25 protein-coding genes are annotated in these 41,767 nt (G+C 63.2%); 16 read left to right on the plus strand and 9 right to left on the minus strand.

The annotated features are described in order from the left end of the window. The 4 genes from KF708_23375 to KF708_23390 all read left to right on the plus strand — a co-directional run. On the plus strand, nt 1-305 hold a 305-nt coding region (locus KF708_23375), incomplete at its 5' end, for a hypothetical protein (protein ID MBX3415646.1). Nucleotides 306-842: 537 nt separating this feature from the next. Further along, nucleotides 843-1,823, plus strand: coding sequence for an RHS repeat protein (locus KF708_23380; protein MBX3415647.1), 981 nt, complete (start codon nt 843-845; stop codon nt 1,821-1,823). 242 nt (nt 1,824-2,065) lie between these two features. Next, on the plus strand, nt 2,066-5,845 hold the full coding sequence (locus tag KF708_23385; GenBank protein ID MBX3415648.1) for a DUF1553 domain-containing protein: 3,780 nt from the start codon (nt 2,066-2,068) through the stop codon (nt 5,843-5,845). After that, nucleotides 5,845-7,164: a DUF1501 domain-containing protein gene (locus KF708_23390; GenBank protein ID MBX3415649.1), complete on the plus strand. Its 1,320-nt coding sequence runs from the start codon at nt 5,845-5,847 to the stop codon at nt 7,162-7,164. Before KF708_23385 ends, KF708_23390 begins: the two co-directional genes overlap by 1 nt. Before the next feature lie 43 nt (nt 7,165-7,207). On the opposite strand, the gene KF708_23395 is transcribed toward KF708_23390, so the two are convergent. Then, nucleotides 7,208-8,068, minus strand: a complete 861-nt coding sequence (locus KF708_23395) for a hypothetical protein (protein ID MBX3415650.1) — start codon at nt 8,066-8,068, stop codon at nt 7,208-7,210. A 315-nt stretch (nt 8,069-8,383) separates the two neighbouring features. Between KF708_23395 and KF708_23400 the strand changes: the two genes are divergently transcribed. Next, a complete protein-coding gene (locus tag KF708_23400; protein ID MBX3415651.1) occupies nt 8,384-10,114 on the plus strand; it encodes an amidohydrolase family protein in 1,731 nt (576 codons plus the stop codon). A gap of 156 nt (nt 10,115-10,270) precedes the next feature. After that, complete coding sequence (locus KF708_23405) at nt 10,271-11,668, plus strand: glutamate decarboxylase (protein ID MBX3415652.1); 1,398 nt, start codon at nt 10,271-10,273, stop codon at nt 11,666-11,668. Nucleotides 11,669-11,753: 85 nt separating this feature from the next. Here KF708_23405 and KF708_23410 read toward each other — a convergent pair whose 3' ends face one another. After that, nucleotides 11,754-12,188 (minus strand): Rrf2 family transcriptional regulator, encoded by a 435-nt coding sequence (locus KF708_23410; protein MBX3415653.1) that lies wholly within the window; start codon nt 12,186-12,188, stop codon nt 11,754-11,756. Between the two features lie 131 nt (nt 12,189-12,319). Here KF708_23410 and hmpA point away from each other — a divergent pair, with 131 nt between their 5' ends. Then, nucleotides 12,320-13,567 carry an NO-inducible flavohemoprotein gene (gene hmpA, locus KF708_23415; protein ID MBX3415654.1) on the plus strand — a complete coding sequence of 416 codons (1,248 nt, stop codon included), beginning with the start codon at nt 12,320-12,322 and terminating at the stop codon, nt 13,565-13,567. A gap of 85 nt (nt 13,568-13,652) precedes the next feature. On the opposite strand, the gene KF708_23420 is transcribed toward hmpA, so the two are convergent. From KF708_23420 to KF708_23440, 5 genes are all read right to left on the minus strand, one after another. Then, nucleotides 13,653-17,792, minus strand: a complete 4,140-nt coding sequence (locus KF708_23420) for a S8 family serine peptidase (protein ID MBX3415655.1) — start codon at nt 17,790-17,792, stop codon at nt 13,653-13,655. A 539-nt stretch (nt 17,793-18,331) separates the two neighbouring features. After that, nucleotides 18,332-19,081: an SDR family oxidoreductase gene (locus KF708_23425; protein MBX3415656.1), complete on the minus strand. Its 750-nt coding sequence runs from the start codon at nt 19,079-19,081 to the stop codon at nt 18,332-18,334. Nucleotides 19,082-19,177: 96 nt separating this feature from the next. Then, nucleotides 19,178-19,768 carry an LUD domain-containing protein gene (locus tag KF708_23430; protein ID MBX3415657.1) on the minus strand — a complete coding sequence of 197 codons (591 nt, stop codon included), beginning with the start codon at nt 19,766-19,768 and terminating at the stop codon, nt 19,178-19,180. Nucleotides 19,769-19,775: 7 nt separating this feature from the next. After that, nucleotides 19,776-21,146 (minus strand): lactate utilization protein, encoded by a 1,371-nt coding sequence (locus tag KF708_23435; GenBank protein ID MBX3415658.1) that lies wholly within the window; start codon nt 21,144-21,146, stop codon nt 19,776-19,778. Next, entirely contained in the window at nt 21,143-21,889 is a 747-nt protein-coding gene (locus tag KF708_23440; GenBank protein ID MBX3415659.1) for a (Fe-S)-binding protein, read from the minus strand. The genes KF708_23435 and KF708_23440 overlap by 4 nt, the downstream gene beginning before the upstream one ends. Nucleotides 21,890-22,182: 293 nt before the next feature. Here KF708_23440 and KF708_23445 point away from each other — a divergent pair, with 293 nt between their 5' ends. From KF708_23445 to KF708_23460, 4 genes are all read left to right on the plus strand, one after another. Beyond that, nucleotides 22,183-22,626 (plus strand): DUF4281 domain-containing protein, encoded by a 444-nt coding sequence (locus KF708_23445; protein MBX3415660.1) that lies wholly within the window; start codon nt 22,183-22,185, stop codon nt 22,624-22,626. A gap of 35 nt (nt 22,627-22,661) precedes the next feature. Beyond that, on the plus strand, nt 22,662-22,853 hold the full coding sequence (locus KF708_23450) for a hypothetical protein (GenBank protein MBX3415661.1): 192 nt from the start codon (nt 22,662-22,664) through the stop codon (nt 22,851-22,853). 141 nt (nt 22,854-22,994) lie between these two features. Further along, nucleotides 22,995-25,889 carry a DUF1553 domain-containing protein gene (locus tag KF708_23455; GenBank protein MBX3415662.1) on the plus strand — a complete coding sequence of 965 codons (2,895 nt, stop codon included), beginning with the start codon at nt 22,995-22,997 and terminating at the stop codon, nt 25,887-25,889. A gap of 4 nt (nt 25,890-25,893) precedes the next feature. After that, complete coding sequence (locus KF708_23460; protein ID MBX3415663.1) at nt 25,894-27,396, plus strand: DUF1501 domain-containing protein; 1,503 nt, start codon at nt 25,894-25,896, stop codon at nt 27,394-27,396. A gap of 18 nt (nt 27,397-27,414) precedes the next feature. On the opposite strand, the gene KF708_23465 is transcribed toward KF708_23460, so the two are convergent. Further along, nucleotides 27,415-28,854, minus strand: coding sequence for a DUF1501 domain-containing protein (locus KF708_23465; GenBank protein ID MBX3415664.1), 1,440 nt, complete (start codon nt 28,852-28,854; stop codon nt 27,415-27,417). A gap of 114 nt (nt 28,855-28,968) precedes the next feature. Then, nucleotides 28,969-31,620, minus strand: a complete 2,652-nt coding sequence (locus KF708_23470) for a family 10 glycosylhydrolase (protein MBX3415665.1) — start codon at nt 31,618-31,620, stop codon at nt 28,969-28,971. 204 nt (nt 31,621-31,824) lie between these two features. On the opposite strand from KF708_23470, the gene KF708_23475 reads away from it, so the two are divergent. The 5 genes from KF708_23475 (at nt 31,825) to KF708_23495 (ending at nt 41,754) form a co-directional block, all read left to right on the plus strand. Next, nucleotides 31,825-34,929, plus strand: a complete 3,105-nt coding sequence (locus tag KF708_23475; GenBank protein ID MBX3415666.1) for a PSD1 domain-containing protein — start codon at nt 31,825-31,827, stop codon at nt 34,927-34,929. A gap of 97 nt (nt 34,930-35,026) precedes the next feature. Continuing rightward, a complete protein-coding gene (locus tag KF708_23480; GenBank protein MBX3415667.1) occupies nt 35,027-36,418 on the plus strand; it encodes a DUF1501 domain-containing protein in 1,392 nt (463 codons plus the stop codon). A gap of 235 nt (nt 36,419-36,653) precedes the next feature. Next, nucleotides 36,654-38,552 carry a hypothetical protein gene (locus KF708_23485; GenBank protein MBX3415668.1) on the plus strand — a complete coding sequence of 633 codons (1,899 nt, stop codon included), beginning with the start codon at nt 36,654-36,656 and terminating at the stop codon, nt 38,550-38,552. Nucleotides 38,553-38,686: 134 nt separating this feature from the next. Further along, a complete protein-coding gene (gene aceA, locus KF708_23490; protein MBX3415669.1) occupies nt 38,687-40,963 on the plus strand; it encodes an isocitrate lyase ICL2 in 2,277 nt (758 codons plus the stop codon). Between the two features lie 332 nt (nt 40,964-41,295). Continuing rightward, the gene (locus KF708_23495) at nt 41,296-41,754 is read left to right on the plus strand and encodes a type II toxin-antitoxin system VapC family toxin (GenBank protein MBX3415670.1); all 459 of its coding nucleotides are present in this window, start codon (nt 41,296-41,298) and stop codon (nt 41,752-41,754) included. Nucleotides 41,755-41,767: the final 13 nt, after the last annotated feature.

The raw sequence follows: 41,767 nt of genomic DNA on the forward strand, positions 1-41,767 counted from the left end.
ACCTAGAATTCGGATTTACCGGAGATCCGCCGATGCCAGGGTGGTCTGAGCATGCAGCATTGAAAGTAACGTTTTGGAAATCCGGGCAAATATTCTACATCGATGGCGGAACAATCGATGGCATCGCAAATCATCCATTGCCGTTTGGTCTTTATATGCCGTGGGCAAAGCTCACGACACCCGACGAAGTCGCAAAATGCCGTGGCGGTTGGTACGAACGGCGCACCGATCCACTAACAACACCCAAAGGCAATCCCGGCTTTTTTCCAAGCTGGGAGGTGTGGAAATATCTACTAGGATGGTAGAAACGCGTTATGCAGCGACAAGAATGAGCGGCGATTGTTGCGCGCAACATGCCATATTTTTAGGAAGAAATCAATAAGCGGATCTTAATTAGAACAATTAGAAGCTCTGTGATGAAATACAGCCAAAGCGGTGCGGTTACTAGATACCATAAAGACCGCCTGAGGCACAAAGCCAGGCACGCGAGCGAAGCAGTGCTGCCTACAGCAACCACTGCAAGCTGCCCCAGAATCATGCCGATGGGACGACCAGATCGAATATTGTCGGCATACGTGCTTGTTACCACTGATAGCGCAAACCAAGTCACCGGCAAAGCAATTTGAGCAAAGTGCCAAAGCCATTGCCTTGAGGGTCTCTCAGGTCTGACGTCTCTTCGAAGCTCTTGATTCGAGGAGGGCGATGAATACGGATTATTGCCCATATCGGCACCAATTCACTGCGAGGGCAGACAAGCTATGCGCGCTCGGCGGGATGCACCGGATCTGCCAAGTGCATCTTCAATGTCGGCCGGCATGCCGTCAAGTCTGAGGTGGAGTTCAATGACTGGACAGGTTTTGGCGTGGAATAAGGAGTACCAGTTCGACCGCTTTGCTGGGGTGACGGAATACACGGACGAGCTGGGGCACAGGACCACGTACGAGCGGAATGCCGACGGCCTGGTGACGAAGATCACGACGGCGGATCCCGCGCCGGGCCCGCAGCGCGGCCCGCTGATAGTCCAGTTCCTCTACGACGCTCGGCCCGGGCATCGCATGAATCTCGTCCGCGTGCAGTCGGTGGGGGGCGCGCAGTCCTTCCTCGAGGAGTGGCACTACGAGGACGAGTTCAACCTGGTCGTCCGGCATCTCGACAAGGGGGCGCGCCACACCGTATATCTCCGCGATGCCGCCGGCAACGTGCGGGAAGTGCGCCGGGCGATCGGGAATCTCGATAATGTAAACCTGCCCGCCGTCGACGACCTGACGACGAGCTACACCTACACCAGCAGCGGCGCCGCCGGCCTGCTCGACACGCGGACCGATCCCGACGGCCGCGTCACCGACGTCGACTATCTCGGCGCGACGGGCTTGGTGAGCGCCATCACCTTCGGGGCGGGGAGCGCGGTGGCCGGCACGCGGCAGTTCTTCTACGACGCAGAGACGCGGGTCATGACCCACAGCCTGGACGAGTTGGGACGTCGGACCGATTACGTCTACGACGCGCTCGATCGGCTGACCGAGTGGTGGGAGCCCGACCCGGATCCGACGGCGCACGGCGACGCGGACCGCCCGGTGTGGGTCTACGACTACTGCGCCTGCGGCCGCCTCACGTCGGTCCTCGATCCGGAATACACGATCACGAGCTACCGCTTCCATCCGCAGCGCGGCTGGCTGAGCGAAGCCAAAATCCTCGGCTCCGACCTCCAGACCTACCGGCAGGAGTTTTACGGCTACGACGCCACGGGCCGCTTGACGAGCGTCACCACCGGACTGGGGCAGGAGACGAGCTACCTCTACGACGACGCGGGGCGGCTATCGTAGATCATCCTTTGACGCCGACAGGCGTTGAGCACTAGCAGTGCAGCTTCGCGCGCGTCGCCGGGAGAAACGATGCGCCAATAGCCGAAAGAACGCAAATTGGGTTTTGCGTCGCGTTGCGGCATGTAACAATAGTGAGTCTGGTCACCGGGGCGTCTTCGCATCTCGTCCCGACTACCTGCCAAGTAACGCCGCTTGCCGAGCGCTCGCCAGGTGCGTTTGGCTCCCAGCCCACCCTGACACGAATGGCCGCTCGCCCGATAGCCCTGCCTGCGACCTGCGTCGTATTCCTGACCCTGGTCGCGGTGTTGATCTCGCCCTTGCCGGCCTTAGCCGATGAGACGATCATCGCCCGTTGGGATTTCGGCGCCGAAGAGACCACGCCACTCAAGATGAACGGTGGCGTGCATCGCGACGTGCCGGGACCGCGGCCGCCCGACTATCCCGACTTCGAGCCGAATAACACCGCGGTTAAGCTCGACGGCGAGGGGGCGTATCTATCGTTCGACGATCCGGGCGTGCAAAGCCCGTTCGACTTTACCACCGGCGACGCGATCACGCTCGAAGCCTGGGTGCAGGTCAGCGAGTTGGGACGCCGCGAGAATGTCTATGTCATCGGCAAGGGGCGCACCGGCTCGAAGGGCTTTGCCCGCGACAATCAAAATTGGGCGCTCCGCGTCCGCGAGACCAAGGGCAAGGCGGGGGTGAGTTTTCTCTTCGCCACGCCGCCCAAAGAGGAGGAGCGAAACTCCGACGCGCACTGGCATCGCTGGACGACGAAGAACGGTTTCAAGCCGGGCAAGACCTGGCACCACATCGCCGTCTCGTACCGCTTTGGTGAACCGGAGAGCATCCGGGGCTGGATCGACGGCAAGGCGGAAGTGGGCGTATGGGACATGGGTGGTCCGACCAAGGAAGCCCCCGTCGTCGATAACGACTCGATCTGGATCGGTTCGGCACTGCGGGGAGCAGCGAGCAATAGTTTTCGCGGCGCGCTCGATTCCATCGTTATACATCGCCAGATCGTGGACGAGTCGGCGATGAAATCGCGTTATCGTTTCACAGGCGTCGAAGTGATGGCCAAGCCGGCGCCCGAAGTGATGCCCGAGTTGGGCGAACTCCCCGCCGGGCAAGTCCTCGTCGCCTGCCACGAAGGCATGCCGACGCACGATCGCTGGTTGAACGAGGATGAGACGCTTCCCACCGAGACGATGCGTTGGCAAGCCGAGGCGATGCTGTTCGATCGCCTGCCGGTGCGGTTCGATGACTGGGGCATTCGCGATCAATGGAAAGCGCCCGTGCTCGCGCGGCTGGCGGCCGACATTCGCCTGGCGCCGGGCACGCACCGTTTCATCATGCGAGTGCGCGGGCTGAGCCGCTTGTGGGTCAACGGAGTGGTCGTGGCGCGCGCAAAGCCGGTGGCCGGCTCGCCGAGTGGCGAGGAACCGATCACCCCCATCACGCCGCCGCCGTTGCCGGGTCTGCGCAGTGCCGAACATCGACAGCAGGAGGTACTCGGCGAGGCGACGATCGGCAGCGATGGCAAATGCCGCGTCGTGCTCGAAACGTTGATCGGGGGCGCGAAATTTCGCGTCGACCCTGGAGAACTGTGCGTGGCGGTGGAGTCGGCGGATGGCCGGTCGTTCCTAGTATTGCCGACCGGTGGAGATCCGCAGTCCCAACAGACACCGCAAACCGAATTGCCGGAGTCGCCCCCCATTCACCTGACCGATAGCGACGTGACGGCCGCACTGGCGCGCAGCGAGGGGGCGCTGTCGGCGCTCGACGATGAGCATCGCCGTGCTGCCGCCGCGAGCCAGGACTCGTTCTGGCAGAAACGGCACGATGCGGCCCGCGACTGGGCGCGGCAGCATCCGGCACCCTCCGTCCCCGGCACGGCCGCTTCGGCCATCGACGCGTTCCTCGCCACAAAGATCGAACATGCCTTGGCCGCAGCGGCCAAGACGCCCCTGGCCGAGGCGCAGCAATTTCACGAGCAGATTTTCTCCGTCTTGCGAGACAACTGCCTGCGTTGCCACGGCGAAAAAGAAAACGGCGGCCTGCGTCTCGATTCGCGCGAGGATGCCCTCGCCGGTGGCGATTCGGGACTGGCGGCCATCGTGGCTGGCAGCGTTGCCGACAGCGAACTGATTCGTCGCCTTCGCTCGGAGGATCCGGACGAGCGGATGCCCCCCGGCGGAAAACCTCTCTCTGAGGAGCAGATCGCCGCGCTCGAGTCGTGGATCGCGTCGGGCGCTGTGTGGCCCGCGCCCCCCGTGACGGCCGAGGAGGTCGCCGCGCCGGCCCTCTTGGACGATGCGGCGTTTCTCCGGCGACTGTATTTCGACACCGTGGGGGTTCCGCCCCAAGAAGACGACTTGCGGCGATTCCTGGCAGACGATTCGCCGGACAAGCGACGCGAGTGGATCGACCGACTGTTGGCCGACGATCGTTGGGCCGATCACTGGATGAGCTACTGGCAAGATGTGCTTGCCGAGAATCCGACGCTCATCAACAGCAGCCTCAACACGACCGGTCCGTTCCGCTGGTTTCTTTACGATGCGCTGCGCGATGGCAAATCGTTCGATCGCCTGGTTACGGAACTGATTCTGCTGCGCGGCAACGCGCACGCCGGGGGGAGCGCCGGTTTTGGCATTGCGGGGGACAACGACGCGCCGCTGGCGGCCAAGGGGCAGATCGTCTCGTCGGCGTTCTTGGGTATCGAACTGCAATGCGCGCGCTGCCACGACTCGCCCTACCACAGCACGACCCAGCGCGACCTTTACTCGCTGGCGGCCATGTTGGCCCGCAAGCCCGTCACAGTGCCCAAGTCGAGCCGCGTGCCTGCCGCATTTTTCCAGCAGAAGTCGCGTGAATCGCTGATCCAGGTCACGCTCGAGCCAGACGAAGAGATCACGCCGACCTGGCCCTTCGCGGAGATTGCCGGAACGCCGACAGAGGGCTCGCTCGATGGTCTGATGCAGAATCCCGGCGACTCGCGCGAGCGATTGGCCGCTTATATCACGGCGCCGCAGAACGGACGTTTTGCCAAGGTCGTGGTGAATCGCATCTGGCGGCGGCTGCTGGGCGCGGGGCTCGTCGAGCCGGCCGATGACTGGGAAGGGCATCCCGCCAGTCATCCCGAACTGTTGGACTGGCTGGCCAACGAATTCATCGCGCACGATTACGACATCAAGCACATGGTTCGTCTTATCCTGGCGTCGCAGGTCTATCAACGTCGGGCGACTGGCCACAACGCGGCGGCCGATCCCGAGCTGCGTTTCTTCGTGGCGCCCGATCGCCGGCGTCTATCGGCCGAGCAAGTCGTCGATTCGCTGGTCGCCGCGTCGGGACAGCCGCTGGACGTGGAAGAGCTGACGTTCGATCCCGACGGTCGCCGCCCCGCTAGCAATCGACTGACGCTGGGGGTGCCGCGTCGCGCGTGGATGCTGGCTGATCTGGCCAACGAGCGCGATCGGCCGAGTCTTGGCCTGCCGCGCGCGCGGGCCCTGGCCGACCTGATGGAGGCCTTTGGCTGGAGCGGCGCGCGGCAGAATCCGCGCACCGATCGAGAGGCCGATCCCAACGTGCTGCAGCCGGGCGTGATGGCCAACAGTACGGCCTCTGTTCTACTCACGCGCGCCGTCGAGGGGAGCGGCTTGGCCGAGTTGGCCGTCGTGGCCACTTCGCCCGAGACGTTGGTCGACCGTCTCTTTCTACGTTATGTGAGCCGCTTGCCCAGCGATGCCGAACGCGCTCCGCTGGCGAGCACGCTGGCCGAAGGTTTCGCGCAACGAATCGTTCCCGCCAGCGAAGTTGAAGCCCCCGCGTCCCCCGCTGCGTTACCGCGGGTGACCTGGTCGAATCACCTCAGCCCGGATGCCTCGACGATTGCGCTCGAGCTCGAACGCCGTGCCCGGAGCGGATTACCCGCGGACGGCCGTTTGCGCCCCGCATGGCGTGAAGCGTATGAGGACGTTGTGTGGAGCATCATCAATATTCGCGAATTCGTGTGGTTGCCCTGATGAATGAAGCCAATGCCAAGCAGCACGTTTCCGTCCCTCCATCGAGCACGATCGACCGCCGGCAGTTTCTCAAAACGGCCGCGACCGTCTCGGCGCTCGCCACGTGCTCTCGCCCGGCGCTGAGCGCACCGCTGCTCCAGGGGCAGGCCGAACATGTCGTGTCGATCTGGCTGGGAGGGGGCATGGGGGCCTGCGACACCTTCGACCCCAAACGATTGGGCGATCCGACGAAGAAGCTCGCCGGCTCGTACTACGACAGCATCGAAACGGCGGTTTCCGGGGTACGCGTCTGCGAGCATTTGCGTCAGCTCGCGCCGCTCATGGACCGCGTGACCGCGGTGCGGACGCTCCATCACGACGTGATTGACGAACACGCGGCCGCGACGAATCGCATGCACACGGGCCGGCCCGTGAGCGGAACTGTGGTCTATCCGTCGCTGGGCTCCGTCATCGCGCAGCAGCGTGGCGCGGTCGAGGATGGTGTGCCCCCCTACGTGTTGATCGGCTACCCCAACGTCTCGCGCGGGTCGGGCTTTCTCGGCGCGCGCGCCGGTTACCTCTATCTTACCGACACGAACCAGGGACCGGCCGGACTGACGCGTCCCGCGGGTATCACGTCCGAGCGACAAGCGCGGCGTCAAAAGCTCCTCGGCCACTTGCGCGGATCGCAAACCGAGACCGACGATCAGCGTTTGCGCAACTATGACGAGGCGATCGTGCAAAGCCTCAAGTTGAGCGGACCGAGCTTCATGCGGAGCTTCAACCTCGAGGAAGAACCTTCCGAGCTGCGCGTTCGCTACGGCGGCGAGTTCGGACAACGATGCCTGTTGGCTCGCCGGCTGCTGGAGCGTGGCGTGCGGTTCATCGAGGTATCGCACAACCTCAACTTCCTAAACGGAGCCGGCTGGGACGTCCACAACGAGGGTATTCTGCAGCAGCACGCCCTGATTCAGGAACTCGATACGGCGATGAGTGCGCTCCTTACCGACCTGGAATCGAAGCGTCTGCTGGACAAGACGCTGATCGTCGTGACGACCGAGTTCGGACGCCCGCCCGAGTTCGACAGCGGTGGTGGCCGCGGCCACCAGGGGAGCACGTTTTGCTGCGTGCTCGCCGGCGGCGGCTTGCGGCATTGCGGCGCGTATGGAGAGACGGACGAATTGTCGAAGCGGATCGTCTCGCATCCCGTCAGCGTGCCGGACTTTTTCGCCACCATCCATGCAGCGCTCGGGATCGACTACTCGGAGAACCTCTACGACGGCGATCGCCCCGTGCCCATCACCGACATGGGGCAGCCGATAGCACCGCTGTTCGGCTAGCACTAGCGGCACGCATGGCCGCCGCGATTGCCGCGCGTGAATACTACTTCTGAGCAAACGCGTCCTGCAGCAGCGATTCGTCGAAGGCGCCGGGCACGCGCCCCGTCGCTCCGTACATATACAGCGCGGCCAGCACAATGGAGTTCAGGGCGGAAGCGACGAGCGAGATCACCAGGACGGCGGCAGCTCCCACGGCGATCAGGGTCCCTCCCAGGACCAGGTGATGGCCACCCAAGAGCGCGCTGCCGATGCCGATGAGGAGAGCGGCCGGAATAATGAGCAGGCCCGTGATCGTTCCCACGCCCACGTTCGCGGTGAGCGATTCGCCCCACGTTTTGCGCACGATCGCGGTCGAGCGGCGCAGGGCCGCGATCGGGCCGGCCTTTTCGACCACGATTACCGGCACGACAAAGAAGGTGATGATCGACCACGCCATACCGACGAGCGAGGCCACGAACATGCCGACCTTTTCGGAACGGGATTCGATCATTCGCAAGATCATGCCCACGCTGGCGGCGACGAGCGCCCAACCGAAGATTTGCGGCAACCGCGCGCAGGCCACGTTCAGCCCGTCGCCGGGGGTGGGGTCGCCACCGTCGAAGCGAATCACCGCGCAGGCGACGAGCGCGGAATTGAAGAAAATGATGACGAAATAGTTGGCCAGATAGAAGGCAAACATCACTACGTAGGCCCACGGCGGAAGCTGCTCGGCCGGCGTCTCGCCCCGGTGATGCGCGAACGATTCGAACGCGCCGCTGAACCAGAGGGGAAAGGCAAAGCTGGCCAACACGAGCGCGCAGGCGATGCCGCTGAGCAGCGGAAAGATGACGAGGTTCTTCTCCGTCTTCAAGACCTGAAAGCTCTGCTTTGTAAGCTGCCAACCGATCTGAATGCGTTGAAACATGCCGCTGCTCCCAGGTCGCAATAGGGGGGGAAGTCTACTTGCTCGTAGGGCGTTCGTCCGACCGCTCCCACGGCCTGGCGCGACGCTTGCGCCAAGTATAGGTCACGATTCGCCCACGCCTGGTGGTCACTCCGTTCCGCGCCGGCCGCACCACACTTTGCGGCAAAACCCGGGCGAATCCCCACAGTCCGAATTGACTCCGGCGGGGGATGTGCCGACACTAACGGCTTCGGAGAGCGTGGCTCGGCCCCAGGCTGTCCCGCGGGTATTGCTCGCGAAGCAGGGATCCCATTTCGGCCGGTACGGGTATTCAGTGTGATCGCGACTTCCGCTGCTCACGATGTCGTCATTCGCAAGGGACTCTTCTTCGATGGCACCGGCAAGCCGGGCGTGCAGGCCGATCTGGCCATCGAAGACGGCAAGGTCAAGCAGGTCGCGCCCCGTCTGCCCGGGCAGGGCCGTCGCGAGATCGATGCGCAGGGCTGCTGGGTGATGCCCGGCATGCTCGATATCCACACGCACTACGACGCCGAGATCGAGGCCATCCCGGGGCTCGACGAGTCGGTGCGTCATGGCGTGACCACGGTGGTGATGGGCAATTGCTCGCTGTCGGCCGCCATCGGCAGCCTCAAAGACGTGCTCGATCTGTTCTGCCGGGTCGAGAGTCTGCCGCGCGACGTGCTGGCCCAGTTCTTGGGCGAAGAGATCCCCTGGAAGAATGTCCGCCAGTATTATGACCATCTCGAGACGTTGTCCATCGGACCCAACGTCAGCAGCTTCATCGGCCATTCGAGCGTGCGGGCACACGTGATGGGGATGGAGCGCAGCCTGCGGGTCTCGAAGGCCACGACCGACGAGATCCGCCAGATGCAGGGGATCGTCTCCGAGGCGATGGACGAAGGTTACCTGGGCATGTCGATCGACCTGTTGCCCTGGCACCGCATGGATGGAGAGCCCTTCTGCGGCATCTCGGTCCCCTCGCAGCATGCCGCGCCCAGCGAATATGGCAAGCTCGCGAGCGTCGTCCGCCAGCGCGATCGCATCCTGCAGGCCACGCCGAACGCCCTGAACAAGAAAACCGTGCTGACGATCGCCATGCTCAGCACGGGCGTCTTGCGCAAGCCTTTGCGCACGACGATCGTGGCCGCCATGGATGTGAAGACGAACCGCAAGGTGTACAAGATCGCCACGCTCGGCGCCACGGTGCTCAACGGCCTGTTGCGCTCGAATATCCGCTGGCAGTCGCTGGCCGAACCCTTCTTGAACTACTGCGACGGGGTCTTTACGCCGCTGTTCGAGGAATTTCCCACGGGGGTCGTGGCCATCAGCGCCACGGCCGACGAGCGCCGGCAGATGTTCTCCGATCCCCAATACCGTGCGGCCTTCCGCGCCGATTGGGAATCGACCCGCGAGCGGCTCTTCCATCGCAACCTGGACGATATGTGGATCGTGGCTTCGCCGATCCCGGGCCAGGTGGGCAAGTCGTTTCAGCAGGTGGCCGAAGAAACGGGCGCCGAGCCGATCGTCTACTTCATGGACCTGATGGCCGAGCACGATACGGCCGTCCGCTGGAAGACGGTGGTCACGAACGATCGGCCCGACAAGCGCCGTTTCATCTTTGCGCATCCCACGACCTTGCCCGGCTTCAACGACTCGGGCGCGCACGCCCGCAACATGGCATTTCAGGATGGCGGACTGCAAATGTTGCAGCAGGTCGTGCTGAATCCCGAGGTGATGCCGATCGAAAAAGCAATTCACAAGCTGACCGGATTGTCGGCCGAGTGGCTCGGACTCGACACCGGTACGCTCGTGCCGGGCAAGCATGCCGACGTCGCCGTGATCGATCCCATCCAGCTCAAGACGGGGCTCTCCGAACCGCTGGAGATAAACGACCCACGATTCCACGGCGCCATGCGCATGGTGAAACGTTCGGACGGCGTGGTGCGCCAGGTGCTCGTCGGCGGCAAAATCGCCTTCGAGAATGGAAACTTCGCTGACGATTTCGGGCAAACAAAATACGGACGCTTACTACGCTCGACGCGTTAGGTCGCGTTCGACCGTCGGCGCCTTGCGGCTACCGGGCACTCATGCTCATCTCGAGTCGCCCCGCGCGACTCGATTCGCTCACCTGCGGGCTTCGTGGCAGTCTTCATCGGCCCGCATGACGAAGCCGGCATCACATGATTTCAGGAGGAGACGATCATGGGCTTGCACGAGAAGGATTCTATTCGCGACCAGTTCGACGACGACGTCTACGCCTCAGCCGATCTCTCGGTCAGCATGCCGAAGTATCGTTTTCCCGCGTCCGAGCACGAGCCGCGGCACGCCTACTCGGTGGTTCACGACGAGCTGATGCTCGACGGAAACTCGCGTCAGAATCTGGCGACGTTCTGCCAGACCTGGGTCGAGCCCGAGGTCCATCGGCTGATGGATGAGTGCCTCGACAAGAACATGATCGACAAGGACGAGTATCCGCAGACGGCCGAGATCGAGGCCCGCTGCGTCCACATGCTGGCCGATTTATGGAACTCGCCCGCCGAGGCGAACACCATCGGCTGTTCGACGACCGGTTCGAGCGAAGCGGCCATGCTCGGCGGAATGGCGATGCTACGCCAATGGCAGGCCCAGCGTCGTGCCGTCGGCAAGTCGACCGACAAGCCCAATCTGATTACCGGTCCCGTGCAAGTCTGCTGGCACAAGTTCACCCGTTATTGGGACATCGAGCATCGCGAGATCCCCATGACACCGGGGCGTCTGCTCATGACCCCCGAAGAAGTGCTGGCCCGGTGCGACGAGAACACGATCGGCGTCGTTCCCACGCTGGGGGTGACCTTCACCTGCCAGTACGAGCCGATTCAGGCCGTAGCGACGGCGCTCGATCGATTGCAACAATCGCGCGGGCTCGATATTCCCATTCACGTCGACGGCGCCAGTGGCGGTTTTCTCGCTCCCTTCTGCGCGCCCGATCTCCCCTGGGACTTTCGCCTGCCGCGCGTGAAGTCGATCAACAGCTCGGGACACAAGTTCGGGCTCGCGCCACTTGGTGTCGGGTGGGTCGTGTGGCGCGAAGCGATCGACTTGCCCGAGGAGCTCATCTTCTGGGTCAACTATCTCGGCGGGAACATGCGCGACATCGCGCTCAATTTCTCGCGTCCCGGCGGACAGGTCGTGTGCCAGTACTACAACTTCCTGCGACTCGGCCGAGAAGGCTACCGCAAGATCCACATGGCCTGCTACGAGAATGCCCAGTACCTGGCCGGCGAAATCGAAAAGCTGGGGCTCTTCGAGGTGCTCTTCAAGGGGGATCCAGCCCGCGGTATTCCGGCCTTGTGCTGGAAAATACGCGACGGTCTGGAGCCGGGATTCAGCCTGTATGATCTGGCCGATCGCTTGCGGGTGCGCGGCTGGCAGGTTCCTGCATATTCGTTGCCGCCAAACTGCAGCGACCTGGTGATTCAACGCATCCTGGTACGGCACGGGACGAGCCGCGATCTGGCGTCGCTGCTGATCGACGACATCGGCCGCGCGATCGATTACTTCCGCCAGCACCCGATCCAAAAACCGCTCACGGCGGCCGAGGCCTCGGGCTTTCACCATTAGTCGCTGTCGATCGATACCATGCCGTGTGCAAAGCCTCGCCGGTCGATACAGACCGTCTCGCTAGAACGGCCTCCTCAAGATCGGCCTACTTCATTTCTCCGGTGACGTTACACAGCGGCACGATGGGGCTCGTCGAATCCAAAATCTGCTGCAGCGTCACGTTGCGAAAGGCAGCCTCGGTTGCTGCGTAGGCGCAATCGAGCTCGTGGTGCAACGGGCAAAGCTCCGTGTGCGAGGGCAGACCCAAGGGGCACTCGCGAATCCGCTCGATCGGCGCTACCGCGTTGACGACGTCGAGAATGGAAATCTCTGCTGACGCAAGCGCCAACTCATAGCCCCCCCCCGGTCCTGACCTCGAACGGACGAGCCCCGCTCCGACCAAGTCCTGCAGCACATGGTGCAGATACCGTCGGGGGACCTTCGTACGCTCGGCAAGCGAATCGGCCGAAGCCGGATGCGAGGGGGTGCCGGCCAGGCAGATCATGGCGCGCAGGGCGTACTCGGCGGTCTTGCTAAGCATAAAAATTGGCCCTCCGCTCTATTCTACATCTTGACATACATAATTCAACGTATACCTTCATGTATACGTTCCGGCGTATGCCGACACCCGGCACTGCGTCAAACCCAAACCCTTTGATGGGGAACAGTTACATGATTAGCCCCAAGTCGATCGAGATCATCAAGAGCATCACCCCAGCCGTTGCCGCCCAGGCCGAGACGATCACCCGCTGCTTTTATCGGCGGATGTTCGAGGGGAATCCCGAGGTGCAGGCGTACTTCAATCCAGCTCATCAATTTTCGGGAGGACAGCAACAAGCCTTGGCCGGCGCCATCTGCGCCTATTTCGCGAACATCGATCAACCCGAAGTTTTGGGGCCGGCAGTCAATCTTATCGCGCATAAGCATTGTTCGCTCGGCGTGCAACCCGAGCATTATCCGATTGTGGGCAAGCACCTGCTCGCCGCGATTGGCGAGGTGATGGGAGACGCCGTCACCGAGGAAATCGTCGCCGCGGTGGTCGAGGCCTACGAGTTTCTCGCCCAGGTCTGTATCGAGCGTGAGCGAGAGATCTATGCACAGCAGCGGGGGGCCGACGGCGGTTGGAACGGTTACCGAGAATTTATCGTCGACCGCAAGGTGCGCGAGAGCGACGTGGTGACCTCTTTCTATTTGAAACCGGCCGATGGCGGATCGGTGCCCGACTATGAGCCGGGGCAATACATCACGGTGAAGATCGATCATCCGACCGTGCCGACGTCGCCGCGCAACTACAGTCTGTCGGACCGGCCGGGCGTGGGACACTTTCGCATCAGCGTAAAGCGCGAGCCGGCCCCGGCGGCCCAAGCCCCCGAGGGGCTCGTCTCGAATTACCTGCACGACTCGGTCTCCGTGGGTGATCGCTTGCAGATTGGTCCGCCCTGCGGCGAGTTTACGATTCCGGCCGATGTTGAGACCGACCGCCCCATCGTCTTACTGGCCGGCGGCATCGGCGTGACACCGTTGTTGGCCATGGCGAAGTCGCTTATCCATCGCGGTGTGCAGTCGCCGATCTATTTCCTGCAGGCGGCCCGCAACAGCAACGTACACGCCCTGGCCGAGGAAGTGCGCGCTTTGACGAAGCAGGGCGTGCCGGTGACGACGCACATCATGTACGACGCGCCTCTCGCCGACGACACGGCAGGTGCGCATTGCGACAGCACGGGCACGATCGATCGTGACTTTCTCGAGCAGTGGGTCCCCTACGAGCGCGCCGAGTTCTATTTCTGTGGACCGAAGCCGTTCATGCAGACGATTTATGGTGCGTTGCAGGAACTGGGGGTGGAAGAAGATCGCATCCACTTCGAATTCTTCGGTCCGCGAGGCGAGATCACCACCAACCCCGCGGACGCCGCGATATAAGCGTTCTCGAAAATAGAAAAGGCGGCGCGTCGTGGCTGCAAGGGCCACCGACGCGCCGCCCCAAGGTTTATCGCGCCATTTTCGGTTAGACCGGAGGCGTATTCGTGCTCACCTCACCGACTTCGGCATCGGTGAGCGTGTCATCCACGACGTAGTAGAGGAACCAGTCCTGACCGGTATCTCCGGTGAGTTCGTCCTCATCGCCATCGTCGAAGACGGTATCGCTGTCGAGCACATAGCTGCCGTTGAGGCCACCGCCATTTTCGAGGTTGCTCAGGCGCGTGGCGTACGAGTTGCCGCTCGACCATTCGGCCAGAATCGCGAGCAGGGCTAGATCGTCGCCGTCATGGTCGGTATAGCCGGCGATCTGGAGATCGGTGCCCGTGCCTCCCACGATCGTATCGGCGCCAGAACCACCGATCATGAGGTTCGAGCCGCTGATGCCCAGCAACAAATCGTTGCCTCCCCGACCGACCAGGACGTCATTGCCCGAGCCGGCGATGAGCGTGTCGTCGCCATCCAGAGGATTCTCGGTACCCTCGCCGCCATCGCCGAACAGCAGGTCGTCGTTGGCGCCGCCATCGAGCGAGTCGTTCCCCAGATTGCCATAGAGCGTGTCGTTCCCGGCTCCGCCGATCAGGGTATCGTCTCCTTCGGCGCCATCCCCTTCGAGGCCGTCGCCATAGACGAGATCGTTCCCGGCGCCAGCGTCGACCAGATCGTGACCGTCTCCGGCAAAGATGACGTCGTCACCGTCACCGGCTGTGATCGTGTCGTCACCATCGCCGGCGATGATCAGGTTCTGCGCGTCGTTGCCGGTGATCGAGTCGCTGTACGGCGTGCCGTAAATGGCCTCGATGGTCTCCGGATCGTCGAGCGTGATGGTCAACCCCGACTGCGAGACGGCAACGGTCTGCGAGATATCGACCGTAATCGCCGCGGCAAACTCGCTGAAGTCGAGCATGTCGAGATCGGACGAGGCCACCACGTAATCCGATCCCAGATCGATCGAATCGTCGCTCCGGCTGAAGCGGAAGACATTATCGCCCTGTCCGCCGAACAGCTCGTCGTCGCCGGCACCGCCTTCGAGCGTATCGTCTCCACCACCACCGTAGAGGGTATCGTTTCCGCCTAGGCCAATCAGGAGATCGTTTCCTTCGTCGTCACCGGGGCCGTCCGCGTAGTCGCCATAGAGCAGGTCGCCCGCGTCGCCACCGACGAGCGTATCGTTGCCAGCGCCGCCGATCAGCGTTTCGATGCCGGCGCTGCCGTTGAGCGATTCGACACTGGCCTGAATGAAGTCGTCACCGGCGCCTCCATCGAGCCAGTTGTGGCCGGGGCCACCGTGCAGCGTGTCGTTGCCGTTGCCGCCGTAGAGTTGATCGTTCCCTTCGGCGCCATCTCCCTCGGCCCCGTCGACCCGGTTGGCGTAGAGCAAATCGTCACCATCGCCTCCCAGCAAGGTGTCGTCGCCCATGTGACCGATGAGCGTGTCGTTGCCCGAATTGGGTCCCTCCAGGCCAGGCAGATAGTCGCCGAGCAGAACGTCGCGGCCGGCCCAACCTTCGAGATGATCGTCGCCCCCTCCGCCGATCAGAACATCGTCGCCGGCGCCACCAATCAACGTATCGTTGCCTTGGGCGCCGAAGACGGTCGTCAGACCATCGTCGCCGAAAAGGACATCCGCCCCGTTGCCTCCTTCGAGTTGATCGTTGCCGGCGCCGCCATAGAGCCAGTCGTTGCCGGCATACCCGTCGAAGTGCCCACCCTCTCCGTGCAGATGGTCGTCGCCCGCTCCGCCGTACAGGGTGTCGTCATTCGCGCCCCCTTCGAGGGTAGTGGCGAAGCTCGTGACGCCGCGAGCGTCGATCACGTCGTTGCCGGCTCCACTATACGCACTCACCGTGCCCGTGGCGCCGATCGTGAAGTTATCGACGTAGCTGACGCTGATGCCACCGAGCCTGGTCGTGCGAATCTGCACCGTCGTGGCCGAGGTCTGTTCGATCTCGACCTCATCGTCGCCGCCACTTCCCTCCCAGATGGCTTCGGTTCCGACGAGTTGCGTGCGGAAGACGTGAATCGCATGGGTGATCGTGCTCAACGCGCCGTTCGAATCCTCGACGACTACGCGGACGAGATAGGTGCCCGGATCGAAGCTGTGGACGACGGTCAGCGTATCGTCGTCGGTCACCGAGTAATCGGCGATGCCGTCGTTGTCCCAGTCGATGCGGTAGGAGTATTCCTCGGGCATCGTTGGCGTGGCGTCATCCACCGTGAAATCGAACGAGATATTCCCCGCGCGCCCGTGGGCGGGCGCGGCAATGCCGACTAGCGAGTCCGACACGACGAACTCGTAGACAAAGTCGTCGCCTCCCGTCGAATCGCCATTGCCATCCAGTTGTTCGCCAAACGCACCGACCAGATCGGACGCCAGACCGCGCAACTCGTAAGCGCCGGGCAACGGCGTGTCGAGCAACGTCAAGGTTACCACGCGGCCGCGCACGTCGGCCATCAGCGGGATGATGTGATCGTCGAGCGTGTTATAGGTATTATCGGCCCCCTTGCCGCGCAACACCCAATTGGCCGAGTCGTTGAACGCCAACAGGTCGACTTGACCGCTCATCCGCAGTTGGATGACGTCGCTCAGAATGCCTTCGGCCAAGGGATTACCCGGGCTGCTCGTCAGCGAATCGATCGTGATGGGATCGAAGACCGGACTCTCGGTAATCGCCCGATAGGTGTTCGCGCGTCCCGCTCCCATGAGCCCTTCATAGCCGGGGTTCAATCCATCGATGGCATCGGCCGTGACGATCAACTGCGCCACGACTTGTTCGCGCGTCCAGGAGGGATTCACCGACCAGATCAGCGCGGCCACCGCGGCGATATTGGGCGCGGAGAAACTCGTGCCGCTGGCGGTCACGTAGTCGCCCGAGTCGTAGCCGAGCGGGCCGGGATAGTCTGGCGCGATCAAATCTTCGCCCGGCGCGGAAATGTCGATCAATGCGCCATAGCTGGTAAAGTCGCTGCGGAGATCCCCCGGTCCGGTACTCGCCACGTGGAGCGCCTGCGAATAGAGGCCGCCGTTGACGTACTCTTCGTCCGAATTGCCGGCGGCGATCACGATGATCATGCCGGCGTCGTAGGCGTAATTGAGCGCGGCCGTGAGAATCGGATCGTTCTCGTTGACGACGAAGCTCATGTTGGCGATCTTCGCGCCATTGTCGGCGGCGTAGACCAACGCCGCGGCCACGTCGGCCGAGTCGATCCCAAACGGATGCCCCACGCGTAACGGCATGATGCGCACGCCGGGCGCCGTGCCCACCACTCCCGTGTTGTTGTTCATGGTGGCCGCGATGATGCCTGACACCGCGGTGCCGTGCATGCCGCGGTCGTTCACGTTATTGATGCCGAGCAGGAAATCCCAGCCGAGAAGATCATCGTTGTAGCCGTTGCCATCTTCATCGTCGAAATTCACCCAGCGCGAGTCGTCGAGCAGGTCGTGGCCGTCGATGTAGCCCGTGCCGTTGAAGTCGTAGACGTAGGCCGCGTTCAAACTGTCGTTGAGATCGTAGAACGTGATCTTCGAATCGGAATCGACGTCGACCAGATTCGTCAGAATATCGCTGGGAATCTCATTCACATTGATCATCACGCTCATGTACAGATCGGGATGCGCGTAGGTCAGGCCCGTGTCGAGCACGGCGACCACGACATCGGGACTGCCAATCGTGATGTCCCAGGCGTCGATGTTCTGCATGATTTCATGGTGATACTGTTCCGAGAAGAGCGGGTCGTTCGGAATCAGCAAGGTCGGATTCTCGACCGAGGCAACGCCCGAGCTCCAATCGGTGAACGAGAGGCCGGCCAGTTCGGCCGCGGCCACGGCAGGTGAGACACCCTGGGGCAGCGTCAGCTTGACGAGCGTCTTCCCTCCCAGGCGATCGGTCGGATGGCTCAAAACCAACTGGGCCGAATCGAGCACGGAACTATCCGCCCAGCTCGGCCAGGTGAATTGCTGCACGAAGCTCGAGACTTCCGTGGCGGCAACTTTCTGCGAGCTGCTGATCGAAACGACGATCTCGTCCTCCAGGAACGTCGTCAGCGAGAGCATGCGGCGTTCTTCCAGGGGCTCGCACGCAATCGCCGGTTTCGACAATCGACCGACCGTCGATCGCCAAGTAAAGCTGCGTTTCTGTCGCCGCGTCGCTCGAAGAGGCCATACCATCGTCCTGACTCCCTGGGTTAACGTCGCGTGATTGGTACAGAAAGTACAACGGCCCGACGCGAAGGCACCCACCCGCTTCGGCAGCAAAGCCCACTGCCACGCGAATCGCTAGAAGTTGCGCGGGCCCTCGCTCCCCCCGCGCAATAACGCAGAGCATCAATCAGACGTCGTCTCTGCGAAGCGCCGCTGAAGTTATCGTTTGCGACGCGATTGTCAAAGAAATTGTGCGACTACTTGCGATGGGTGTGACACACAGTTGTCACTCGACGCGCATATTTCGCAAAACTCTTGCGCATTCTTCAAGAACACTTGCATTCATGTGCAACACACATGAGGGGTGATTACCCTGCGCTATCAGGGAATACACACCTAATATCACAGTAACTCACTTGGCATTGCGGGTGCGCCGAAGTCGATCGTTCGAGGCACCCCCGCAGAGCAACACGCCAGTCCGTGCGTGTCATTCGGCAAGCCGCCGTCTGCGAGTGAGGATCGCTGCGCATCCACCTCGCATTGTTCCGTCGCACGAACCACGGCCGCTAGGGCGCGTAGATGGTGCGGCCACCGTCCACCGGCAGGCAAGCGCCGGTGATAAAGTCATTTTCGATCAGGGCCAGCACCGCCTGGGCGACATTTTCCGGGCTCCCTTCCCGTTTGACCAAAGTAGCTTGGATCGCTTCGTTTCGTTCGGCGGCTGGCAGCTCGGGCGGTAGCATTACGGGACCTGGTAGTATGCAATTCACGCGCACCCGCGGATTGCGCGTTCCGAGTTCCACGGCCAGCGAGCGCGTCATCGTGGTGACGGCACCTTTGGAAGGAAAGTATGCCGCGTAGTTCAAATAAGGACGGGCTTCGGCCCAGTCTCCCACGGTGATGATCGAGCCCCCTTCGGGCTGCTTGACCATAACGAGCCCCGCCTGCTGTGAGCAGAGAAACGTCCCCAGCGTGTTGATCTCGAAATGGAGCCGCACGTCGGCGGCGGTCACCTCTTCCAGCGGCTTGCGCTGCCAGATGGCCGCACAGTTGACGAGCACGTCGAGGCGGCCAAATCGTTCGAGCACGGCCGACACCATCTCACGCACGGCCACTTCGCTGGCAAGATCGGCTTGAAACGCCGCCGCTCGCACGCCCGCTTGGGTCAGCCGATCGACCGATTCGGCGGCATCGTGGGCGGAACGCAAATAGTGTATGGCAATCGCATAACCGCGCGCGGCGAGGGCCTCGGCCACGTAGGAGCCGACGCGGCGTTTACCGCTGCCCGTAACCAGGGCGACTCGTTCGACAGGCATGCAGGCAACTCCCAAAGTCAATGGTCATGCGACAGTGCAACTACTCAAGATAATCCACCGACCGGCACGCGGTCACTACGGCGCAGAGCGCGCCCATTAGCCCAGCAAACCAGCCGCAGGCCGGACGCAGAACACAGTCAACGAACGCGGTCCGTGCGCGCCGATGACCAGCGATTGCTCGATATCAGCCGTTTTCGAAGGCCCCGACATGAACAGGCCCTGGCTCGACGTGCCGATCTGCAGCCGGGCGTACGCCTCGTGCAGATTATGGACGATCTGGTCGGCCGGCAGCACGAGCACCAGGTGCTGCGTGATGAAGTAGATCACGCGATGCTTTAATTGTTCGTCGGTGACCCAGATGGCGCCATTTTCGGACACGCCGAACGCTCCTGGCAGGATCGCCCAATCGACCGTCTCGAGCTCGTGCGGATCGTCGATCGTCGCCAGATCGATATTGCCCGCGATGCTTCCGACATAGGACACAATCTGCTTCGCCCCCTGATAGGCAGGCAACTCGGCCAGATGGCTTTCGATTTCGGCCTCGCGATCGATGAATACCACACGTCCGCCGACGCTCTCGACCAGCTTCGTGAACTGGGCGAGAGGATCGTCGTACCGAATCCAATCGCGGTCGAGCCGCGGCAGCGCGGCCTCGCCCAGTTGATGGGCGCGAATGGCGGCAAGAATCGTGGCTTTACTGTTGCTCATGACGGCGTGCGCGAAACTGCTGTCGAAAGCTCTGGGCAGGAAACTCCGGCAGCTCGCGTTGGCGTCCCCAAGAATTCAACCGGTTGTAGACCAGAAAACGCGGCAAGCGGGGCACTACCACGCGCGCGACGCTGCCTAGCGCTCGGTACAGCGCAGGATGCTGAAAGACGACGCTTGCCGCTCGCATCGCCCAACGTTTGGGACGCGAGAGCAGTCCGCGATGCGCCAGCTCGCGCCGCCAGGTGAGCAATTGATGGTGCAAGTCGATCTTCACCGGGCAGACATCGGTACACGAACCGCACAGGCTGCACGCGTGCGGCAGGGTGTAATACTCTCCGGCATTACGCGTGGGCGCAAGGATGGAACCGATCGGGCCCGGCACCGACGTTTCATAGCTGTGTCCGCCACTGCGGCGGAACACCGGGCAGGTGTTCATGCAGGCCCCACAACGAATGCAATACAACGAGCGGCGAAACTCGTCGCTGGCCAGAATGTCGGTTCGACCATTGTCGACCAGCACGATGTGCAGTTCGCCGCCAGGCTTGGGGCCGTGGAAGTGGGACGTGTAGGCCGTGATCGGCTGCCCCGTGGCCGAACGCGCGAGCAGCCGCAGGAAGACGCCCAGGTGCTCGGTCCGTGGGATCAACTTCTCGAGCCCCATGCAGGCGATGTGCAACTTGGGGAGCGAGGCCCCCAGATCGGCGTTCCCCTCGTTCGTGCAGACGACGATCCCCCCCGTCTCGGCAATGGCGAAGTTCACGCCGGTCAAGCCCGCCTCGGCCGCCAGGAACTTCTCGCGCAGATGCTGGCGGGCGGCCTCGGCCAGGTAGTTAGGATCGGTAGCGCCGGCCTCGGTGCCGAGAAACTCGTGAAAGATGCGCCCGACGTCTTCTTTCTTCTGGTGAATCGCGGGGAGCACGATGTGGCTCGGCGCCTCTCCCGCCAGTTGCACGATGCGTTCGCCGAGATCGGTATCGACCACCTCGATGCCGTGCCGTTCGAGAAAGGGATTCAGGTGGCACTCTTCCGTGAGCATCGACTTGCTCTTTACCAGCCGGCGCACCTGTCGCTCTTGCAACAGACCCAGCACGATCTCATTGTGCTCGGCGGCGTTCCGCGCCCAATGCACGACGGCGCCGCGGCGGGTCGCCTCGCGCTCGAATTGCTCGAGCAGCTCGGCCAGATGGGCCACCGTGTGGGCCTTGATCTGCGAGGCGCACTCGCGCAATGTTTCCCACTCGGGCAGCGTCTCGGCCGCCTTGTCACGCTTGGCGCGCACGAACCAGAGGGTCTCGTCGTGCCAGTGAGCGCGAGAATCGTTACGGACGAATTCGCGGGCCAGGGCGGCGTGATTCATGCCGGATACCCCGCGAGGATCTCGGCCACGTGCATCACGCGCAACGGTTTCCGCTGCCGGCGAATCAACCCCTCGAGGTGCATCAGGCAAGACATATCGTTCGCCGTGAGGATCTCGGCGCCGGCGGTTTCGTGATCGTGGATCCGATCCAGCCCCATCATGCAGGAAACCGCCTCTTCCGAGACGGCGAACGTGCCGCCAAAGCCGCAACATTCATCGGGGCGGGCCAGGTCGACGAGTTCCAGGCCTTCGAGCAGTTGCAGCAGTTGCCGCACCTTGTTGAAAGGAGGCGTCATCAGTTCGCTCGAACGGCCCAACCGCAGCTCGCGCAACCCGTGGCAGCTTTGATGCAAACCCACGCGATGGCGAAACGGCCGGTCCAGCTTTTCGAGCTTCAAGACGTCGATAAGAAACTCGCACAGCTCAAACGTCTTCGCCTTCAGCTCCTCGAAGCCAGGCTTGCCTGCCAGGTACTCGTCGTAATGGCAGCGGACCATCGCCACGCAACTGCCCGAGGGTGCGACGACATAATCGTACGGGCGAAAGATCTCGAGAAACCGCTCGGCGAGCGGTCGCGTTTGATCGGTGCAACCGGTATTCGCCATCGGCTGACCGCAGCAGGTCTGCTGCTCGGGGAATTCCACGTCGTAGCCGAACTCTTCCAACAGCGCGACCGTGGCCAGGCCGACGCGCGGATAGAGTTGGTCGATGTAGCAGGGAATAAAGAGACCGACTTTGGACATGCAACAGGCGGGGAGTGGCAGGCTGGCTGGGACTATCGATTATGATACGCGGTCGCGGCGTCATGCGAAACGCCTGTCGTAGAGCGGCGGGGGGCGCCAACCATTTTGCAACTTGGCGTTCAATAAATGTGGTGCGTTTGCTCCGCAAAATGATCGGTGGTACCCACCCGATCCAGAGTTGGACGGTATGGGGCGCCGCCCGCTGCCCCCGCAAGTTGAAATCTGAGAAGCGTGTGCCTACTTTGACGAACGATGCCTTGCGAACAAGGGGCGAGAACTCGAGGTCTGGCGCCATGGACAACGAATGGATCTTCAAAGTCTCCAACTACGGAGTGTTGCCGGTGTGGCTGCTGTTGGCGCTGGCGCCACGGTGGCGGGTGACGGAAGTCATCGCGGGAAGTGCCGTCGTGTCGCTGGCGATCGCCGCCGTCTACGCCGCGATCGCCTTCACCTCGCTGGGGAGCGCCGAGGGGAGCATGGGCTCGCTCGCAGGGGTGCAACAGTTGTTCACCAACCCAAGCGTGGCGCTCATCGGTTGGTTGCACTATCTGGCGTTCGATTTGTTCATCGGCGCGTGGGAGGTCCGCAACGCCCGACGCATCGGCATCCACCATCTGCTGGTGATTCCCTGCCTGGCCGCCACGCTCATGTTGGGACCCGTGGGGCTTTTGATGTACTTCGTGCTGCGGTGGATCTATAAGGAGTGGGTGCTGCCGGCGGATGGCACGGCCGGATAGTTAGCAAGGTTCGAGGTATCAGAGGTTCTCTTCGTATGGACCAGGGTATCGTTCAAGACGGGGCCGAACGGCTGCGTGCTGCGCTACTCAGCGAAGTGACGGCCTGCTATGCCGCTCGACTGGCGACGGCCGGTCCGCGACGGAAGCATTGGATCGAGAAGGTTCTGCGACGCAAGGTGGAACGCGAGTGGAAGAAGCTGCGGATCTCGGGCCATACGCTGTGGTGAGAATTAGGCCGAACAACTCCGGACTTCGCCGTTCGCGGCGATCTTCCTGGAAAACTTGGCATTTCGCGGGACGATTATGCACAATGAGCGGGCACCTGAGCGTCGGTCGGATGCGCGACGACAGGTGCGGGAGATCGCTCGATGTTTCCGGTCGGTCGATGTTGCGTGCTTCTCGTGGGTGTCTTGCTCGGCGCGGCGCCGCTTCGCGCTGAAGAGGGCGCGACGGTTGCCGCTGCCACCGAACCGAACGAGTATAGCGATTTCATCCGCCCACTGTTTGCCCAGCGCTGCTTTGCCTGTCACGGAGCGTTACGGCAACAGTCGGGCCTGCGACTCGACTCGGCCGCGTCGACCATTGCCGGCGGAGAGAGCGGACCCGCCGTCGCCGCCGGCAAGAGCGCCGAAAGTCTACTCGTCGATGCGCTGCGTGGCACGGCCGGCTTCCGCATGCCCCCCGAAGATCACGGCGAGCCGCTCGCCGAGGAGCAGATCGCACGGATCGAGGCATGGATCGACGCCGGCGCGTCCGTCCCGGCACAAGACGAGCCGGAGCGCGACCCTCGCGATCATTGGGCGTTTCGCGCCATCGCACGGCCTGACGTTCCTCCGGTCGAGGACGCCGCGTGGCAGGAGAATGCCATCGATGCCTTCATCGCGGCGGCGCACGCGCGCGAAGGTTTGACGGCGGTTTCAGAGGCGCCACGCCACATCTGGCTGCGGCGTGTCTATTGCGATCTCGTCGGCTTGCCCCCGACTTCGGAAGAACTGGCGGCCTACCTGGCTGACGATTCCCCCGAGGCCGAAGCCACGGTCGTCGATCGCCTGCTGGCCAGTCCGCAATATGGCGAGCGCTGGGGACGGCACTGGATGGACGTCTGGCGCTACAGCGACTGGTATGGTCGCCGCAGCGTGCCCGACGTGATGAACAGCTATCCCACCATCTGGCGCTGGCGCGACTGGATCGTTCAATCGCTGAACGAGGATCGCGGCTACGACCGCATGGTGCGCGAGATGCTCGCCGGCGACGAGATCGCCCCCGAGGACGCGGAGACCACCGCGGCGACCGGGTTCATCGTGCGCAATTGGTTCAAGTGGAATTACAATCAGTGGAAGCGCGACCTGGTCGAGCATACGTCGAAGGCCTTTCTTGGGCTGACGATGAATTGCGCCCACTGTCACGATCACAAGTATGACCCGATCAGCCAGGAAGACTACTTCCGCCTGCGGGCCTGCTTCGAGCCGCTCGAGCTGCGGCACGATCGCGTGGTGGGCGAGGCCGATCCGGGGCCGTTCAAGAAGTACATCTACGCAGAATCGTATGGCCCGATCGCCTCGGGCATGATCCGCGTGTTCGACGAGCAACTCGACGTGCCGACGTACATGTACGCGCGTGGCGACGAGCGAAACAAGATTGAAGGTCGGTCGCCCGTCGAGCCCGACGTACCCACGGCGCTTGCGGGCAGCTTCCAAGTGGCGCCGGTGTCGTTGCCCGCGCGGGGCTGGTACCCGGGTCTCAAGGGGTTCATCCAAACCGAGGATCTGGCCGTCGCGGCCAAGGCGTTGCAAGAGAGCGAGGCGGCACTCGCCGGGGCACGCCAGGCATGGCAAGGCGTCGAGCAACAGCTTGCGGCCAGCGAAACCAAGGCCACCGCGGGGGCGGCCACGGCAGGCGCGCCTGCCACGGTCACGCTATCGCCGGAAGCAGTGGAACTGGAACGAGCCAAGCTTCGCCTGGCCGAGTCCGGGGCACTCGCGGCGCGCACGCGGCACGATTCGCTCGCCGCGCGTATCGCCGCGGAGAACGCACGCTACTTGCCGGAAGATCCCAGTGTCGCACCGGAAGACGCGGCGCTCGAGGAGCTTGCCCGCGCCGCCGCGCGAGCCGAACGCATGGCTGTACTGGCCGCCGCTCGCCAGCAAGAGACCGACGCGCGACTCAAGCTGGCCACCGCCCAGGCGCAGCCGAATTCCGATGCGGCCGCCCAAACCGCGAACGTCACAAAGCTCGCAGACGACGTGCGGCAGGCAGGCGATGCGGTCGAGGCGGCGTGGTCCGCCCTGGCCGCCGATAGCACGGATTACGCTCCTCTCGGCCCACAGTACCCGCGCCAAAGCACGGGCCGGCGCACGGCGCTTGCCCAGTGGATCACGTCGGAAGAGAACACGCTCACAGCCCGCGTGGCGGCCAATTACCTGTGGATGTGGCACTTCGGCCGGCCGCTGGTCGAATCGGTGGCCAATTTCGGGCGCAGCGGGAAGGAACCCTCGCATCCCGAACTGCTCGACTGGCTGGCCAGCGAATTGCGCGAGAACGGCTGGCGGATGAAGCCACTGCACCGCACGATGGTCTTGAGTCGCGCGTATCGCTTGGATTCGGCGATGGGCGGACAGGCTGGCGAAAACCTGCGGCTCGATCCCGACAATCGCTGGCTGTGGCACTTTCCGCGCCGGCGGATGGAGGCCGAGGAGGTGCGCGACAGCGTGCTCTACGTCACGGGGGGATTGGACCTGACCCAGGGAGGCCCAGAGATCGACCACGTCGAGGGACTCACCAGCCACCGGCGCAGCATGTACTTCGCGCAGCATGGCGAGGGCAAGATGCAGTTTCTCGAGTTGTTCGATGGCGTCAACGTCTGCGACAGCTATCGGCGGACCACGTCGGTCATGCCGCAGCAGGCCCTGGCCCTGGCGAACAGCGAGCTGTCATGGCGACAAAGCCGGCTGGCAGCGCAGGCCCTGCTCGATGCAGTGAGGCAGCAAGGCGCCACGGCCGGAAACGAGCGCAACACAGCCATCCTCGAGCGCGCCTTCGTCCAGATCCTCGGCCGTACGCCCCGCGAATCAGAACGTCGCGCCACGCACGAGTTTCTCGCCCAGCAGCGGGCACTGTTCGCCACGTTGCCTCCCCCGGCAGAGGACACGCCTCCCGCGGATACGGCGCCAGGAACCGCGCCCTCGTCCGATGCCGAGACACGGGCCGTCGAGAATCTCATCCATGCCCTACTGAACCACCATGACTTCGTGACGATCCACTAAGACCATGACTCGCTCGAGCGCCCGATCATCTTGCGGACCCGCCTGCGGCAGCATTCGTCGCCGGACCTTTCTGGCCGACCTGGGCATGGGTTTTACCGGATTGGCCCTGGGATCGATGCTGGCGAGCGACGGGTGCCTGCGCGCCGCCGAATCTTCTACAGCCGCGACCTTGCCCGGCGGTCTGCACCACGCGCCGCGCGCCAGCCGCGTGATCTGGGTCTTTTGCTCGGGGGGCTACAGCCATCTCGAAACATTTGACCCCAAGCCGGCGCTCAACCGCTATGCGGGCTTGACCTACGACACTACCGACAGCGAGAACCCGCAAAAGTCGCCGCTGTTTCTCGCGCGGTCGCGCTCGGTGGTCGGCTTCGATCGCGAGGTCTACTCGAAGATCATGCCCCTGCAAGTCGGCTTCGCGCCGCGCGGGCAAAGCGGCATCGAAATGTCCGATTGGTGGCCCCATCTGGCCGGCCAGGTGGACGACATCTGCTTCGTCCGCTCGATGTATACCACCGACAACGACCATGCCGCCGAATTCCAGATGCACCACGGCCGGCACGCGCTCGACGAGATTCAGCCCACGCTGGGCTCATGGATTCACTACGGCCTGGGAACGCTGAACGAGAACCTGCCGCAGTTCGTCTTCCTGGGCGAGTTCAGCGATAGCCGCGTGAAGCAGAACTTCGGAGCCGACTATCTCGGACCGCAACACGCCGGCGTGCAGCTTTCGCTCGAGCCGGGCAAATCACTCCCCTTCGCCCAGCGCGGCGCGGGCGTGCTCGAGCTTGAGCAGGAGCAGCAGTTCGCCTACATCCGCCAGTTGGGCGAACTGGCCGCGGTCGAGTATCCCGACGACGAGCAGCTTCGCGCTCGGATCAAGTCGTACGAGTTGGCCTTCCGCATGCAGATGTCGGTGCCCGAGGCGCTCGATTTGGACCGCGAGACGGCCGAGACGCAGAAGCTCTACGGCCTGGACGAAGAGGCCACGGCGCCGGCCGGGCGGCGGTTGCTCGCCGCGCGGCGCCTCGCCGAGCGCGGCGTGCGTTACACGCTCGTCTATGCCTCGGGCTACGGCACCTGGGATTCGCACCAGGACTTGAAGAATCTGCACGCCAAGCGCTGCAGCGAGGTGGATCGCCCCATCGCCGGCCTGCTGGCCGATCTCAAACGCCGCGGCATGTGGGACGACACGCTGGTGGTCTTCTGCACCGAGTTCGGCCGCACGCCCGCCGTGCAGGATGGCAAGCTCGCGCCCGCCGCCACGGGGCGCGATCATCATCCGCACGGCTTCACCATCTGGCTGGCGGGCGGGGCGGTGAAGGGGGGCTACGTCCACGGCGCGACCGACGAGCTGGGCTTCCACGCCGTGGAGCATCCCCACTACGTGACCGATTTGCACGCCACCGTGCTGCACGCCTTGGGGCTCGACTCGCGGCGGCTGGAGATCCCCGGCCGCAAACGTCTCGACGCCGACCACGGCCGGCCGATCATGGATCTCTTCGCGTGACGCCGCTGCCCAGGCCGATCAACCGAAGATCGACGTCACCGGCGTGCCCCCATCGACGATCGGGTGCGGCCGGTCCGAGGCGTCGAGCAAACGCAGTTCGTGCGGGATGCCGAGCGCGTGATAGATCGTTGCCGCGAGATCCTCGGGCGACGTGGGAGGCGACATCGCGTAGGCCGCGTCGCGATCGGTCTCGCCATAGATGCTGCCGCCGCGGATGCCGGCGCCTGCCAGCACGGCGGGAAAGAGCGTGCTCCAGTGTCCACGGCCCCAGGCGCCCGTGGCCTGCGGCGTGCGTCCCATCTCCCCCAGGGCGACGACCAACGTCTCGTCCAGCAGCCCACGCTCGTCGAGATCGGTGAGCAATGCCGCCAACGCCTGATCGAACGTCGGCAGCAGATGATGCTGCACGTCGGCGCTGTTGAGGTGCGAATCCCAACTATAACCGTCGACGGCGTCGTAGTGGACCGTGACGAAACGGACGCCCGCCTCGACCAGCCGCCGCGCCATCAGGCACGACTGCCCGTAGAGGTGCCGCCCGTATTTGTCGCGCAGGGCATCGGGCTCGCGGCGAATGTCGAGCGCCGCGCGCGTCTTGTCGGACGAGACGAGTCCCAGGGCACGCGACTGGAATTGGTTCCAGTTGCGAATCGACTTTTCTTCGTCGATCTGGCGACGGCCGACGTCGAACTGTTCGAGCAACGAACGGCGGCGATCAAGCCGATCGATCGTCAGCGCGTCCTGCTGCACGAGCCCCTGAATCTGGAACGTGAGCTCCTCGTCACTGCACGTGCGCCAGTAGGGGTTGTCCTTATCGTCCTTCTTGCGGACGTCGGTGTTGAGCGGATCGTAGCCGCGCCCCAGCCAGCCGGCGTATTGGCCGGGGCGACGATATTGCCCCTGCTGCTCGAGCCCCCCCAGCCGATTCGGCACGCAGACGTAGCTCGGCAGATCGCCGCCGGGACCGAACGTGCCCTGCTGCGCCAGGTACTCGACCACCGAGCCCATCGCGGGCCAGTCGTTGGGGGTCGAGTCGAAACCGCCGCCAATCGGGATCTGCCAACGGTGCCCCGTCTGGATGTAGTGGCCGCCGCCACTGTGATCGTTGTAGCTGTGCGACATCGTCTTGATGACGCAAAACTTGTCGGAGACCTGGGCCAAATTCGGCTGATGCTCGCAGATGCGCAGGCCCGGCGTACGCGAGTCGATCGGCTGGAAGGGCCCTCGGATCTTCTCGGGGGCCTCGGGCTTGAGATCGAACGTTTCGAGCTGACTCGGCCCGCCGAACAGCATGAGAAAGATGACCGACTTCGCCCGCGCAGCGCGCGTGGGCTGCACCGACTCGGCCGCCAGCAGCTTGGGCAGGCTGAGCCCCAACAGGCCGGCGCCCCCGGCTTGCAGCAGATGGCGCCGCGTGATGCCGGCGCACGTCGTGCGATGGTGGCCCAAGATGGAAAACATAAGAACCGCTCGCCTCGAGGTCCCCGGCGGTATCAGGTAGGAAGTATCAATGTAGCTGGCGGCGACTAGGGAAACAAACTCTTCCCAAAATTCTCGCGTACAGCGGCGCTCGTGCTACTTCGGCAAACCCTGGCTCAATTGCGCGAGTCCAGGCGAAGCGAGCAGTTCGGGAAGAAATGGTTGCGCCGCCCCCCAATTGAAGAGCGATACCCCTTCGATGCCTGCCTGCTTTGCGCGAACGAAATACTTTTCCATTTCGGCCACAGAATCGATCGCGCCATGGCTGGTCTTGATTCCCAGCGCAAACGTGATGCGGGCGGTACCTCCGCTCGCATCGCGCAGTTCGAGGGCTCGCCTCAGGCGTTCGGAGAACACCTCGAGGTAGCGTTCTCGATAGTTCGCCGGATAGCAGTAGCCCGAGATATCGACGAGATCGACATAACCGCGCTCGATCCAGGTAGGCCACGGCTGCGCTACCAGATGATCTTGAGCCACGTGGGGCCCCCAGGAGTAGACGCCAAGTTGCAAATTGGGGCGAATCGCTCGTGCCGCTTCGTGGATCTCCTGCATCAGCAGAGTGAGTTGGTCCTCCTTGAACTGCTGCGCGAGGCGGCGCGCGTCAGCCTCGTCGGCCGGCTGTTGCACGGCAAGGAACTGTTCGAGCGCCGCCTGTCCCGCGACATCGAGCTGCCACGGACGATTGAAGTAGCGCAAGTAGTCCAGCATCAACCCATCAGGCTGATACTTTCGCACGATTTCGCTGACCGCGGCGACGATCCACCGCCGTGCTGCGGGATGAGCGGGCGAAATGAACCCGAGCGGCTTGCCCTCCGGATCGCGAATTGCCCAATCGGGATGGTCGAGCAGGATGCCCTGCGGTTCGAAATGTCCCGATGAGCAGACACAGACGACCGGCCACACCGAAAGCCGCCGCTGGTGCGCGCCTTGCACAAAGAGGTGCAAGGGATCCCACTGGCCAAAGGTGTGCCGGGCGACGATCTCGCTGAGATAATTGGCACTCCACGAGCTCGTGTTCGCATAAGGCATCACGACATGGAGCGGCGAGCGAAAGTCGTCCAATGTCTTTTCGATGGCGGCCTCGCGTTCCGCCGGCGCCGACTGCCGATCGAACGTACGGCTCATATCGAGATACGCAGCCACAAATGGCTGCGTCGCACGTGTGTCCTCTACCTTGGCGTCGCCCCGGACTTGTAACTTTCCACGTCCCGGCCCAAACACGCCGCGTTGGTTGCAGATTGTCCGTGGTTCTGCGAAGGCAACCGGCTTCGCCTCGCAGGGAGTTTCTCCCAAAAGTTCATCGTCCTGATACACGGCCAGACGCCGACCGTCGAAATCGAAGCGGAACTTTGTCGGGCCCTGTTTCCAGAGGAAAGGCACGGCCAGATTCCCTGGTCGGCGATAGCGATACACCGCCCCATATTCCTTCCACTTGCCATCGGCCAGAAAGGTGAACTTTTCTTCGTAGGGATTGGGACCCTTCGCCGAAGTGGAGATGTAGAGCGAATCGCCCAGCGGTACCATGCTCGTCACGCGCTGCCCCCAGCGGTTCAGCACGGAATCGAGACGTTTCGTCTCTTCTTCATAAGGATGAGTCGTCTGATCGGTGGGCGCGGGATGCGTGAACATGCGCCCGACGAAATGCCACGGAGCGGCACGATCCTCGAGTCGCCAGACTTCGCCCCACGGCCAGACCCCCACGTGCAACGCGCCGCTGTAGATCGCCATGGTCTGCGCTTCGCGAGCATGGCGGCTTACGCCGGCCATGACGGGCGGTTGTCCGGCAAGCAATTCGAGCGAGTCGCGACGATAGGCGAGCAGTTCGCCCGTGGGGTAGTGCCCCAGCAGCAAATCGTCTCCGTGGTCGATAGTGGAATAAACCTGGTAGCTTTGCCCATTCGGTTCGCGCAACGTCTTCCAGACGTTTCCATCGAAAACGTAGACGCCACCGATGTTGCTCACCGCCACGAGATCGACCCGATCCGCACCATGCTGGCCGAAGGCATAGATGAACTCGCCCGGAGTACGCAACTCGAGATGGATGCCTGTCTCGGAACGAATCGGGACTGCATCATCGTGCCGCCAGCGATACGCGATCAATTCGTTCTCCGGCGGCTCGGCCGTGGCAGCGAACCGACGTAGCAGCAGGATGCCACCGGCATAGTAATACTCGCCAAGGCGGCCCTCTTGCTCGTCGAGCGCAAGGATCGTTCTGTCCTTGAAGGTGACGTGGCGCTCGTGAACCGTGAGCACCCCGTCGGACACCTCGCTACTGAACGGTACCGTTGCGTCATCACTCTGCCAGGCGGCTGTCACAGGGTTCCACACCCGCAGTCGGCCGTCGTTGCCCCCGCGACCGATGGAATAGAGTCTCCCACGAAAGCCAAACAGATACGTGCCCGCGTCGCTCGTGGGACGGGGCAGCAGTTCGAGCTTCGCAGGCTCGGGTTCTTCGCAGCGCAAGAAGAACTGCAGCAAGCGGCGGTCGCTCCGATCTTGGGTGTTATAGGCGGCCGGAAATCCCGCCCCGGCATAAACCCGTCCCTCCGCGTCGACCGCTTCGAATAGGCTGCCCAGGTTCTGACCGAGATCCTCGCCCAGTTCGACTTCGACCGTGTGGCTGAAGGTCGCCGGACGTTCGGTCGAATCGTCGCTTCGAGCTCGAGGTTCGTCCCCGCTGGCAGAAGCGTTGAAAAGGAAAAGGATGCCCACGATGAGGGACATCCCCCGCGTCACAGAACCATTCATGTCAGACACCTCGCTGTGCTGCCAATGTCGGGAGCATGCTGCACGCCCCGCTCGGAATTTGACATCCCGCAAACAATCTAGCAGGAAGAAGCGGGGTTCGTGCCGCCCGGCGGGCATCTCGTCGCAAGTCTGGTTACAATACAGCCCTTGCCAATAGGGGTCCGTCCGTGTCGATCTGCGCGGACCATCGCCCGGGAGCTTAAAATGCCTGGCCGCTCGTTCGCCATCGTCTTGCTGTTCCTGTCATCGCTGCATTCATGGTCGGCTACCGCAAGTGCCAACGAACAGCCGATCGAATTCAATCGCGACATCCGGCCCATCCTGTCGGACAACTGCTACTTCTGCCACGGGCCGGACAAGAACAAACGCGAGGCCGATCTGCGGCTCGACCAGCAGGAAGATTTGTTGGGCGAAAGCTCCGCGGGCCCCGTCATCACGCCGGGCGAGCCCGACGAGAGCGAGCTCTGGCGGCGCCTTACCTCGCCCGATGCCGACGAGCACATGCCCCCCGCGGCATCGGCCAAGGTGCTCAGCGGCGCACAACTCGATCTCATCCGGCGCTGGATCGAACAAGGCGCGCCGTGGGAGGGACATTGGTCCTTCACCCCGGTTCGACGCCCCGCGCCTCCCGAGATCGATGGCACGGCCGCAGCTAGCCCGATCGATGCCTTCCTGCTGCGCGATCTCGTCGCGCGCAAGCTGCAATTCTCTCCGGCCGCGCCCCCACACGTGCTGGCGCGGCGATTGGCGTTCGATCTGACCGGTCTCCCCCCGACTCGTGAGGAGGTGGAGGCGTTTGCGGCCGACTCCTCACCAGCCGCCTACGAAGCCTTCGTCGACCGGCTGCTCGCCTCTCCCCGCTTCGGCGAGCGCATGGCGGTGTGGTGGCTCGATCTCGTGCGTTATGCCGATACGGTGGGCTATCACGGCGATCAACCGGTGAGCGTTTACCCCTTTCGCGATTGGGTCATCGAGGCCTTCAACGCGAACAAACGCTTTGATGAGTTCACGCGCGAGCAGTTGGCGGGCGATCTGATGCCCGATCCAACCATGGCGCAGCGCATCGCCTCGGGCTACAACCGCCTGGGCATGATGAGCGCCGAAGGGGGCGTGCAGGACAAGGAATACCGCGCCAAGTACGCCGCCGAACGGGTGCGCAACGCGAGCCTTACCTGGATGGGGAGCACGCTCGGCTGCGCCGAGTGCCACGACCACAAGTACGATCCCTTTACGGCCAAAGACTTCTATCGCTTCGAGGCGATCTTCGCCGACATCAAGGAGCGCGGCTTCTACGGTGGCGCCAACGTCTCAGGAGACTGGGGACCCAAGCTCCAGGTACCATCGCCCGAGCAGGCCAGTCAACTGGCCGAACTTGATTCGCAGATCGCCAGCGTCCAGCGCGAACTCAAGCGTCAAACGCCGGAGCTCGACGCGGCACTCGCCGCCTGGGAGGCGACGCAGGTCCTGTGGACGATGCTGCGACCGGCCGAGTTGTCGTCCCTCGCTGGCGTCACGCTGACCGTGCAGGAGGATGGCTCCGTGCTCGCCAGCGGCACGAATCCGCCCAACGATACCTACACGGTGCGTTTCGCCGATGTACCAGCCGGCGTGACGGCCATTCGCATGGAGGTCTTGCCCCACGACTCGCTCCCCACGAAGGGACCGGGGCGCGCCGGCAACGGAAACTTCGTGCTGACCGAACTGGGCGCCACGCTGCGTGCGGCCGATACCGAGTCTGACGTCCCTGTAAAGTTCTCTGCCGCCGAGGCGAGCCACGAGCAGACGATCGCCGCGGAAATGAACCCCTACGGCAAATGGACCGCGGCGGCAGCCATCGATGGCGATGCGAAAGGCAAGTCCTGGGGCTGGGCGATTCTCGAGCAAGCGGGCAAGCCCAACCAGGCCCTCTTCCAGACCGAAGGAGAACTGCCCGGCGAATCGGGTGCGTTCCTCACGCTGATACTGGCGCAGAACCTGGAAACCTCCCAGCACACGATCGGGCGGTTCCGCATCTCCGTGACCACGGCGCCGCAACCGGTGACGCTCGCTAATTCTCCGCCGGAAGAGATTGCGGCGATCGTGGCGACGCCGCGCGAGACGCGCACCGAGAAGCAAGCCAAGACCCTCGCGGCGCACTTCCGCGCCGTCACGCCCCTCTTGCAACCGCAGCGCGATCGCCTGAAGCGACTCGAAGCGGATCGCGATACGCTCAACAAGCAAATCCCCACGACCCTGGTCACCGAATCGGTCGAGCCGCGACCGATTCGCCTCCTCGCGCGCGGCAACTGGATGGATGAAACCGGCGAAATTGTCTCGTCCGGCGTGCCCGAGTTTCTGCCGCAGCCACCGGCCAGCGAAGCTCGCTTCACGCGTCTCGATCTCGCCCATTGGCTCACGTCGCCCGAGAATCCTCTCGTGGCAAGGGTTTTTGTGAACCGCATTTGGAAACTGCTCTTTGGCGCGGGGTTGTCGCGCCGCGTCGACGATCTGGGGGCGCAGGGCGATTGGCCCACGCATCCCGAGCTGCTTGACTATCTGGCCGGCGAATTCATCGACTCGGGCTGGGATATCAAGCGGCTCATCAAGGGGATCGTCGTCTCGGACGCCTATCGCCAATCGTCCGAGGTATCGCCCGAGTTGTTCGCGACCGATCCCGAAAATCACTGGTGGGCACGTCAAGGTCGCTACCGTCTCGATGCCGAATTCGTCCGCGATACGGCCCTTGCCGTGAGTGGCCTGCTCGTCGAGCAGGTGGGCGGCCCTAGCGTCAAGCCTTATCAGCCGCCAGGTTACTGGGCGTATCTCAACTTTCCCACCCGAGAATGGGAGAATGGCGCCGGAGTCGAGCTCTATCGACGGGGACTCTACACGCACTGGCAGCGGCAGTACCTGCACCCGAGCCTGCTGGCCTTCGATGCCCCCAGCCGCGAAGAGTGCGCCGCCGATCGGCCGCGATCGAACACGCCACTACAATCGCTCGTGCTGTTGAACGATCCCAGCTACGTCGAGGCGGCGCGGGTCTTTGCCGAGCTTGTCCTGCGCAGCGGCGACACGTCTCCGGCAGCGCGGCTCGACTGGGCCTTTCAGCGGGCACTCTCTCGACCCGTCACGCCACGCGAGGCAGAGATCCTCATCTCGCTCGTCGAGAAGCATCACGCGCAATTCGCCGCCGAACCCAAGTCGGCCGACGAGTTGCTCTATGTCGGCGCGCGACCGCTGCCCGGCGATTTGAACCGTATCGAGCTGGCCGCCTGGACAAGTGTCTGCCGAGCTATCCTGAACCTGCACGAAACTGTCACGCGGAACTGACGTCATGGCACGAGATCAGCGAACAACCAGGTCCGGCCTGCCCCAGGCGATCGGCCGCCGCGCGTTCCTTTACAACTCGGGCGTGAGCCTGGGTGCGATGGCCTTCGCCTCGCTCGCTTCGCCGGTACCGGGCGCCGAGGCCTTTGCTCCTTCGGAGCGCTCGTTGCCGATCGCCCCGTCGATCGATCGCTGGCAAGGGGTCGTGCGGCCGCTGCATTACCCGCCGCGAGCCAAACGGATTATCTGGCTCTATATGGCCGGCGGAATGAGCCACCTCGAAACGTTCGACCACAAGCCAAGGCTGGCCGAGTTGCATCGCGAGCCCATGCCCGAGTCGATCACCGCCGGGCAGCAGATCGCCCAATTGCAGGGACAAAAGCTGCTCTGCTTCGCGCCGCAGCACCCTTTCCAGCAGTTCGGCGCGTCGGGTCAATCGATGTGCGAGCTATGGCGCGAGGTCGGACCCCGCTGTGCCGACGACATGTGCATCATCCGCTCGCTATCGACCGAGGCCATCAACCACGATCCCGCTCATACCTTCATGAACACCGGCTCGATGATCTCGGGCAAGCCGGCGATGGGTTCGTGGCTGCTCTATGGACTGGGGGCCGAGAGCGAGAGCCTGCCCGGCTTCGTCGTGATGGTCTCGACCGGCAAGTACGGCCAGAAGCAGCCGATCGCCGCGCGGCAATGGCACTCCGGCTTTCTGCCGGGCAAGTTCCAGGGGGTCGAGTTCCGTGCGACGGGCGATCCGGTGCTTTATGTCGGCCGACCGCCAGGTGTTACTGCCCAGCGACAGCGCGACGTCGTCGATGCCATTCAGTCGCTCAATGCGATCGAGGAGCAGCAGGTGGGCGATCCCGAGATCGCCACACGCATCAGCCAGTACGAGCTGGCCTTTCGCATGCAAACGAGCGTGCCCGAGCTCGTCGATTTGAGCAGTGAGCCGGCGCATGTCCTCGACATGTACGGCACCCAGGGGGGCGATGGATCGTTTGCCTCGAACTGTTTGCTGGCACGGCGTTTAGCCGAGCGCGGCGTGCGGTTCATCCAGCTCTATCATCGCGACTGGGACCATCACGGCGGGGTCAAGAAACAGATCGCAGGCACGATCGGCGAAGTGGACCGCGCCACCGCCGCGTTGCTCACCGATTTGAAGCAGCGGGGCATGCTCGAAGACACGATTGTCGTCTTCGGCTCGGAGTTCGGCCGCACGCCCATGGCGCAAGGTGATGGCCGCGACCATCATCTGGCTGGCTTCACCATGTGGCTGGCTGGCGGCGGCATTCGCGGAGGCATGAGTTACGGTGCGACGGACGATTTCGGCTACCATGCGGTCGAAAATCGCGTCTCGGTACACGATCTGCACGCCACGCTGCTGTACCAGTTGGGCATCGACCACACCCGTTTCAGCGTCAAGTCGCAGGGGCTCGACCAGCGGCTGACGGGGGTCGAGCCGAGCAGAATAGTTCACGAAATCTTGGCCTAGCCTTATCCCCTTCGCCGTGGCAAGTAGTTAGACTGTGCCTTTCAGTGGTCAGTCTTGCCCGACTCCCCCACCATCGCGGCAAGCCCACGCAGTCGATGCATACCTGCTGCGCCGATGCTGCGCGGGCTGTTCTGATCGCCAGCCAGGCAACCAATGGACGGCCCGAGTCCCGCATTCGTGCTGTCCGCGCGGCGATACCTGCTCGCCGTGCCGTTTCGCATAGGAGAGAAACGCGATGGGGGAATCTCAGGCGGGCGCTAGCGCGCTCGAGTATCGCCACGACGTGCGCGAGGCCTATCCCGACGTCTACACGCCCGAGGCCGTGGCCGCGCTGGCCGCGCTCGCACCGTTGAATGCCGCGCGACGCGAGTTGCTCGCCGCGCGCATCAAGCGCCGCCAGGATCGCGCGCAACAGAAAGAGCGGATCGGCTTCCTCGATCCGCAGGCCAAGATCGGCCGCACGAACATTACCGTACGAGACGCACGCGCTGGTCGTTTCGTCGGCAGCGAGATTCCGCGCGACCTCGAGCGCCAGTGGATCCAGGGGACCGGACCGGCCTCGCGCCCCGGCGCCAAGACCGAACAGAGCATCCGCAACGTGGCCTACGCGTTGCTGTCCGGCGCCGACGGCTGGATGTTCGATGGCGAAGACGCGCTCGGACAGGTCTCGACGATGTCGCTCGACAACCAGCGCAATTTGAAGCTGGCGATCGACAAGGATCCTCTCTTCCTGCGCGTGGCCGAAAAAGTAGCCGGCGAGATGAACGCCTGGGCACGCGAGTTCTTCGGCCGCGAGACGATCGCCGATTGGCGGAAGCAGCTCGACTTCACCACGAAGATCTTCCGCGCCCGCGGCCTGCACCTCGACGATCGCCACGTGCGCATGAGCGATGGCACGGGCCTGGGCGCGTCAATCGTCGATGCCGCCCTTTACGTGACGAACAATCACCGGGCGCTCCGCGCGGCCGGTAGCAGCGTGGTACTCTACCTGCCTAAGATCCAGACGGCGGAAGAGGCCGCCCTGTGGAACGACATTCTGGCCGCGCTCGAGCAACACCTTGATCTGCCTATCGGTACGATCAAGGCCTACGTCCTCGTCGAGCAGTTGGAAGAGAGCTACCAGTTGATGGAGATTCGCGCCGCGCTGGGCCTGCACTTCGTGGGCTTCAACACCGGCCGTTGGGACTACATCAACAGCGTCGCCGACGCCCTGGCCTGGGATAAGGGTTTCATCAATCCCAACATCGATGCCATCACGATGACCTACGGCTATATGCGGATCTACGAAGACCGCGTGCGCCGGGCCGTGAATACGCCCGACCAGAATGGCAACTTCGCCCTGTGGCAGGGGGGCATGGAGCCGAACATTCCCGTCGGTTCCACCGAGGGGGTCGCCGCCGGCATGAAGAAGGCCGTGGCGGGCGCCGAACGCGAACAGCGCGAAGGGGCCAGCGGCAAATGGGTCGCGCACTGGAAGATGGTCCACATCGTCCGCCCCGTGTGGGAAAAGGTCGGCCAGCAGAATCAACTCGGTCGCAAGTTCGAGCCGCTGGGCTACAGCGCCGAGGACGCCGCCGCGCTGGCCATGCTCGAACCGGCGCCGCGCACGATTCGCGGCGCCCGCGATCTGCTCAGCGTCGCGCTGCAATACGGCAACGCCTTCTTGCAGGGCTTCCAGGCCGCGGCCCTCAAACCCGCCGACTATTTCGGCAACGACGACGTGCTCTACTTGATGGAGGATATGGCCACCGGCGAGATCCGCTTGAGCATCCTCTGGGAGTGGCTGCACAAGGGGGCCGCGCTGACCGAGGAGGACGCCGCCACCGGCACCAAGCAGGGGGATCTCTTCACGGCCGGTCTGTTCGAACGGTTGCTCGTCGAAGAGTACGATAAGCTGTTGAAGGCGGGCAATCGCGACGTCCACGACGACTCGAAGCAGACGACGCTCCCCATTGCCCGCGAGATCGTCAAGACCTACGTCACCGAATCGATCAAGTTGCCCTGGTACATCGATCTGTTGAACATCAACCTCGATCTCCAAGACTTGCCGACGGCCCAGGACCGCATTCGCAGCTATGTCGAGGCCTTCCGCCGTGACGGAACCCGTATCACCGAGAATCTGGATTTTGCCTAGTCGCGAACCGCGACGGCTCGACGTTCCTCCCACCTGAGACGTCGAGCGTCTGGGGTTTGCCCACGAGTTGCCTTTATTTCTTACTTCATCCGATCCGCCGGGCAAGACGTCCGGCAACTTGAGGAGTGCCAGTCATGAGTTCGTTCGAGGAGCAGGTGGTCGAAACGCAGAAGTACCTCGATAGCCCCCGTTTCAAGGGCATCAAGCGGCTCTATTCCGCGCGACAGGTGGTCGAGCAGCGCGGCAGCATTCCGGCTTCGTATGCGATCGCACAAGGCGCGGCCGAGGCGTTCTACGCCCGGCTCCGCGAGCTGTTCGACGAGCGCAAGTCGATCACGACATTCGGCCCTTACTCCCCCGGTCAGGCCGTGGCGATGAAACGGATGGGGATCGAAGGCATCTACCTTGGGGGGTGGGCCACCTCGGCCAAAGGCTCGATCATCGAAGATCCGGGCCCCGATCTCGCCAGCTACCCGCTCAGCCAGGTTCCCGACGAGGCGGCCGGCATCGTGCGCGCCCTGCTCACGGCCGATCGCAACCAAGTCTACAATCGTTCGCGGATGACCGCCGAGAAGCGCGCCGCCACGCGCGAGGTCGACTATCGCCCCTTCATCATCGCCGATGCCGATACCGGCCACGGCGGCGACGCGCACGTGCGAAATCTGATTCGCCGCTTCGTCGAGGTGGGCGTGCCGGGCTATCACATCGAAGATCAACGCCCCGGCTCGAAGAAGTGCGGCCACCAGGGGGGCAAGGTCCTCGTCACCTCCGACGAACAGATCAAACGACTCAATTCGGCACGCTTCCAGCTCGATATCATGAAGGTGCCGGGCATGATCGTGGCGCGTACCGACGCCGAGTCGGCCACGCTGCTCGAAAGCAACGGCGACGAACGCGATCAGCCCTTTATCCTGGGCGCCACGAACATCGATCTGCCCACCTACAAGGTGGCCAATCTCGCCGTGCTGCGCAAGTTCTACAACTCGGGCGTCGCCGAGTTGAACGGCTTCATGCTCTACTCGATCTCCGACGAAGAGTACGCCGAGGCCGACACCTGGCTCGAGCGTGCCGGCGTCACGCAGTTGGTTCAAGAGGGCGCGGCCCGCTTCCAGAAAGATCCGGCGACGAATGTCGACGCGATTCTCGACAAGGCGGTCACTCGCATGGCCGACGTCTGGATCGCCGAAGCCGGCATGAAGACCTACGCCCGCGCCGTCGCCGACGTGATGGAGTTCCGCCACAACGAAGGGGAAGAGTTCCCCCTGTCGGTCGAAGAGTGGCTCCACTTTGCCGAACGTGCCTCGTTCAACGTGGCAAAGAACAAAGCCCGCTCGATGGGCATCCACATCATCTGGGACTGCGAGCGCTCGCGCACCGTCGAGGGCTACTACCAGGTGCAAGGGGGCATCGAATACTCGATCCACAAGTCGCTCGCGGCCGCGCCGTTCGCCGATCTGTTGTGGATGGAGACGAAGACCGCCGACTTGAAAGATGCCAAGGAATTCGCCGACGCGATTCACGCCAAGTTCCCCGACAAGATGCTGGCCTACAATCTCTCGCCGTCGTTCAACTGGGACACCACCGGCATGACCGACGAGCAGATGCGGGCCTTCCCCGAAGAGTTGGGCAAGATGGGCTTCGTCTTCAACTTCATCACCTACGGCGGTCATCAGATCGACGGCCTCGCCGGCGAGGAATTCGCCCTGGCGCTCAAGCAGGAAGGCATGCTCGCTCTGGCCCGGCTGCAGCGCAAGTTCCGCCTGGTCGAGTCTCCCTACTCGACGCCACAGACCCTCGTCGGCGGCCCGCGGCTCGACGGGGCGCTCGGCGCTTGCACGGGGCGCACCACGGCCACCAAGGCCATGGGCAAGGGTTCGACGCAGTTCCAGCACCTGGTCCAGACCGAGGTCCCCACGAGCCTGTTGCAAGAGTGGCTCAACCTGTGGAGTGCCCATTACAAGCACCCGCAACTCAAGGTCGAGTTGCGGCCGAACCGGGCAGGTTCCGACCTGCTCGAGCTGCGCGTGCTCGACGGCAGCGGTCAAAAGCTGGCGAACGTCGTCTTCGGCACGATCCAGGATCGCCGCGGGCGATCGATCCTCTCGGTCCGCGACCAGAACACATTCGACGTCTCGCTGCGGAAGAAGCGGCTCATGGCGCTCTTGCACCTGTTCCTCATCCACCGCTACAAGTCGGTGGCGGTGCATTACCTCAGCCCGACCGAAGACAATCAGTACCAGTGCGAACGCATGCAACGGCTGGGCATCTACTCGCAGGTGAACAACGAAGTCGGCGAGATCATCGTGGCCGACATCGACACCGCGGGGGTGGCCAAGCTGCTGCAATCGGACCGCGTGGCGCTGAAGAGCCTGATCGAAAAAGAATCGGGCCGGGCACCGGTTTCGGCGTAGCTGCCCTCACAGCACCGGCGGCCAGCAAGCAGGGTAAAGCAACTGCAGTGCCTAATCGCCACGTAGACTTTAAATCGTGGGATGAGGTACTATTGATATATGGTTAACATTCAACTTCAAGATTCGGTGGCCGCCGCATTGACCGCACGGGCAAGCGCGGAAGGACTAAGTCTCGAGGCCTATCTCGAACGATTGGCCGAGATAGATCCAGGGACCGATCCTTCCACGATTTCCGGCGAGACACTTGTGAGGCTTTTTGAGGAGGCATCGGTCGACGGTCCCCCCTCGAATACAACCTACACGCGGTCCGACATCTATCTTGACCACGACTAATGGCCGTTCTTGTTGACACCTGCGTCTTGATTTCGGCCTTTAATCCTCAAGCGAGTGAACGCCCCGTTATACTTCAGGCACTGAGGCTGTTACACGACGCGGGCGAGCGCTTCGTCGTCACTTCGCAGAACATTGCCGAGTTCTGGAATGTGAGCACACGTCCGATCGATCGAAATGGGCGCGGGCTGAATATCGAGCAAGTCCGACGCATGGTGAATGTTATAAGTCGGGTGAGCCGGCTGGAATTCGAGTCGCCAAAGTCGTTTGGCATTTGGCGAGGCCTCGTCGAACGGCACTCGGTCCAGGGTATTTCTGTTCACGACGCGAGGCTCGTCGCCGTCATGCTTGCGGGCGGCGTCTCGAAGATTCTCACCAGGAATGAATCTGACTTTCGTCGCTATCTGCCTGATGGCATCGAAATCCTGACACCGCAAACGGTCATTCATACTCCAAGCTAGACACGAGCAGACT

The organism is Pirellulales bacterium, from assembly GCA_019636335.1.
GTDB lineage: Bacteria > Planctomycetota > Planctomycetia > Pirellulales > JAEUIK01 > JAHBXR01.

Bases quoted from the DNA above. Each gene is read 5' to 3' on its own strand.
- KF708_23485 (MBX3415668.1), top strand. From the start codon at position 36,654: ATGGGGGAATCTCAGGCGGGCGCTAGCGCGCTCGAGTATCGCCACGAC.
- KF708_23390 (MBX3415649.1), top strand. From the start codon at position 5,845: ATGAATGAAGCCAATGCCAAGCAGCACGTTTCCGTCCCTCCATCGAGC.
- KF708_23440 (MBX3415659.1), bottom strand. From the start codon at position 21,889: ATGTCCAAAGTCGGTCTCTTTATTCCCTGCTACATCGACCAACTCTAT.
- KF708_23475 (MBX3415666.1), top strand. From the start codon at position 31,825: ATGCCTGGCCGCTCGTTCGCCATCGTCTTGCTGTTCCTGTCATCGCTG.
- KF708_23420 (MBX3415655.1), bottom strand. From the start codon at position 17,792: ATGGTATGGCCTCTTCGAGCGACGCGGCGACAGAAACGCAGCTTTACT.
- KF708_23435 (MBX3415658.1), bottom strand. From the start codon at position 21,146: ATGAATCACGCCGCCCTGGCCCGCGAATTCGTCCGTAACGATTCTCGC.
- KF708_23380 (MBX3415647.1), top strand. From the start codon at position 843: ATGACTGGACAGGTTTTGGCGTGGAATAAGGAGTACCAGTTCGACCGC.
- KF708_23405 (MBX3415652.1), top strand. From the start codon at position 10,271: ATGGGCTTGCACGAGAAGGATTCTATTCGCGACCAGTTCGACGACGAC.
- KF708_23460 (MBX3415663.1), top strand. From the start codon at position 25,894: ATGACTCGCTCGAGCGCCCGATCATCTTGCGGACCCGCCTGCGGCAGC.
- KF708_23480 (MBX3415667.1), top strand. From the start codon at position 35,027: ATGGCCTTCGCCTCGCTCGCTTCGCCGGTACCGGGCGCCGAGGCCTTT.
- KF708_23470 (MBX3415665.1), bottom strand. From the start codon at position 31,620: ATGAATGGTTCTGTGACGCGGGGGATGTCCCTCATCGTGGGCATCCTT.
- KF708_23455 (MBX3415662.1), top strand. From the start codon at position 22,995: ATGTTTCCGGTCGGTCGATGTTGCGTGCTTCTCGTGGGTGTCTTGCTC.
- KF708_23410 (MBX3415653.1), bottom strand. From the start codon at position 12,188: ATGCTTAGCAAGACCGCCGAGTACGCCCTGCGCGCCATGATCTGCCTG.
- KF708_23495 (MBX3415670.1), top strand. From the start codon at position 41,296: ATGGCCGTTCTTGTTGACACCTGCGTCTTGATTTCGGCCTTTAATCCT.
- KF708_23465 (MBX3415664.1), bottom strand. From the start codon at position 28,854: ATGTTTTCCATCTTGGGCCACCATCGCACGACGTGCGCCGGCATCACG.
- KF708_23445 (MBX3415660.1), top strand. From the start codon at position 22,183: ATGGACAACGAATGGATCTTCAAAGTCTCCAACTACGGAGTGTTGCCG.
- hmpA (MBX3415654.1), top strand. From the start codon at position 12,320: ATGATTAGCCCCAAGTCGATCGAGATCATCAAGAGCATCACCCCAGCC.
- KF708_23395 (MBX3415650.1), bottom strand. From the start codon at position 8,068: ATGTTTCAACGCATTCAGATCGGTTGGCAGCTTACAAAGCAGAGCTTT.
- KF708_23385 (MBX3415648.1), top strand. From the start codon at position 2,066: ATGGCCGCTCGCCCGATAGCCCTGCCTGCGACCTGCGTCGTATTCCTG.
- aceA (MBX3415669.1), top strand. From the start codon at position 38,687: ATGAGTTCGTTCGAGGAGCAGGTGGTCGAAACGCAGAAGTACCTCGAT.
- KF708_23425 (MBX3415656.1), bottom strand. From the start codon at position 19,081: ATGCCTGTCGAACGAGTCGCCCTGGTTACGGGCAGCGGTAAACGCCGC.
- KF708_23450 (MBX3415661.1), top strand. From the start codon at position 22,662: ATGGACCAGGGTATCGTTCAAGACGGGGCCGAACGGCTGCGTGCTGCG.